Raw genomic sequence first — 55,701 nt, 5'->3', positions numbered from 1 at the left:
CTTGCCGACGCCCGCCTCGCCGACGACGGCGGTGGTGTGCCCGCTGCCGCGCAGGGCGCCGGTGATGGACGACCGCAGGGCGTCGAGGGCGTCGCCGCGGCAGGGGAAGGCGGACCAGGCCGCCGGTGCCGTACCCCGCTGTCCGTCCTCGGGGTCGGCCGCCGGACCGTCTGCCGGCGTGGGCCCCTCCGGCTCCCGCTCGGCCACGGTGCCGGGCCGGACGCGTACCTCGACGGCGGCCGGGGCGGACGTCTGGTCGTCGAGTTCGTGGCGCAGCAGGGCGAGGTGGACGCGCTGGAGCTCGCGGGCCGGGGCGACCCCGAGTTCCTCGGAGAGGTAGGCGCGCGTCCGGTCGTACAGCTGGAGCGCCTCGGCCTGCCGGCCCAGGCGGTACAGGCCCGTCATGAGGCTGCCGACCAGGCGTTCGTCGACGGGCTGGAGGGACACCTCGCGGCGCAGCAGCGCGACGGCGGCACCGGCCTCGCCGAGCGCGAGGAGCGTGTCGGCTTGGGCCGCGACGGCTGTGGTCCGCAGGAGGCTCAGGCGGGCGGCCTCCTCCGCGAGCGGGGTGTAGGCCGCGAGGTCCAGGAAGGGGTCCGCCCGCCATAGCCGCAGTGCGTTGTCGAACGCGTCGCGGGCTTCCTGGAGCCGGCTGTCGGCCACATGGTGCTGCCCCTGGGAGACGAGGCTCTCGAACCGGGACAGGTCGAACGTGTCCGGCTCCACCGTCAGGACGTACCCGGGGGCCTGGTAGCGCAGCGGGGCGATCGGCCCGTGCCGCCCCGTCAGCACCCGCCGCAGGTGGGACAGGTACGTCTGCAGGGTGGCCTGCGGGCGTCTGGGGAGGCTGTCGCCCCATAGTTCGTCGATGAGCTGATCGGCGGGCACCACCTGGCCCAGCCGGATGAGCAGCAGTCCCAGCACGGCCCGGTGCCGTGGGGGACCGAGAGGCACCTGCTCGGCTCCGCGCCGAGCCGTCATCACACCGAAAGCCTCGAACGACAGATCTGCCAGGGACGCGGTTTTTTGCTCTTGGGCTGTGTACGCCATGTGGGGGGCTCTTGCCTTTCGACGGTCACTTGACGGGTGGTCGGTCGTAGGGCGGGGCAGGTGCTGAAACAGTGCCGATCAAGTGACGTACTGAACACGCCATGACACGGCGATTTCCATGCCGGCCAGTGAGCTGGCCGTGCCCGCTCGTCCGGTCCCGCGTCCCGGAGGGGCGCGGCCGTCTCGGCTGGAGGGACCGGCGGGCGCGGAGGGCAGGGACGGCCTGATGTGCGCGGAGCCATGGCTCGCGGAATACCCGGGCCGCCTGGTTCTGCTTCCGGCCGACCCGAGGCGACCGGAACAACCCCCTATGACGAGATTTCCGGAGACGATTAATGCGCCAGCGTCCGCGCCCGAGCACGGCCAATAGCCACCATTGCCGACGCCGAACCGCATCGCGATAAGGGGGCCGCAGCGGACCCTGCGAATGCCGGCCATTACGCCGTCTCGCCTGGTATCCGAGTGCCTCTCCTTACCAGCGTTTGGTATTCAAGCAGTGACCCCGCTGCCTGCCTGAGAGCGGACGGCTCAGCCCTGCGCCGCCGACGCACCACCCATCCTCCCCAGGGGTCGCCTTTCGGCACGGTCTCGGAGCGTGTCCCGGCCGGCCAGGCTTGCTGGGCCTCGCGAGGTCGTACCTGGATTGCTGCGCTGCGTGAGAAGGGGACGGGCGCGGTCGTGCGGGTGGCGTCCGGTGCGGCGGCCTGGCTCGGGGTGGGTACGGAGGGCCCGGACGGCCTGGGTTCCTGTTGTGTTTTGGTCGCCTTGTGCGTCCTCTTCCCCCCGGGGGTGGAAGGGGGGAATTGGGTGCGGGCTGCGGTACGGACGGTCGGGTCGGCTGTGGTGAGTCGGCTGGTGTTTCCATTCCGCTCGGACATGTCTGCGTTCATGGTGTTCGCGATGCCCCTGCTGTTCTGAGGCTGGTGTGCCTCGCCGGAATCAGTGTATCGAGCATTTTCCTGAGCTGGGCGAACGCGAATAAGCCACGTGACTCAAAATGGCTCCATGTATCCGCGACCTGGCCATTCGGATGAGCTGACACACCAGAAAGCGCAAAGTAGAATAAATGTGGATATTTCTGGTTTCAGATGTCCGGCTGCCCTCCGGGGGCGTTGCAGGCGTAAAAGCCGGCCCGGCCGGCCCTGGCGAGCTCGTGCACGGCAGGCGGTGAGGCGTCGAGGACGGCGGCGGGCTCGGTGTTCACTCCTGCCGTGCCGGAGTCAGGCCCGTCGTCTGCAGGTGGGACAGCAGGCCGGCGACGGACGGCCTGGACGGTGTCGCTGATGTGCTCACGGCGGCCGAGGAGCGGGTCAGAGTTTGCCAATTCTTCAAATGCGCGATGCCGTTCTCGACGCGGATACGGCGTGAGGAGTGCGCCTTGCGTTGCCGCTCGTGCAACTCCTCGTACCAGTCCGGGATCTTCTTCTTCAACTTGCGGTGCGGTGGCGTCACTACGCGCCCACCGGTCGGCCGCCCGGACCCTGGTAGTCGGCGTCCGCGAGCGGCAAGGTCTTGGAGGCCCTCGCGCGGTCGGAGCGGAAGGTGTTCACCCGGCCCCGCACCGAAATCCGCGAAGGGCTCAGGTGAATCTCCTTCTCACGCGGGCGAGGGGGGCGACGCAGGTCCCGGCGGAGCGCTTGGGTGTCTCGCGCCGCACGCTGGAGCGCTACCGCGCCGGGGCGCTGACGACCCCGCAGAACCGCCGCCGGGCCGCTCTGGTGTATGTCACGCACGTCTCGGCAATTGAGTTCCGGTTCCGACCCGGCCGAATTCCAGACCCGCTGGAAACGTATCTGTGACTGAGCACTTCAGTTGTCCAGTGAGCGTTCGAGTCGGCCGATTGAGTGTTCCGCGTTGAGGCCATGCCCGAGCCAGTCGGCTGGCTCGAAGCGAGTCCGTACCCGACGCGGTGGGCTGTTTCGCGAACCTAGTCGGTCTGAAGGCCGGCGGCGCTCCCGGAGGGTTCATCGGTGGAATTGGTTGTCATCCCTCCGGACGAGAGGAGGAGAAGCGGCCTCTACCTCGGAACGATGTGAGGGTGGGATTCCGTCTCGTACCGTGTCCTCGTCGCTGACACGCCGCAGCGATGCTCAATTCGAAGTCCGGAGCAGTCTCCCTTGTTCACTCATGGCAAGCGGCACCGCCACGCCCTCGTCCTGGCCGTGGCGGCGGTTCTCGCCGCGAGTTCGCTGAGCGGCTGTACGCAGGGCACCCCCGCGGTTGCCGCGGACGATCCCGCCGCCCGCGCCGACCTGCGCGCTTTCTACCAACAGAAGCCGCAGTGGAAGCCCTGCGGCGAGGAGGAGTGCGCCACGCTGAAGGTCCCCATGGACTACTCGGCGCCCGGCAACGGCAAGACCTTCACCCTTCCCCTCATACGAGCCACCGCGACTGACACGTCCCGCCGCATCGGGGCGCTGGTCTTCAACCCGGGCGGCCCGGGGGAATCCGGGGTCGCCCTGCTCAAGGATGGCGGAGCGGAGTCGTTCAGCGAACGAATACGGGCCCGCTTCGACATTGTCGGGTTCGACCCGCGCGGTGTGGCGGGCAGTAAGCCCGCAGTGGACTGCGGCCCTGACGACGAGGCTGATACGCGGGCCGATGGCGCCGCGCCCCAGCCGCTTCACCCCGCGACGGCTGAGCAGCGCCGGGCCGCCCTGGCCGACGCCGAGAGCACGGTCGCGGCCTGCGAGAGGCACAGCGGCTCGATCCTGCCGCACGTCGGGACGGTAGACGCCGCCCGCGACATGGACGTGCTGCGCGCCGCGCTCGGAGACGACAAGCTGAGCTATCTCGGCTGGTCCTACGGGACGTCTCTCGGCACCGCCTACGGCGAGCTGTTCCCACGGCGGGTACGCGCGATGGCGCTGGACGGGGCCGTCGACCCCTCGCAGGACTGGGCCGAGCGGGCCCGCAGTCAGGCCGCCGGATTCAGCAAGGCGGTCGACGACTACACCGAGCACTGCGCCGACGTGGCGGGGGACGCCTGCCCCGCCGGTACCCCTGACGGCATCCGCGACCTGCTCCACGGTCTCTACAAGCAGACCGCCGAGAAGCCGCTGCCGGTCGACGACAGCGAGTGGGGCCTGGACGTGGCGACTCTGCACAGCGCCATCGTCAACTCGATGTACACCCCGGAGGAGCAGTGGGAGGTCCTGTCCCAGGGGCTGAGCGACGCGGCCGGCGGTGACGGAACGCGGCTCGCCGAGATCGCCGACGGAGAGGAAGACACCTCGGGGGAAGAAGACACCGGCAGCGGTAACGAGGTGGAGGAGGAGAGTTACCCCGACAACTCAGACGCGGCCGGCACCGCGGTCGACTGCGTCGACATCCCCCACCCCAAGGACCCCCGGGAATACTGGCAAGCCCTCGACGAGGCGCACCTAGCAGAGGGCGACTTCGGGTCCGAGAGCGTGGTCGCCGCGCTCGACTGCAAGGGCTGGCCGCACCGCGGACGAGGCCCGCACCGGGTGAGCGCCGATGGCCTTCCTCCGGTCCTCGTGGTGGGCACCACCGGCGACCCGGCCACGCCGTATCACGAGGCACAGAGCCTGGCCCGCCAGCTGCCCCACGGCATGCTGCTGACCTTCGAGGGCCTTGGACACACCGCTTACGGGCGCGGCAACAGATGCGTGGACAACGCCGTGGACGGCTACCTCAGCGACCTCAAGCCGGTGAAGCCGGGCGCGACCTGCTGACGCTGCCACACTCCGGGCGCCTGAGCGCCCACGCTCCCTCCCTGACGCACAGACGAGGCCGACGATGACCACTCCCTGGCCGCCCCGGCGCACCGCTCGCCCCGCGCGTCGTACGGCGGCGGGCGAAGGGCATGGACGCCGCCGCCGTCGCCCGCGCTCTCCAGGACGTCCGGTTCGACGCGAGGCAGGCTTCCCGGCACGAGGACCGGGCCGCCGACGAGCGCCGGCGGCGGAACTGTCCGAGGGGGAGGGCACCGACCAGTTCCTCGCTGCTGCCGCGCCGGGCACCGTGTACGACCCGGACACCGACGACGTCGTCCAGGCCTAGCTCGCCACGGAGGCCGCGACCGCCGCCGAACGGGACGCCGCCGTACGCGAGGCGCAGCGGATCGCGGCCCGCGCCGACGAGCTCCAGACGCCGCGCGAGCTGGGCACACTGGAGCAGGCCGAGCCCCGCGAGGGCGACGAAGCCGTCCGCGACGAGCTCACCCGCCGCGCCGGACTGTGCGTGGAGGCCAACGTCGACGCCTGGCTCGCCCGCTCCCTCGCCGCGCACCGCGGCCACTGCGCCGACCCGGCCGCCCGTGAGAGGGCCGCCGGCCTCCTGCCGCAGCCGATCCTCGCGCACGCGCGCTGCTGTTCGCGCTCGCCCGCCTGGTCCCGGCCGCCGCGGCCCGACTCGCCGCCGCCGGCCTGGAGGCGACCGCCGGCCTCGCCGCGCTCCTCAGCCGTGCCGTGGGGCCAGCCGACCCGGCGGGGAGCCCGGTGTGAACCGAGACCAGGAGGAGCCGGAGGTCGTCGCCGTCTGGCACACCGCCGCGCCGTCGGCCGGCACTTCGAGGAGCTGCTCGCCGACGGCACGGTCCACGCGTGGACCGAGCCGCCGTTCGGCGATACGCACCACGTTGGCGAGGAGGACCCCGACTACAACTCCCTCTGCGAGTGCCCCGTCGTCCCACGCGCGTTCTGCGTGAGTTGCGCGGCCTGCGCCGTCTGCCGGCCGTGCACGTGCCCGCTGTCCGGAGCACTGAATCTTGACCGTTTGCCATTGGAGTCTGACCGGCCGGAGGGCGGGAGCGGGGCTTGTCGTGAAGCCGTGAGGGAAGTATCCGACCGTGGCCTGTCCCGCAGGCGAACCGCGGTCGGCCGGCTCGGCGCCTCCGTTCTCCGACACTGAACCTGGACCGTTTGCCATCGAAGTTGGACCGGTCCTGAGCTCAGTAAGGTCGGGACTGGCGTGGCGGCCGGACGTTCCGTTACCAGTCCCGACCCTGCTCAGCAGGTCGAGTGGAACAGGCCGCCGACCGGCTCGCTCTCGGTCGCCAGCCGGTTGTACAGGTCGACGGCGCCCCTCGTCTCCTCGACGTGCACGGCGACGCCCGCTTCCTGGAGCAGCCGCAAGGTCTCGGGCATCGTCTTCAGACGCCGTTCCATGCCCTGGCTGAGGACGACGACCGTACATCGACGATCGAGGAGTTCTCGTACCTCCGCGGGCTGGATCCCCGGATCGTGCCGGGTGCCGTACTCGTTCCAATCCCAGGGGCAGCCTCCCCCGGGATACAACACGAAATCCTTGCCGCCCGCGAGCCCTTCGACCTCCATCTGCCCCCATGAGACGTGTGTGATCAGTGGCGATCGATCCACCGGACACCTCCCCCGTCGTCGAACGTGAGTCAACGGTCTCTTCAGCCGCCAATGGGCCGGAAGCGTACCGGCCGTGCCCAACACGTTGCCCAACCGGTACTTGGGGGCCGGCAGGGCGTCCTTGAGGTCCGGAGGGCTTTGCCGCCCGAGAGGCAGTACAACCCGCCACGGCCGGTCACCGTTCGCTGCCCCTGGCCGCCCGGCTCGGGAGGAGGTAGGGCTATCCCTGCCAGCAGGTTACGAGTGGGCTATGTAGGCGTGCAGTTTCGTTCCGGCGAGGCTGGGACCATGTACCTCGCGAGTGATCCGTCGGCGGCTGCGGTCGAGCTGGAGGATGCGTCGAAGACGTACCCCGGCGGTGGTGGGACGCCCGCGCTGCGGGGAGTGAGCGCACGGCTGCCGGCCGGGACGTTCTCGGCCGTGATGACTACGACCGCGCCTGCGAGGTGGAGGACTGGGCCGGTGCGATCGCCGTGGGCGCGTGCGCCGTCACTGCGCTTGTCCTGGCCGATGAACCTGCAAGAACGTGCTTCCTGCCAAAGAAGCTGCTGTTCGTGCGGTGGGCGGCCGCGGACTCCGAGGCTGAGTTGTTCGTGGCAGTCGAGGCGGTCCTGGCCGATCCGGACACCGCTTGGAGGACGGCGGGCTGTGGGTCACCGATCGCCCGGCGGTGTTGATGGATTCGGCCGTAGCGGGCGCCGATCTGGGAATGGAGTATCCCGGCGGTGGCCGGCCGGACCAGTCTCCAGTGCAGATTCCTGCAGGCCAGTGGAGGGTGCGGGCGGTCGGGCGGTCCATAAGAACGGCGACTTCCCATGGGTCGGCTTGGTGCAGCTCGTCGCCGGGGACGGTCACTCCTGACGCTCGGTGCCCTTGCCACTCGAACTGCGGTCACTGCCGTCGTCGTCCGCAGCGGCAGCACGCGCAGCGACCAGCGACCAGCGGCACAGGCGGAAGGCCGGGGCCGATGGTCACCGTGACGGTGCCTGCTGCCTGCTGCCCGCTGCCCGCTGCCCGCCGTCCCGGCGTCGGACCGCGCTGCCGCGCCCGGCTCGCTACTGGGCCCGCCGTTCCCGTCGTGCTGTCCCGTCGGCGCCGTGCCTCCGCTTCCGCCAGCCGGCATGTCTGGGTGTCATCCCGAGATCGTCAAGGCTCGCTACCCCCGTGCCGTCGCGCGCCCGCGTCGCGCGCCCGCGTCGCGCGGCCGCCCGGATCCGGGCCCGCGTGTCCGCCGCCGGGCCGGTCCGCGACAACGCCGGTCGGTCACCAGGCCGCCGCTGTCAAGCCTGTGCCGCTGCCCAGTGGGAGCCTGGGCCGTCCCCGTGCCGCGTGTGCCGTGCTGGTCGCCTGTCGCCTTGCCGCCCTCCGTTGCGCATCGGCCTGATTGGTCCTGGCCGGGACCGCGCCGGTCTGCCACCGTCCGCTGTCGTGCCCCGGCCCCGTCCGCTCCCACGCGTCCCGGACCGCCGTGTGCGGCGCGCCGTCGTGCGGCCGGTCGCCGGTCTTCGGCCCAGACCCTCGTTCGCGGAGCCTGGTCGGGGGAGGTGTCGCTGCCCGTCGTCTTCCGCGGCGCCTCTGCCGCCCGCGCTGCGCCGTCACCGTTTATTCGCCGCCGGGTCGTTGCGCAGGTGGACCGCGCCGACGCGCGCGGCCAGCAGCCGGGCCAGGGTGGCCTTGCCTGTGCCGGGCGGTCCGCCGATCGCGATGAGCAGGGGCTCATCCTGCCGGAACGGCACGCACGCGTGCCGGGGGGGCTCTTCGGGAGAGTGGGTGCCGGACCAGGCGGCGTTCCGGGCCGTCGCCGCCGGCCGGACACCGCCGGACGTGTCCAGGCCCCGACGCGCGGACGCCGCCGGTCCGTCACCGCGGGTCCGGGTGGTTGCCGGGCTCGCCGCCCGGTCCGGCCAGAGGTGTCGGCGACAGGGCCGTGGGTTCCTCGCCCGGTTCGAGCAGGGTCTCCGCCGCGCCGACGATCAACGGGTCGGGGGTGCCGACCGCTTCGTGGTCCTTGGCCGGGTAGTCGAAGCGGTCGAGGAGACTGCGCATCGCCTCCAGCCGGCCGCGCCGTTTGTCGTTGTTCTTCACGACCGTCCAGGGCGCGTGCGGCGTGTCGGTGGCCCGGAACATGTCGACCTTGGCCGTGGTGTAGTCGTCCCAGCGGTCGAGGGAGGCCAGGTCCGTCGGGGAGAGCTTCCACCGGCGCACCGGATCGACCTGGCGGATCGCGAACCGGGTGCGCTGCTCGGCCTGGGACACCGAGAACCAGAACTTGACCAGCAGGATGCCGTCGTCGGTGAGCAGGCGCTCGAACATCGGGGCCTGCCGGAGGAACTGCCGGTACTCGTCCTGCGTGCAGAACCCCATGACCCGCTCGACGCCCGCGCGGTTGTACCAGGACCGGTCGAAGAAGACGATCTCGCCGCGGGCCGGCAGGTGGGCCACGTAGCGCTGGAAGTACCACTGACCCGCCTCGCGCTCGGTCGGCTTCTCCAGCGCCACCACCCGGGCCCCGCGAGGGTTGAGCCGCTCGGTGAAGCGCTTGATCGTGCCGCCCTTGCCCGCCGCGTCCCGTCCCTCGCAGACCACGACGACCCGCTGGCCGGTGTCCTTCACCCAGCGTTGGAACTTCAGCAGCTCGATCTGCAGGATGCGCTTGGTCTGCTCGTACTCGCGCCGGCCGATCCTGTGGTCGTAGGGGTGGTTCTCCCGCCAGGTCTCGATCGGCCGGCCGCCGGAGTCCAGGAGCACCGGCCGTTCCGGCTGCCGGTCGTCCACCTCGAGCCCACGCAGCAGGTCGTCCTCACGGGCCGTGCCGTGGATCTCCTGGGTCTGGGTCGCCTGCTCGTGCTCGGCCACGACACCGCCTCTCCGCCTCGCCACTCACCGGGGCCGTCCCGCCCCGGTCTTCTCCCACGTGCCCATCCGAACGAGTCCCATGTACCGTCGCTACGGTCGTTCCTTTCCGTACGGTGCGAGACAGAATGGCGATCACATGGCCGGACTGCGCCTGGGACCACTGCTGAGGTACACCGACGGCTCGTGCGCGACCGTGTGGGTCGAGACGGACGCGCCCTGCACGGCACACGTGCGCTGCTCGGACGGCGCGAGCGGCACCGCCCCCACCTTCCGGGTGGCCGGGCACCACTACGCCCTGGTCACGGTGACCGGGCTCCGACCGGGCACCTCGCCGTCGTACGAGGTGTTCCTGGACGACGCGCCGGTGTGGCCTCTGCCCGACTCCCGCTTCCCGCCCTCGGTCATCCGGTCGCCCGGCGCCGGCGACGCCGTCCGGGTCACCTTCGGGTCGTGCCGCTGGGCCGCGCCCCCGGCCGACGGCAAGGACCCGGTGGGCCCCGACGCGCTCGACACCCTCGCCAAGCGGCTGGCGGCCGACCCCGACGCGCGGCGCCCGGACGTCCTGCTGCTCCTGGGGGACCAGGTCTACGCCGACGAGGTCTCCGAGGAGACCCGGCGCCTGCTGGCCACTCGCCGCGACCTCGACGAGGCGCCCGGCAGCCAGGTCGCCGACTACGAGGAGTACTGCCACCTCTACTACGAATCCTGGCTCGATCCGGAGATCCGCTGGCTGCTGTCCACCGTGCCCAGCTTCATGATCTTCGACGACCACGACATCGTGGACGACTGGAACACCTCCGCCGCCTGGCTCGCCGACATGCGCTCCACCGACTGGTGGCAGCAGCGGCTGCTGAGCGGCCTGATGTCCTACTGGGTCCACCAGCACCTGGGCAACCTCTCCCCTGCCGAACTGGCCGACGACCCGACGTGGGCCGCCGTGCGCGACGCACCCGACGGCACGCACGCGTTGCGCGCCCTCGCCGAACAGGCCGACGCCGACCCCTCCTCGGTCCGCTTCAGTTACCGGCGCGACTTCGGCCGGGTCCGGGTGGTGATGGTCGACTCCCGGGCCGCACGCGTGCTGGACGAGGACCGGCGCGCCATGCTCAACCCGGGCGAGGCCGACTGGCTGCGCGAGCAGGTCCTGGCCGACGAGGGGGCTTACGATCACCTTCTGATCGGCACTTCCCTGCCCTGGCTGCTGCCGCACCTGGTGCACGACGCCGAGGGCTGGGACGCGGCCCTGTGCGCCGGGGAACGCGGGGACCGCTGGGCCCGCTTCGGCGAGTGGCTGCGCCGTGGCGCCGATCTGGAGCACTGGGCGGCCTTCCCGCGCTCCTTCGCCGACCTCGCCGACCTCATCGGCGAAGCCGGATCCGCGCCGGGCGCCCCGGCGAGCGTGTGCGTGCTGTCCGGGGACGTGCACCACGGCTACGTCGCGCGCGCCTCCTGGCCGTCCGGCGGCCCCGGCATACCGGTCGTCCAGCTCACCTGCTCGCCCGTGCACAACTCTGTGCCCCTGACGATGCGGATCGGGTTCCGCTTCGGCTGGAGCGCCCCGGCCCGCCTCCTGGGGCGGTTGCTGGCCCGGCACGGCCGCTGCCCCCGGCCGCCGGTGAGGTGGCGCAAGCAGGGCGGGCCCTGGTTCGGCAACCAGCTCATGACCCTCACCCTGCGCGGCCGTTCGGCCCACCTGTGCCTGGAGCGCACCGGTACCGACGAGACACTGCGGACCGTGCACGAGACCGTCCTGACCGCCGGGTAGTACTGCGCCGGGCGGTGTGCCGCACGAGGTCCGTGCCAGGGGCGGAACCTCCTGGGCCGGTTAGTAGGACTCCGTTGGGTTGTCGCGGCTCTTGCTGTTTGGTGTCTGCGTCGGGGTGCGGGCAGCGGCCGGTGGCAGGTGGTGCAGGTGCCGGTCGCGCACCTCAGGATGTCCTGGAGGGTGTCGAGGATCTGGCACAGAGCGGGTTCGTATCGGGTGCCTTTGGGGCCGTTCGCCGTTCGCCGTTCGCCGTTCGGTGAGGAAGGCATGGGCGGCGGTGACCAGCGTGACGTGGTGGTGCCAGCCTGTCCAGGAGCGGCCTTCGAAGTGGTTCAGGCCCAGGCCGTGCTCGAGTGCGCGGTAGTCGTGCTCGATGCGCCAGCAGATCTCGGCCAGGCGGACCAGTGGAGTCCTACCAGGCCGATGTGCGGCCGCCGAGGGTGGCTTGCTTCCCGGTGTCCTGTTGTCCGTGTCGTCCATTAGGGTTCATGATCACGAACGCGGTGGTTGTATTCCCGTGGTCTAAAGAGGGAGCGCGGGGGAGAGGCAACCCTGCTCTCGTCCCAGGACGGTCCGATCGAGCGGTCCTTCACCTACCAACCCGACGGCGCCCTCACCCGCGTAGAGGACAGCCTCACCGGAGAACGCACCTACACACTCGACGCCGCCAGCCGAATCACCGCTGTCCATGCCCGCGACCGCTGTCCATGCCCGCGGCTGGAGCGAGACCTACGCCTACAACGCGGCGGGCGACCTCACCCACAGCTCCCTGCCCGAACCCGCCCCCGGCCAGCACCACACCGGTCCCGTCCACTACACGGCAGCCGCCTGACAACGGCCGGACGCACCCACGACCACTACGACGCCCAGGGGCGCGTCATCCGCCGCCAGATCACCACCCTCAGCGGCAAGACCCTCACCTGGCACTTCACCTGGAACGCCGAAGACCGCCTCACCCACGTCACCACACCCCACCACGGGCGCTGGCACTACCTCTACGATGCCCTGGGCCGCCGCATCGCCAAATGCCGCCTGGACGACAACGACCGCGTCCTCGAACGCGTCACCTACACCTGGGACGGCGCCCAGCTCGCCGAACAGCACACCGACGGCATATCCCTGACGTGGGACTACCTGGGGCAGTACCCCCTGGCCCAACGCGAAACCAAGATCGCGGATCGGCAGGAGGCCATCGACCGGCGCTTCTTCGCCATCGTCGCCGACCTCTCCGGCGCCCCCAGCGAACTGATCGCCCCCGACGGGACCATCGCCTGGCGTGCCCGCAGTACCGCCTGGGGAGCCACCCAGTGGAACCGCGACCGCACCGCCTACACACCCCTGCGCTACCCGGGCCAGTACTGCGACGATCCCACCTGGGGCAGCAAGGAGGTGTGGATACGGGACGAACACGGCCGCCCTTGCGAAATGCATGCCACCGTCACCCGAGAAATGCTTGGCGAGGGAACCGACGCAAATGTCTCGACACGACCCCCGGTTTCATTGACGGACGCACACAAAGGTCCACCAATTCCCGAAATGAGGGATCTGGAGCTGCGGTCCAGGACGCGGTCCGGGGCAGCCGCGACCGGCCATGGAAGATCATTCAGTACAGTGTCTTTCTTGAGTACGCTGATAACGAAGCGATCTCTGTGCCCAGCCACGTCTACATGGAAGCGGACGGCAGCCGCGGCCTCCGTCTTGACCGTAACTTCCTCCACCCCGATCAGGCCGCACAGAAGATCCGACGCAGGGACGGAATCGAATGACCCCTCTCGAACGCCTTACCGAGCTTTGCCCGCCACCCATATCCGTGCAACCGCCGGTGAACTGGGCAGGCGTCGAATCCGCCCTTCAACTGCGTCTGCCCGAAGACTACAAGCAGCTCACAACTGCCTACGATCCCGGATGTTTCGCCAATTTCCTCTGGGTCTACGACCCACGTCACACCTCCGTCCACGTCAGCCTGCTTGGCCCGGCTCAAGAGCGCACCCGTGCGCAGGTACGTGAGGACTACGCCCGGGGAATCTACCCGGCCCCGGTCGATCCGGAGCTCCTGCTTCCCTGCGGTGGCACCGACAACGGCGAGGGCATCTTCTGGATCACCGACCCGAAGAACGATCCGGATGCCTGGACCGTCGCCGTCAACGAAGCACGAGGGCCACGCTGGTACACCTTCGACGGAAACCTGACCCAGTTCCTGGTCGCCGTACTCAGCGGCACCACGACCGTCCCGCAGTTCCCCGAGACACTGCTGAAAGGTGAAATCGACTTCAAACCCTCGCGCCTTGACCAATGGTCTCCGCCCCTGCCACCTGTGACCGCTCCCGTCAGCACCGACGAAATCCGCGACTGGGCACGTGCGAACGGATACGACGTTCCGATGCGCGGACGTATTCCCGCAGGAGTCCGACAGGCGTGGGAAGAAGCACACAGAAACAACTGACCACAGCAGAGCGCCGGTCACCGGGCGACGGTTGCATCAAAACCCGACGATCATGAATGCCTCGGCCCTGCAAGCCTCCTCTGCCGAGCCCGCGGTGCCGGTCGTCCGGCGGGCGGACCCCGCCCACGCGGTGGTCCGCGAGATGCCGCGCTCCTCCACCGCCCCCGCGCGGAGCCGGGCGTACGACATCGCCACGCACCAGCAGGCGGCGATGCCCGGGGACTGGTCTGTCGTCAGGCGCTCGCCCGGGCGGGCCTCGCCCCGGTTGGCATCGGCATGGGCGAGGCGCACGGTTCGGGCCCCCGGGCCGGGGAGCGGATCGAGTCCGCCTGCCTCGACGCCGTGTGCGGCCAGGCACCCGGGCGGTGTCGCGCCGGGGGCGGTGAGGACCGACATCGGACATACCGAGTCGGTGGCCGGTCTCGTCGGCCTGCTCAAGGCGGCGCTCGCCGTCCGGTGCGGTCAGGTTCCCGCCCCGGTTGACCGTGCGGCGAGGAGCTGATGGGTCAGTGCGCGGTGAGCCCGCCGTCGACGACGAACTCTGCCCCTGTGATGTACGAGGACTCGTCGCTGGCCAGGAAAAGCATCATGGGGGCGATTTCCTCGGGGCGGCCGGCGCGCCGCATCGGGGTCCGCACGATGTCGGGCTGCTGGTCTCCCTCCTGGTCGAGGATCTCCTGGATCATGGGAGTGGCGATGACTCCCGGGTGCACGGAGTTCACGCGCACGCCCTGAGCGGCGTACTCCACGGCGGCGGTCTTGGTCAGCAGGCGCACTGCTCCCTTGGACGCGTGGTACGCGGCGGCGCCCCCGCTGCCGATCAGCCCCAGGACGGACGAGGTGTTGATCACCGAGGCATTGCCGCTGGCGCGCAGCAGCGGCATGGCGGTCTTCATGCCCAGCCAGGTGCCGGTCTGGTTGACCGCGATCACCCGGTGCCAGGCGTGCGGATCGGTTTCCTCGACGCCGGCCCAGTCCACGATTCCGGCGATGTTCACCAGCACATCCAGCCCTGCGAAGTGTCGCTCGACCTGGGCGATGGCCTCGCTCCACTGCTGCGGCGACGAGACGTCCAGGCCGATGCCCAGTGCTTCGGTGCCAGTGCTCTCCAGCCGGGCCGCGAGGTCCGCCGCGGCGTCGGCACAGGCATCGGTGAGCACCAGATGTGCTCCCTGGCGAGCGAACAGTTTTGCGGTGGCCTGTCCGATGCCGCCCGTCGCGCCTGTGATCAGCGCTGTTTTTCCTGCCAGGCGTCCCGTCATGGTCATCCCTCGATTCCTTATGTGGTGTGTCGGGTGCCCCGTGCGCCGGTTCAGAGCGCGGTGAAGCCGCCGTCGGCGGCGACCACGGCTCCGGTGACGAAGCTGGAGCGCGGGGAGGCGAGGAAGCACAGCACCTCGGCGATCGCGGCCGGCTGCGCCACCCGGCCCAGCGGCTGTGCGTCGGCGAAGGACGCGAGGTAGGCGCGGCTGTCGGAGCGGAAGGAGTCGAGGAAGTCGGACTCGATCACGCCCGCGGCAACGAGGTTGGCGCGGATGCCCAGGGGCCCGCCCTCGACAGCGAGCACCTTCGTCAGCTGGGCCAGAGCGCCCTTGGACGCGCTGTAGGCGGCGCCCTCGGGCAGCCCGACGGTGCCCGCGTAGGAGCAGGTGCTGACCATGGCCCCGCCACCGCCGGCCCGCATGGCCCCGAAGGCCTCGCGGGCGAAGAAGAACGAGCCGCGGGCGTCGACCGCCATCACCGCGTCCCAGTTCTCGGCGGTGGTGTCGGTGACAGGCTTGTTCACGGTGCGCCCGGCGTTGTTCACCAGGATGTCCAGCCGCCCGAACGCGTCGACCGCCCTCCGCACGGCCCCGACGGCCGTCTCCTCCAGCGTCACGTCCCCGGTCACCGCCAGGACACCGGGAAACTCCTTTGGCAGTCCTCGGTCTCGGGACGCAGGTCGACGGCGACGACGCGGGCGCCGCGGGCGCTCAGCAGTGCCACCGTCTTCCTGCCGACCCCTCGCGCACCCCCGGTGACAACGGCCACCTTCCCGGCGAAGTCGGCATCCCGCCGATCGTCACCCATCCCGGCCACGGACGGCTCCTCTCCTTGGTTCTCCTCGATCAGCGCGCGTCCCGCGCCAGTCGCTCTGACACCGAGAATGAGCAGGTCAGCAGCCGTCGACCAGGACGTGCGCCGCCTGGGTGCGGGGCACCCAGGCAGCGCACCGGGCCTGTGCTTAACCTGAACAAATGACCGACAACCACCTGGGCGACTTTCTGCGTGCACGCCGCGCACGCCTGCGGCCGCAGGACGTCGACATGGCGAGCTACGGGACCCGCAGGGTCACCGGACTGCGCCGCGAGGAGGTCGCCGTCCTGGCCGGAGTGAACGCCGACTATTACGCTCGCCTGGAACAGGGACGCGAACGCAACCCCTCACCCCAGGTGCTCGACGCCCTCACCCGGGCGCTCCGGCTCGACGAGGACACCCGCGCGCACCTGTACCGGCTCGCCGGTGCCACACCAGGCGACCACCTCGCCGCGCACACGTCCGCACGGGTCAGTCCCGAACTGCGCCAGCTGATGGACGGCTACCCGAACACCCCCGCATTCGTCCTGGACCGCACTCTGGACATCCTCGCCACCAACGCCCTGGCCGACGCCCTCTTCGCCCCCTTCGACCCGCCGGACAACCTGGCCCGCATGACGTTCCTCGACCCCGCGGGCCGGCACTTCTACACGGACTGGGACCGTGCGGCCGAGGCCGCCGTCGCCAACCTGCGCCACGCCACGGGGTTCGACCCGAACGCTCCGCGGCTGCGCGAGTTGGTCCGCACCCTCACCGAGCACAGCACCCTGTTCGCCCGCCAGTGGAACAGCCACACCGTGCGCGGCAAGACCCAGGACGCCAAACACCTACACCACCCGGACGTCGGTCCCCTCACCCTCACCTACCAAGCCTTCGACGTACGCGACGCGCCCGGCCAGCAGCTCGTCATCTACCACGCCGAACCGGGCGGCCCCAGTGCCCAGGCGTTGGACCTGCTCGGCTCTCTCCACGCCACCCGGAGCCGCCGCGAGGCACGACGCCGGAAGGGTGCGGCGGGCGGCCCTGGAGCAGGCGGCCGAGCGTGAGGCCCGCCGTCCCGTCCGCACCGGCTGCGGAGCGAGGTTCACCGACCAGCGCTGGGAGGCGACACAGGCGACGGACCGGGGCGGGCCGATGGGCACCCACCCGCACCTGTGCGACGGCTGCAAGCCGAGGGCCGCAACCGCCGTAGCCCGGCGGCAGGCGAGCAGAAAACCCCAGCGTCCGAGCGCGGCCGGTACGAAAGGGCGCCAGGACCCCGGTACCTGCCGGGGCATGGCAGCACTCTGAGTGGTATGCCTGTCGTCATGTCGCTGCACCAGGAGCAGCAGGCCGTGCCCGAGCGGAAGGCCGGCGGCTGGTCCTCCCGCTTCCGCAGGTGACGCGACCACACCCTGGCCGTCAGCGGCGGCTGCCAGGCTGAAGGCGTGGACCGTGAAGACGAACAGCCGCTGTGCCGCCGGGCCCGCGGCGCCGACCACGACGCCCCCGACCCCGGCCCGCTCCCGCACCGGGCCTACGCATCAGGCGCCCGTGCGGCGCGCCCGCGGGGAAGCCCGGTGAGTGCGACCGGGACCGCGATCCGCCTCCGGACCGCTACTCCCGGGGCTGGATACCGTCGAAGAGGTTGTCAACGATGGCGTCGACGAACTCGGGTGTGACGGGCTCGTCGGGGATCAGGCTGCGGTGGTAGACGGCGCCCCAGAGCTGGTCGACCAGGACCCGGACGTCGACGTCCTCGCGGATCTCGCCTTGTTCCTGGGCGCGGGTCAGGCGCTGGTAGGCCAGTTCGCGTCTGCCCGAGGAGTACAGGGCGCGGTAGGCGCGTGCGAGGTCGGGGTCCGTCTGGGAGGCGCCGATGAGTTCGAGCAGGGCACGGCCTCCCGGCCCTGCCATGACCTGGCGGTGGTGGTGGAGCTGGTCGCGCAGATCCTCGCGTACGTTGCCGGTGTCGGCGAAGGCCAGGGTGGTGTGTACGGCGTGGAAGTACCCGTCGAGGGCGAGCGCGCCGGGTGATTGCCACCACTTGTACAGGGTGGTCTTGCTGACACCGGCGGTTTTGGCGACCCGCTCGAACGTCAGGCCCGCCATTCCCTCGGTCAGGATCAGCCGTCCGGCGGCTTCCAGGACGTCGGCGCGGACCTCTTCGGCGGGACGTCTCCCGCGGCCGCGCCTGCGCGGGCTCGTGGTCGTCTCGTCCGGCTGGGTGGTCACGGGCGCCTCCTGAAGGGTCGGGGTCGAGGGTTGCCGGGATGTCGCGCGGGCGTGGGCGTCGGACGGCGAGCGGGCTCACGATGAGGCCCGCCATGCCGGTGGGGGTGCCCGCGGACACACCCACCGGCATTGTCGGTGTTACGGGTGGACCGGCAGCAGGTCGGCCAGGCCGATGCGGGTGAGGAATTCGCTCCGGATGCGGTCGGCCACCTCGGAGACCGTCTGTGACCCGTCGTCGGCCGGGTCGATGTGTACGCGGTAGGGCCGGGTGCCCCCGGGCAGGGCCACGATGCGGGCGATCTCGTCGGACACCATGGACGCCTCGGCGCCGGCCGGGGACAGGGCCGCGAGTTTTCCCGCGACCTGTTCCACGAGGCCCGCGTACCGCGTCTCGTAGGCGTCCTCGACCGCGGCGTCGGCAGGCGTGCCGGCGTGCGCGAAGTGGTTGGTTCCCCGGGTGAACGACCCCGGCACCACGATGGAGGTCTCCACGCCCCAGCGGGCGAGTTCGGCGGCGTAGCCGACCGCGAGGGAGTCCATGCCGGCCTTCGCCGCGAAGTACGGGGCGAGGTAGGGCGGAGTGCCGCCCTTGACGCTGGAGCTGGAGACCCACACGACCAGGCCTGCGCCGCGTGCACGCATCCCGGGCAGCACGGCCCGGTTGACGCGCTGCGTGGACAGGACGTTGACGTCGTACAGCTGGGCGAGCTGCTCGGCGGTGAAGGCTTCGGCGGGGCCGGTCACCATGTGGCCGGCGTTATGGATCAGGACGTCGATGCGACCATGTTCGGCGAGGATCCGCGCGACGGCGGCGTCGACCGACTCCTGGGAGGTCACGTCGAGCTCGACGGTGCGTAGGTCGACCTCATGCTCGGTGGCGTGGTCGGCGGCGGCCTGGGCGGCCGGGGCGTTGCGGCCGGTGGTGTGGCGCATGCCGGCGTAGACGGTGTCACCGCCGTCCGCGACGGAGCGGGCGGTCAGTGCGCCGAATCCGCTGGAGGCACCGGTGATCAGGACGATCTGCTGGGTGGACACGGCATGCTCCTACTTTCTGGCAGGCGGGACGAGGGAAGGACCGGGCGGCGAAGGTCAGGCGAGGCCGCCGTTGGTGAAGAGGACCTGGCCGTTGACCCATCGGGCCGGGCCGGCGAGGAACGCCACGGTCTCGGCGATGTCGGCGGGCTGGCCGAGGCGCTCGAGCGGCACGGCCTTGGAGAGGTTTGCGATCGTGGCCTCGTCCTTGTCGTTCAGAAACAGTGCGGTGGCAGTGGGGCCGGGAGCGACGGCGTTGACCGTGATGTCCTTGCCGCGCAGTTCTCGCGCCAGGATCAGGGTGATGCCCTCGACCGCGGCCTTGGAGGCGACGTAGGCGCCGTAGGCGGGGAACTGCGTGCGGGTGACCGACGTGGAGAAGTTCACGATGGCGCCCCCGGTCCGCAGCCGATTCGCGGCGAGCTGTGAGACGACGAACGTGCCGCGCACGTTGGTGCGGTGCATGTGGTCGAAGTCGGCCAGGTCGAGCGTGGCGATCGGAGACAGCAGCATGATCCCGGCCGTGTTGACGACGACGTCGATGCCGCCGAACGCGGCCTCCACCGCGTCGAAGGCCGCACCCATCGCGGTCTCGTCGGCGACGTCTGCGCCGACCGTGATGGCGCGGCCGCCGGCGGCGGTGATCTGGTCGGCGACTTCGGTGGCGCGGGCCGGGTTGCCGGCGTAGTGCACGGCGACGGCGTACCCGTCGGCGGCCAGACGCTCGACAACGGCGCGGCCGATACCCCCGGAGCCGCCGGTGACGAGGGCGACGCGCGAGGCGGTGGTCGTGCTGGACATGGGAGACCTCCTGAATCCGGGGCGATGCCGTATGTGAACGACACGTCCATATAAGCAGGTAATGAACGTCGCGTTCATATGTGTGAGGTATGACGTGCCTCACATGCCGCCGCGGGTGTGGTGCCGCTGCATTGCTCAGGTCCTGGTAACGGCAGGCGGAGGGCTGCGTTGAGATGATCATTCCGGCGGAACGGCGCCGACCGCCGCCACCGAGTGCCCCTCCCCTTCACACCTGCGGGGGCGGAGGACCGCCCCTGCGGATGCGGGAAGCGGACGGTCGTTCACATCAAGGATGAACTGGACAGGGAATCATCCCCGCAGGTGCGGGGATGATCAGGCCCGCCGACAGCCCGCGAGGCCGCTTGCCCATGTCCACCACACCGCCTGACGGGAAGCCACCCACGCCGCGTACGAGCAGACTGCCACGCAGCAGTCCTCGGAGGAAGACCGCGGCCGGGAGCGGGCCGGACCCCGCCGTGGTCTGTTCCACCACCGTGGCTGACCGCACACGGTGACGCCTCCCCTCACCACACCGGGGGCATCACCGGACAGTGGTACAGGTCAGGCCTCGGTGGCCTGCTTCGCTGGCGTGGCGGGCGGGGAGTGTCGGCCTTTCTCCACCGTACGCAGCTGTTCCCGGCCGGCCTCGGGGTGTGCGGCGGGGATCGCGTCGACGGAGGCGGTGGTGTTGAGGGCGACGTTGACGGCTCCGGCCCGGCTGGTGTCGAAGTGGACCTTGGCCGACTGCGGGGAGTGGACCCGGCCGAGCCGGACCATTCAGTCGAACTCGACCCTGCGCGCCCCGAGTCGGGCGGCGGCCTGCTCGGGTCCGAGCCGGGGTGTCGGCGGCGACCAGTGCCGCCAGGTCCTCGCGGCGGCGGACCTGGTCGACCTGGCCGGGCTGGTGCAGCGTCCCGCCCGGGGGCGCGCTCAGGTCGGCCAGCGGGCCACGGTCGACGAACCGGCGCACCACGAACGCCGTCACGTTCGCCTTCTCACCGATTTGGTTCGGGCCCTCCGTCGAAGTCGCCTTCGTCGTGCGTCCAGCGCCAGCCCACGGTCCATCGGCCGTAGTGATCGGCGAGGGCGTGCGACATGGCGTCGGCCCAGGACTGTCCCTCGCCCCAAGCCCAGGCACTCATCGCCGGGTCACCAAAGGGGATGTCGGGGCGGCTTGGCACCCTCCGGGCGGGCCCGAGTGACCGCACCACCTGCGGTGCCGACGCGCTATCGAAGAAATGCTGGGCAGGATTCACGTCGTCCCAGGTCAGGAAACGGGGAGCCAGCTCAACAATCACTCCGCAAGCCTGCCCGTCCACCTGACTGTGGTTCAAGCGGATTACCGCAGTGCCGGGAGAAATGCACGGCAGGGGCCCTTCACGACAACTGGGCTGCTCGAAGAACCGCATGAAGGGCGAAGCCGCGGGCGACGTGGAGCACCTGGAGTTCGCTGTATCAGCCCGCCCCGGGCTGCGAGCCCGTGCCAGCTCGCTCGCGTGTCCACGGGTTGGACCGTCATGTACGTGATGCCAAGCTGTGACGGCGGCGGAGCCGGGTGTCAGTACCGCGAAGAACAGGCCGGCGGTGGCGGCGCTTCAAACGGTCGCGGTGATCGCTCGGGTGACGGCCGTGATCGCCGGAGTGGGGTGGCCGCCGAGTCGTGCCACGAGCACACGACGGATCTCGGGGGGTGCGCCGTCGACGCGCAGCAGGCTCACCCCCGGCGGCAGTACCGGTGAGAGGGGGGAGGGCACTGTGGTCACGCCGAAGCCGCCGGCGACCAGCTGGAGTTTGGTCAGCCAGTCGCGCGCGGAGTGGATGACGCGCGGCCGTCCGGGCAGGCCGGGCCAGACGCCGAGCAGCGGCTCGCCGCCTGATGACGGGGTGGCGATCCAAGCGGCATCGACCAGCTCGTCGACGTGCACCGTGGTGCGCCCGGCGAACTCTCCGGTCGAAGGCACCGCCACGACCAGCTCGGTGTCCGCGACGGTCTCGAGGTGCAGCCGTGGCGAGTCGCCGTCGAAGGGCCGGTGGGGCGGTCGGGATGTCAGCACGGCGAGGTCGAGCGAGCCCGCGCGCAGCGCCCGGATCAGGGTGGGTGTGGTGCCCTCGCGGGTGGTGACCGTGATCTGCGGGTCGGCCGCCGCGAGGTGTGCGAGTGCGGCGGGCAGGATCGCCGAACCCGCGCTCAGGACTGCCCCGAGCCGTACAGGTTCGGTCCGTGGGACGGTCCCAGCGAGCTCACGCTCGGCCGCCGCGAGCGAGGCGAGGACCGTGTGGGCGTGCCGCAGCAGGGTCAAGCCGGCGGGAGTGAGCCGTACCCCGTCCGGACGGCGTTCGAACAGGGTGGTACCGACGCTGCGTTCGAGGGCGGCGGCCTGACGGGAGACGGCCGACTGCGTGTAACCGAGCCGGGCAGCCGCCGCGGTGAAGCTGCCGGACTCGGCGATCTGCCGCAGGACCCGCAGTCCCGTACTGGAGATGTCCATGCGGGATACGCATACCACAGATGCCGGATCGTCGCTTCCCGCATGCTCGTCCCGCTCCTAGTGTTTCGATCTCGAGAGCACGGACAACACGGAGGTCATCACGTGCGAGCAGCAGTTCTGACGCGGTTCGGTGCCCCGCTCGCGGTGCGGGAGGTACCGGACCCCGAGGCCGGCAGCGGTGAGGTGGTGGTCGAGGTCCTCGCCGCCAACGTGGCGCCCTACGCGGCCGACGTCTTCAGCGGCAAACGGAAGTACCCCCTTGTCCCCCCTGTCGTACCCGGTGTCGGCGCGGTGGGGCGGATCCTCCACGTCGGCCCGGACGCCACCCGGCTGCAGGCCGGCGACCTGGTGTGGTGCGACTCGACGGTGCGCTCGCGGGACGACGCCCTGACGCCCGACATCACGCTCCAGGGCTGGAGTTCGCGGGGCGAGGGCGGCGCGCGGCTCGCCGAGTACCTGCACGACGGCGCGTTCGCCGAGCTCATGCGGGTCCCGACGGAGAACGTCTACCCGCTGCCCGCCGCGGCCGGGGAGGATCCGGCCCGCTGGGCCGCGCTCACCGTGCACACCATCTCCTACGGCGGGCTGCTGGCAGGCGGGCTCGCGGCCGGCGAGACCTTGCTCGTCAGCGGGGCCACCGGCAACCTCGGCAGCAGCGCGGTCGCGGTCGCGTTCGCGATGGGCGCCGGCCGCGTGGTCGCCCCCGGCCGCAACAAGGAGGCGCTCGACCTCCTCGCCGACCGGTTCGGCCCGCGTCTGCGCCCGGTCCCGCTGACCGGGGAGGAGGCCACCGACCGCGCGGCGATGTCCGCGACAGCCGACGGCCCGATCGACATGGTGATCGACCTGCTCCCGCCGAGCGCACCCAGCTCGGCCTCGCGTGCGGCGGCCATGACCGTGCGCGAGTACGGCCGCGTCGTCCTCATGGGCGGCGTCGGCATGCTCGGTGGCGACGACCTCGCACTCCCGTACCCATGGATCATGCGCAACTCGGTCACCGTGCGCGGGCAGTGGATGTATCCGCGCACGGCCAATGTCGGCATCATCCGGCTCCTCGCCTCGGGCACTCTGGATCTCGCCTCCGAGCGGGTCCGGTCGTTCGGCCTCGATGCCGTCAATGACGCCATCACGTACGCCACCGCGCACGGTGGCCCGTTCGACCGCACCAGCCTCACCCCTTCAGCCGACTGACACGGCCCACCGATCCACCCCACTCGCATGACCCGCCACCCTCACGGGCGCAGGCAGCCATACTGCTGCTGTCTGACGTGCACGATGCCGATGGGGCAGGCCCCGTAGGCCAGCTCGGCCCTCTGCTGCTTCGGCAGCGCTACGAACCCGCCGTTCAGGACCGCCGGTTCCTGCGGCCCGGCGGCCAGGAGCCCCGCCACACGCTCGCCCGCGTCATCTGCCACGGCAAGGACGGGACAGGTCGAGTCCATCGCAGGTCAGAACTCGTACGGCGGCCGGAGGCGGTGACAACAAGCCCCCAAATTCGGCGTCGGTGACAACAGCGCTGCCTCATTGGTGACAATCGTCCTGCTGCGCACCGCGTTCAACCCCAGGTCAGCGGACCGCAACGGTGACACCTATCGTGCTTCGGCCCAACCGCATCGGTCCCGGCTCGCTCGCGTATCCGCAGGAGTTGGATGTTCATGCACGCGTGCCGTGTTCAACGCCGTCCTGGCGTCGGCGGTTACGGTTCGCCGAAGCCATGCTCCAAGCCCTTGAGGACGGGGGCCAGTTCCGCGGCCATCGCCCCGGCCCCCAGTTCAGGGCAAGAGTTCGGCACACCGTTGGCATGGCCCCTTCCGCGGTCCGTCAGGGCACCGCAGGCCGGCACTTCGAGGCTGGAGGTGTACTCGCCGGGGCTGGCGGCGGCCGTACGAGGACGCTCGGTTCTCGTACCCGTGGCGGGCCGTGCGCGCTGGGTCGGAGCAGCGGGGACACCGCGACAGCCACGCCGGCTCAGCGGCCGGATGAAGCATTGGGTGAGTCCAAAGGCCGCCGCTTCAGCGAGCGGTGGCCTCGCTGTCGTAGCGGGCGCGGTTCGCGCTGAACATGGCGCTGGAGCAGGCGGCTGACGCGCTGAACTCGATCACGGGCGGGGCGGCGGACGCGAGCTTGAGAGCGCGTGGGAGTCGGGCCGGCGTCGTACGGGCAAGCGGAACCGGGCCGGTCTGTGCCAGGTGTACCGCGAGCGGCCGGAGGTGCTGTTCGCTCACCAGGACGGCGCGGCCACCAGCGTGCTGGAGACCTCGGCACCGCCGTGGTGGTCAAGGTGCTGACCCGCTGGACGGACTTGGTCGAGGCGATGGTCGACTTCGTTGGGGGTGCGCGCGAGCAGCTGGTCGTCAGCGGCTCCCGGTCGCGGGAGAAGGCGTATCTGTCGGCGATCGAGACGGCGGTGGCCGAGCAGCCGGACCTGGTCCACTACCGCGTGCCGTACGGACCCCCGCGTCACCGTGCGCTGGCCGATCACCTGCTGCGGCTGCTGGAGCCGCGTGATCCGTCAACGCGCCCAGCCGGAGGGTGAGCTGGGCGACAAGGTTGCGGCCCCTCGGCGCGCGCACCTGACAAAGCGGAGGAAAAAAATCATGCATGCCCCGATAGGTCGCCCTGCAAGCCGAGGGTCAAGCGGAAGCCTTCCGGTACACCGTCCACCGTGAACTCGAAGGAACCGCAATCGAAGCGCTGGCCATGACGCGGGACGCCGTCGACACCTTCGGACAAGCCCTTAACGAGTCAGGGCGCCGCCGCCGGAGAAGGCAGGTTCTCCAGGTTTCCGAGCGCCGCGCCGGCCGCCGCCCGGAAGTCGGCCTGCCAGTTGGTGTGCTGCGCGAGCGGCGTGTCGGCGGGAACGCCGACAATCACGGCCAGGTCCAGTCCGGACACGACCACGGACATCGCCCTCCCGCGCCGGTCGGCGGCGATGGGCGCGACCGCCCAGAACCCGGCGTACGCCATGCCCGTCACCACGCGCATGAGCATCGGCAAGCCGAAGTGCGGCACGGACGCGGCGGCCATGTGCCCGGCGACTTCGAACTCCGCTATCGACGGCACACCCTGCTCGCCGCGGACATCCCCGCCGTGCCCGTACGGCGCACCGTGCCCGAACTCTTCGAGGCACAGGTCCGCCGCACCCCCGGCGCCTGCAGCCACGCCGAGGGGGTCCTCACCTACCGTGAACTCGACGCCCGCGCCAACCGGCTGGCGCGCCACCTCACCGCGCTCGGCGCCGGACCCGAGCAGATCGTCGCCGTCGCCCTGCCCCGCGGCCTCGACCTGCCCGTCGCCCTGCTCGCCATCCTCAAGGCGGGCGCCGTCTACCTGCCGCTCGACCTCGCCCATCCGGACGCCCGGTTCCGGGCTGTCCTCGCCGACGCCGACCCCGAGGTCGTCCTCACCCACACCGTCGCCCTGCCCCGGCTCGCCCACCGCGGCACCACCGTCGCCGCAGACGACCCCGCCACCCTGCGGACGCTCTCCGCGCTCCCCGACGACCCGCCCGGGCACCGCCCCGACCCGACGACCCTCGCCTACGTCATCTACACGTCCGGCTCCACCGGCACCCCCAAGGGCGTCGCCATGCCCCACCGCGGCCTGGCCAACCTCCTCGCCTGGCACCGCGACCGCTTTCCCGGGCGCCCCGGCACCCGCGTCGGCCAGTTCACCGCCCTCGGCTTCGACTTCTGATCACCGACGCCACCGGTATCCCGCTCGCCATTACCCTGACAGGCGGCAACCGCAACGACGTCACCCAGCCGATCCCACTCCTCCAGGCTGTGCCTCCCGTGCGAGGCAAGCGCGGTGGACCCCGGGCGCCGCCCGGAGGGGGTGCTGGGCGACCGCGGCTACGACCACGACAAGTACGCCGTCTGGTCCGGGGCCTCGGAGTGAAACCGCTGATTGCCCGCCGGGCATCGGGCACGGCTCCGGGCTCGGTACCCAACGCTGGGTCGTGGAGCGCGCGTTCGCCCACCCCACCGGTTCCGCCGCCTGCGGATCCGCTGGGAGATCCGCAACGACCTTCACGAAGCCTTCCTCACTCTCGGATGCGCACTCGTCTGCTGGCGACGCCCGGCAGCAGTTCAGCGTCGCCACTCATAGACACCCGGTGAGGACTGCAGGACCTCACTCGGCCACTCCTTCATCACCTGTCCGAGCAGCCTTCGCTGCTCGTCGATCCAACCCTCTTCAAGGTTCATGGGGAGGAGCACGCTGACGCACGAACTGCCCGGATCCTCCACATGGACAACGGGAGTCTCGTGTTCTTCGTTGTGCGGCTGGATCCTGATCTCAGGGCTGTGGTCGTCGTCCCTCCAGCAGATGTCCTGCCCTGCATCGAGGAGAGCCAGAGCCCGGGACCAGTCCTCCAGGTCGGTAGGGGACAGGGACATGCCGAGTCGACCGTTGACGAAGCTGCTCGTGATCAGGACCTCTGCGTCGAGCTGGTCGTGAAGATGCGGCACACCCGGCGACCGCCGCCCCAGAACACGCACCCGGAGGCCGTTGTCACCATCCGAGAGGCTGATCAGATCCACCGTGCATCCTCTGCTCCGCTTACCTTCACCCGCGAGGGCTCATGGTGTCGAAGCAGAGCTGCGGCCACAACCAGATTGCCCCAGTCTCATTCCGTCAGGAGTTCTAAGCGACCCTTACAAAGGGTCAGCTGAGAAAGACGGTGTTGAAGGCGTCCGCTGTGGCGGTCGGTGCTGGTGTCGCCCTCGGGGTCGAGGAGTTCGCGGGCAGCCGAGACGAAGTCGCCGCGCGCTGCCTCGAACCGCGCGAGGGCTTCGGCGTGTTCGCTGCCCATCCGCAGGGCTGCCTCCCACGACGGGTCGCTGAGCAGTGCACGGGCCTGGCCAGCCGTGAACAGACCGCACACGTCCACAGCCTCGGTTGCGCGCTGTCGCGCGGCATCGTACGCATCCCGACCGATACGGCCGCTCTCGTGGCGGTATGCGGCCTCGCGTAGCTGGGTCAGCGCCTGATGGGCCGAGCGGGCGAGGGCGGACGGTGACCCGTTGTCGGATCGGTCCGCTGTAGCGGCATCGGTTGCGCTGCTCAGCAGTCGCATCGCGGTGGCGCGCGGAGCCAGCCGCAGGGCGTGCTCACCGGCCACGAGGCACCGCTGCTGGACCGTCCGCGCGAGCACCGTGAGCGAGGCCGGCCCCTCCAGTTCCACCACTGCGAGGGCCGCCGCCATAGCGCGCGAAGCCGCCTGTAGTGGGCCGGACCCGTCCTCCGGGTCGGTGTCGAGGAATTCTGGCCGCGCCACCAGCTCCCTCACTTCGTCGAGCGCCGTGACGAACGCGGCGTAGGCGTCCCGTCTGATCTCGCGGCGCCACTGCTCATGGGCGGCGTGCTGTGCCGCGTACGCCTGGTCGAGAGCGGCCCGGTAGGTGGTGTGGGCCTGCGCCAGCACCGCGTCCGCCTGCGCGATGGCCCCACGCAACCGGACCCGGGCGGCCGCCGGCGCACCCACGGCGCCGACGGCTACGCCCAGCGGCGTGCACACCGCGCCGACGATGGTTGCCACCCCGTCGCTACTCATGGCCGATCCCGCCCATGCTGGTGCCAGACGGTGTGCGCGGCACGGAAGGAGCATGGGGGCGTGGCGTGTTGGCTGGACACAGGCTGATCCTGCCATCGGTCGTTGAGCTGGAGGACGGTAATCGTCCGATCGGCTGGCAGCCGACCCGCCGCCGGCAGATCGAGGACGCGCTGCCCGTCCCCACCGCCCGGTACGAGGAGCGGCAGGGGCATGCGCCGGGGGAGCGGGCCTCCTACGCGCTTGCCTGCCAGGCCGACCAGTGCCGTCCGCCCAAGCGCACCGAATTGCTGTCGCTGACCGAGCTGCGCGAGCGCTGGCGTGCCTCGGCGATCCGGGCGTTCGGAGCTTGCACCGTCTACCGGCTCGCGGAGCGGACGCGGTGGTGTGGGCGCGGGTGCGTCCGTTGGCCGAGGTCGTCCTGGCGGCCGTGGACACCGTCGCCGTGGACCGTGCAGGCGGCCGTCGACGACCACACCCGCCCCGTCGGGCGCGGCCGGAGTATGACCGCCGACTTGTGTGCTCTGTACCGCGCGGCACCGAGGACCAGGCCGTGCCGCGCCCGCTGACTCGCAAGCGCACGGCGGCCCCGTACGAGCGGGCCCGCCTCGTCGCCGGTGCCCTCGCCGTCCGGGTCCGCGCCGCGCGGCGAGCGGAGCGCCTGGGCTGCCGCCCTCGCCCGTACGCCGTCGCGGTGCCCGCCGCCGCGGGGTCGTATCCGCGTCCTTTCCGCGACGGCCGGAAGGACGGCCGCCTACCGGAGCCGGACACCGGCGTCGACGTCGATGCCGTGGAGCAGACCCGCCGGACGCTCGAAGCCGTCACCGCGAAGGTGACCGCCACGATCCGGGACAGCAGGCGGGCACGCGAAGCCGCCCGCAGCCTGCGTCCGCAACCCGCCCCGGCGGCGGTGTGAACACTCCGCAAGACCAGCCCGACCCCGACGAAGCCCTCGCCCCCGCCCGTGCCGCCCGCGAGCAGATGGCCGTTGCGCTCGACGAGGACCAGGAGTCCGAAGTCGACGAACCCGAGGGATGGAAGGCCGACCTGGAAGCGGCCCCGGACGCCGAAGTCGAAGGCGGTGAGGAAGGCGGAGCTGCGCAGGCAGCGGAAGCGGCTCCAGGAAGCCGGCAAGCGCCGCCTCGCCGCGAGGAACTCGCGCCGGCCCTGGCGCCTGGCAGAACCGGATCGGCAACGCGGCCGCGCGCCGCGATGCCCGCGCCCTGTCCCGGGTGCGGCATTCAGGCGCCTGGCTGTGGTGACGATGCCGGACACCGTGTGGTACCAGGCGTTCGCGTGACAGATCAGCCTTCACGCCTGGCTGCGGGAGAGCGATGCCCCCGGCGGCGGTCACCTTCACAGGTGAAGTCCCCCTTTCAGCGGTATGACGGGAATCGTCGGCGGGCAGGACCACGGCAGCAGCGACGGTGACGGCCGGCCTCGGCCGGCGGCTGACGGGGGTGCGGTGAGCGTAAGGGAGATGCGCCGGTTCCGACGTGATCCGCTGGGATATGTCGAGGAATGCGCACGGCGGAGTCCAGCAGAGGTGTTCCACCTCCCCTGGGGCGCCTGGTGCGTGAGGGACTCCGAGTTGGCGCTCACGGTGCTGCGCGACCCGGTCTTCCACGGCGGCATGTCCCCCTTCTTCGGCGCCATGCTGCCTTCGCGCACCGCCCAGGTCGCCCTCGGCCGCGCCGTGCGGAAGCTGCTGCGCGCGCACCTGCCCGCCTACCGCCGGCGCGTGGCCGAGGCCGCAGCCGCGCTGGACCCGGTCGGCCAGTGGCCCGCAGCGGGGCCGCTGCTGGTGTACCGGTGCAGCGAGGACGTACTGCTTCGCCCTGACGCGCCGCCGGTACTGCGGCGACAGCTGCGACGGGCTGTGGGAGCCGGCCTGACCGCCCGCCAGCCCTCCGTACGACAGCGGCTACGGGCGGAAATCGTGCGGCCCGGGCTGCTGGCCGCGCTTGCCGAACATGTCCACCACCGCCGGGCGGAGGGCCCCGGAGCGGGAGAGCCGCAGGACCTGCTGGACGCGGTGCTCGGGGCCTGTCCCGGGGAATCGACCGACCGGACCGTGCTCGATCTCTGGGTGCTGTTGTTCACCTCGATCGTGGGCAACGTCGGCTACACGGTGGCCTGGTCGCTGCTACTGGCCGGCCTTCACCACCCGCCCGGCCCGCCGTGGCCCTGGCCCGTTGACTGGCTGGTGCGCGAGGCCGCACGTCACCGCCCGTTCGTGTGGATGGTCGGCCGGCGCGTCCCCCACCCCCTGGAACTCGGTGGCCTGCCGTTCGCGGCGGGCACGATCCTGTCGGTCAGCCCCTACCTGCTGCACCACGATGCGCGGCGCTGGGACCACCCCCGGACCTTCCGGCCCGAACGCTGGAGCGAGGCGGGCGGACAAGGCCCCTACCTTCCCTTCAGCGCGGGGCCTTTCACCTGTGGCGGCGCGAGCGTCGCCCACGACCTGGCCTGCGAGACGGTAGCCGCCCTGTCCCTGGACGCCCGCCTGAGCATCAGCGGCGCCGATGCCCGGCCCCTGGTGGCCGGCTCCGTCCTCCCCCGCCCCTTCGCTCTGCGACGGGCCCTGAAGACCCCCGTGTGCGCGCTGAGGAAGGGAGGTGAGTGACATGTTCGCTGCTATCCGCCGTATCATCCGGAACAAGCCCGCCAGCTTCTGGGAGCCCAACGTCTGGCTCTAGAGGTTCCACGCCCGCCGTGGTCTGCACGCCGTACCCGACGGCGTGCAGACCACGGCGGACGCAAGGCGTGCGGGAGCGCCGCGGTCTGCCTCCCCCCGGCTCGCGATCCCGCACGCTTGGCCGCCGACGCCGGGAAGCTGTCGGTGTGCGGCACCTGCCACGCCGATGACGTCGCCCGTGAGGAAGCCGTCGCCGAAGCCGCCCGTCTCCAGGCCGCCGCACCGCCGGAGCCGGAGAACCACCAGGAGCCGGGCCGTGGCCGCCGTTGGTTCTGTCGGCGGGCCTGACCGCACCAGCCCGCTGTGCGGCCGGCAGCCGCCAGGCCGCACAGCGGGACCGGTCCCGAAGTCACCGCACCACTGGACGGGACGGATGGGCCCATCCGACGTCGACAGCCCACCCAAGGCCCTACACAGGGCCGTATGAGACGCAGCCGAGAAGAAACCGCACCCCAGGACCTGCCGGGCGACCTGTGGCACACCCTGTCCCAACTCCAGCACACCCACCCCGCCCCCGTGGGCCGCGTCGGGCCGCTCGCCTGCCCGGTCGCACTGCTGTCCTTCGCCGCGGCCACCGACACCGTCCTCGCGGCACGCGTGCAACTGTCCGGCGCGGAGACGATGCACGAACTGAACGAGACGCTCCGTGCGATCACCGGGGGCAGGCACGCCCACTTCACCGGCCCCGGCGTCGCGCTGGAGGTCACGCCCGGCAGACGGCAGGAGCTCCCGATCCACGAGGCGCACACCGCCGGCCTTACCCGGCTCTTCCGCCACGCGGCCGGCACCATCGGTGCCCGCAGCACGCCGGGAGGCGGCCGGTGCTTCCACTGCGGCGGGACCGGGCACGCCTTGCCCTTGTGGGAGCCGACTGCCGGGCACGCGTGAGCGACACGTCAAGAAGAACGCCCGCGCCCGGGCCGTCCTCCGGACGGTGTGGGGCGCGGGCGGGGAAGGGCACCGAAGGCTTACGCCGGTAGGGGTGCACGCTCCGGGCGCAGCGCCGCAAGCGGAGAACGGCGGCCCTCCTCCACCGCGCGCAGTTGCTCCCAGTCGCCTTCCGGGTGGGCCGGGACGACCGCGTCGACGGACGCCGTGGTGTAGAGCGGGACGTCGGCGGTCCCGGCCCGGCTGGTGCCGAAGCGGATTCCGATCGACTGCGGGGAGCGGACCCAACCGAGCCGGACCATGTGATCGAAGTCGGCACGACGGCAAGCCGACGGGTTCGCGGATTCCTGGAGGGGAAATCCAGGGAACCGGAGGGTGGCTGGGCTCCTCTAGGCAGAGTTGCCCGCGGGTTCCGGGCCTTCAACTGGCAGTGTGAGCTGCTCTCAGCTGTCAGTGAGCCTTCTCCAATCTCAGGCCCTATGCGATTATGCGACCAGGGTGCAGCCCACCTCACCGCAGTCGGCGCCGGATTGCATGTTGCAGGTATCGATCAACCTGCGTTGGGCCGCCACAGCCAGCGCAGAGCGTCCGGAAGCAGGACGCCGCCGTGGTTGGGGCTGTGTCCGCCGTCTCCTAGGACAAGGCGGAAGTCGTAGCCCGCTTCAGCGAGAGCGGCTGCCACATGCAGGTTTTCGGCGAGCCAGTTCCGCCGTGGCTCATTCCAGTGCAGATCGCGGTGGCCGCCTTGCATGAAGATGCGCAGAGGCTTGCGGGGGACGCGGGAGATGAGGTCTGGATAGGGATTGCCTTCCGGCATCTGCGCGAAGCTGGACAGGTATCCGATGACGCGGCGGAACTTGTCCGGACGCAGCCACGCGGCGGTAAAGGCGCAGTTGCCGCCGCTGCTCCCGCCGCAGATGCCCCACCTTTCGGGCGACCGGGCAATGGTATAGCGCTCTGTAACCTGCGGGATGATCTCGGTGAGGAGGAAGGTGACGTACTGGTCATCGAAGGCGTCGTACTCGTTGTTGCGGTTCTTTGGGTTCTCCGCGTTGGGGAAGACGCCAGGATCGACGAACACGCCGATGGTGACGGGGATGTCGCCGCGGTGAATGAGGTTGTCCAGGACGATCGCGCCGCGTACCTCCCCTGCGGGGTCCAAGTACCACCATCCATCCTGGAACACCATCAAGGATGCCGGTTCCGCTGGGTCGTACTGTGCTGGCACGTGTACCCAGAACTTCCGGAAGGTTCCCGGGTAGACCTCGCTGTCCCTCCAGTCGAACTCGACCGTCTCGCCAGCGGGCACGCCCGGCTGTAGAGCGGAATCGGGTCCGTGGACGTAGCGCACGTCCGACTGGTCGATCGGAAGTGGCTGGTAGGGCATCTCAATGGTCACGGGGAGCAACCGTAGGGCGATCACCGCCCTTGGCCGCAAGGGAATTTTCGTGGTCCCGAGCAGGATGAGCGGGCCCGGCAGTGACGCAAGGCCAAGATCGAGGCGTGCACAGTCGCAATGGACACGCCCACGTCGGCGGGCTCGTCGCTGAGTGACAAGCGGGGCCGCGAACCAGCCAGCTCGTCACGCCTGGGTGGGGTTCTTGATGAAGCGGTGCGGGTGGGCGGCCTTGACGTACTTCATCGCGGTGTCGGGTGCGATCCCGAAGACGCATCAGGTGGACGGGGTCGGCAGTCTCGTGTGCTTCGGCGAGGATCCGGTCGATCCTCAACTTCTGGCGCTGGGATCCAAGTTGAGTGAAGATCGGTTGGACGTCGCATTTGGCGACCGGTGGTCCCTCTGGGTCGAGGGCGGTGACTTGCGTGACGAACAGATGTGGGTTGGTGCTGTGGGGCCAGCGCTCGTAGCGTTCGCGGAGCCAGTCGGTGAGAAGCTCCAGGGTTAGCTCGTCCAGGTAAACGTTGTGCTTGTCTCCACGACGTCGAGCGATGAGTCGACCGGCCGACCGGTTGAGATCCATCAGATGCAGGCGTCGGATCTCCGTCGACCCCAGCGCGTGGATCGCGACCAGAGCGACGACGGCCTTGGCCATCGCGGTCGGCGCCCTATCCAGCAGGCCGGCGAGGCGGTCGGACGGAATCCGTCGCGGTGCGCGATTCGCGTAGGTGACGGAGACGTTGCGGGCCGGGCCCCGGAAGATGACCCGCTCTCGCTTCAAGGCCCGGAACAGCGATCGCAAGGCGCCGTGGACGCCATGAGCGGGATTGCCGGTGTGCGCGGTGACGACGTCTTCGACATCTTTTGGTGTGATCTCGCGGAGGCTGTCGATCCGCTTGCCGCACTTCCGCAGGACGGGAACGCGGTAGTGGGAATAGCGGCGGATGGTGGCCCAGTCCATCGCCGGGGAGGGGCGGCGGTGTCTAGGGCGGTCTTCTTTGGCCCCGGGTGAACGGCTTCGTGTGGCCCCACCGAGGAACGGTTTGAAGTGGCCCCACCTGACGGCCGGTACGGCGGGGATGCACTCGTTTGGAGTAGTGCGGTATTGACCCGGATTCGCGACCGGGATCACGCTGTGTGAGTACTTGATTACGGCCGTGTCAGGAGGCCGGGTTTTGCAGCGTGTTGAGTTGTTCGAGCGGATCCGTCGCGACCGGAGGCTGGAGAACGCCTCCGTCCGCGAGCTGGCCCGCCGTTACGCGGTCCACCGTCGGGTGGTCCGCCAGGCCCTGGACAGCGCGTTGCCGCCCCAGCGCAAGGAGCCTGTGATGCGCCGGTCGGCGCTGGATCCGGCCAAGGGCTGGATCGACGAGATGCTGCGGTCGGATCTGACCGCGCCGCCGAAGCAGCGGCACACCAACAAGCGGATCCTGGACCGGCTGCGCGACGAGTACGGCTTCACCGCCGTCGCCTACACCACCCTCAACGACTACCTGCGGGTCCGCCGGCCTCAGATCAAGGAGGAGGCGGACCGGGCCCGGATGATGCACGAGGGCATGGTTCCGCAGTTCCACCGGCCCGGTGAGGAGGCTGAGGTCGACTTCGCCGAGGTCTGGGTCCGGGTGGACGGCAAGCCGATGCAGTGCCAGCTGTTCACGCTGAGGCTGTCGTATTCGGGCAAGGCCGTCCACCGGGTGTTCTCCACGTCGGGCCAGGAAGCGTTCATGCAAGGCCACGTGGACGCCTTCCGGATCCTCGGGGGCGTCCCGACCCGGCACATCCGTTACGACAACCTCAAGCCGGCGGTCTCCCAGGTCTGCTTCGGCCGCTCGCGGGTGGAGTCGCAGAGGTGGGTGGCCTTCCGCTCGCACTACGGATTCGACGCTGTTCTACTGCCGTCCCGGCATCGAGGGCGCCCATGAGAAGGGTGGGGTCGAGCACGAGGGCGGCCGGTTCCGCCGCACGCACCTGGTCCCGGTTCCCGACGTCGATACGCTGGCCGATCTGAACGCGCGGATCGAGCAGATCGAGGTGGCCGAGGACGCCCGGCACATCGACAACCGGCCCACGTCGGTCGGCTTCGATTTCGACTACGAGGCCCCGCTGCTGGCGCCGTTGCCGTTCGAGGAGTTCGATGTCGGGCTGACGCTCACGCCGAAGGTCGACAAGACCTCGCGGATCACGGTCCGCCAGAACAAGTATTCGGTGCCGGCCCGGTTCATCGGCCAGAACGTCCGCGTCTCGCTGCGGGCGGACGAGGTCTGGGTCTTCGACCGGCACGAGATCGTCGTCCGCCACCCGCGGCTGGCCGGCCGCTACGGCTTCCGCGATCTCCTCGACCACTACCTGGAGATCCTGCGGCACAAGCCTGGCGCCCTGGAGAACTCCACCGGCCTGGCAGCGGCCCGCGAAAGCGGGCTGTTCACCCCGGTTCACGACGCGTTCTGGGCGGCGGCCCGCGAGGCCAGAGGCCGGGCAGAAGGCACCCGGGCCCTGATCGACGTTCTCCTTCTGCACCGCCGGCTGCCCGGCGAAGCCGTGATCGCGGGCATGAACGCGGTCCTCCAGGCCGGGTCGGTCTCCCCGGACCTCGTCGCGATCGAGGCCCGCAAGGCCGTCGCCGCCGCCGGCGGACCCCCGCCCGTCGTGATCGCCCCGCCCGCGACCGCCGCCGCGGACGGGCCCGAAGACCAGGACATCGTCTCCGCGCGGGTGATCTCCCTGCCCGCACGTCGTCCTGAACTGCCGCCGGACACCCGGCCGGAACCCTCCCTGGCCGCCTACGGCCAGTTGCTCTCTATCCAACCGAAAGGCTCAGCATGACGCAGAGCACGTCCCCCGCCCCGGCGACCACGGGGCGGTGGGGCTCCTTCGGCCTGCCCGCTCAGCGCGGGGCCGACCCGTCGGCCACGATCGACGCGGCCTGCCGGAACCTGGGCCTGTCCACGATCCGCGGCCGCTGGGAGGAGTTCGCCGCCCAGGCCCTGCGCGAGCACGCGTCCTACGCGGACTTCCTGGCCGAGCTGCTGGAGAGCGAGTGCGAGGACCGGGACGAGAGGCGCAAGTTCCGGCGGGTCAAGGAGGCGGGCTTCCCTCGGAACAAGCGCATCGAGGACTTCGACTTCTCCAAGAACCCCAACGTTCCGCCCGAGGTCATCAGCACCCTCGCCCAGCCCGGCTGGGTCCAGGCCGGCAACCCGCTCTGCCTGATCGGAGACTCCGGCACCGGAAAGTCCCACCTGCTGATCGGGCTGGGCACCGCGATCGCGGAGGCCGGCGGGCGGGTCCGCTACACCACCGCGGCGAACCTGGTGAACGAGCTGGCCGAGGCGGCCAGCGACAAGCAGCTGGGCCGCACGATCAAGAAGTACGGCAGGGTGGACCTGCTCTGCCTGGACGAACTCGGCTACGTCAAGCTCGACCGGCACGGCGCCGAGCTGCTGTTCCAGATCTTCACCGAACGCGAGGAACGGCACGCGATCGCCTCGAACAGGCCGTTCACCGAGTGGGACCAGACCTTCACCGACAAGCGGCTCTGCCAGGCCATCGTCGACCGGCTCACCTTCGAGGCCCACATCATCGAGACCGGCACCCAGTCCTTCCGCCTCGCCAGCACCACCGCCAAGCGCAAGGCGGCTGCCGCCTGACCACGAGAGTGGTCCCGTGGTGAGAGCGATGCATGCTCCTCGCTCTCACCACCCATCCACACCCACAACGAGCGACACCCTGCCCAAGTCCCCGCACACCTGACTGAGACACTGAACGTGTTCAGTCTCATGGGTGGGGGTCCATATGAACCGCAGGCTGTTCGGCCTCGCATGCACGCTGGTCCTGGCAGCATCGGTGGGTACGACCGGATGCTCCAGCCGATACTCCTCATGCCCAGGAGCGGACCAGAGGCCCGAGGGACTGACCACGCAGGACCTGGTCGGCACCTACGAAGACTCTGCCGCACGGTTGACTCTCCGCAGCGACGGTACTTTCACGACGGTCGGGTGGCCCGCAGATCTTGAAGGAGCCTCCGGCGACCCCCGGAACAGAACCGGGAGCGGAACCTGGAAGCTGACTCCCGACCACGACGCCGACTGGCCCGTCTCCTTCAGCTTCCACAAGATCAGCGGCTACTGGGACAGCGATGTCAACGGTGGTCACTACGGAAGCGGTCTCTACGTCGGCGGCGGTCGAGAGAATCCGCACCTCTACGAATACGTCGGCGATCCCGACAGTTGCGACCTCAACACCCTCACACGGAACAGTTGAGACGTCGGCCCCACGGCCTCCTTCACCTGGCCAGCGCGTCGTCTGCACGTGAACTACCGCGCCGGTAGTGCCTCAACAAGGCGCCCGCCCGTCCGCATTCCTGTCAGGGGAAGCAGCCGGGCGGGCTCCGTGGACCACACGCTACCGGCCGCCGCGGACCACCGTCCGCACCTGGCAGCCTCCGTCCCAGGACGCCGACGAAACGTCACCCGATCGAGGGGTGGGGCCACCCCAAACCGTTCCTCTGCGGCACCGTTCCGACTCGTCACCCACACGGCCCAAAAGTGGGGCCAGACGAAACCGTTCCGGTGGGGCCAAAACACACCGTCGAAAACAGGCGGCGGCCTTCTCCTCGCATGACGCGGACCCAGACCTTCACCTCGTCGTGCAGGTGATCGGGGATCGTGTCGAGGAGCCGCTCGACGGCGGCTTGTTCGGGGTCGGTTCGCTCCAGCGGGATCAGGAGTCCGCGCTCGCTGAGGAAGGGGACGACGCGTCGGCGGCCCCAGCTGGACCCGAACCGGGCGACCTCACGGACGTCGGCCTCATGGAGGGGAGCGTCGACGCCGAGCCAGGCGGCGAGGAACCGCAGGGTCCGCAGGTTGGCGGCTCTGGCCATCACTGTCCACCGCTGTTCCTTGGCGAACGTCCGCAAGGTCTGGGGTACCACGACCGCCGCGGCAGCAGCCATGCCGTCCGGCATGGGCCGACGCCTTGCCGAACCGCTGGAGTGTCGCTTAGCGGGTCCTGAGTCCGTCGACGACGACGTCCAGCATGCGGTTCAGCTGGGGGCGCTGCTCGGGTGTGCCGGCCACGGAGAGCACACCGGCGAGGATGCCGCCCACCTCGACCGGGTCGATGTCGCTGCGCAGTTCTCCTGCTGTGGCGCCGGCCTCGAGCACCATCGCCAGAACTTGCTGGACCTCGTCGCAGACCGGTCCGGTGCCGAAGCGGCCGGAAGCGCTCATGGCGACCAGGGCCTCGCAGATGCCGCGTCGTTCGCCGGCCCAGTCGGCGAATCGGAGCATCCAGGCGTGGAGGGCCTGTGCGGGCGGCTTGGTGGCCAGCAGGGTGCGCGCGTCTTCGCGCAAGGGGCGGATCTGGTCCCGGTAGACCTCTTCGACCAGATCCTCTCGGGTGGGGAAGTGCCGGTACAGGGTGGCGTTCCCCACTCCCGCGCGTTTGGCGATCGCGTCCAGCGAGATCGGGTGTCCGGAGGCGAAGGCTTCGGCGGCCGTGGCGATCAGCTGCTCACGGTTGCGCTGCGCGTCGGCGCGCAGGGTGCTGCGTGGAGGTGTCATGACCTTGGCGATCGTGAGTGTCGGATGGGGCTCGGGAACGATTCGGGGATGTCCCCGGTTCAGTGTACGGTGAGATAACCGGGGAGTTCCCCGATTACGGGTGGTCTCACCCGTCGCTTCAGCGACGAAAGGTTTGCCATGCCTACTGCGGTCATCACCGGGGGGACGACCGGGATCGGCAGAGCGACGGCCGAGCTGCTGCACGCCCGGGGCTACCAGGTCGCGGTCACCGGACAGAATCCCGATTCCCTCGCACGAGCAAGATCTGAGCTCCCCGACGACGTGCTCGTCCTCCGATCCGACGGGCGCGTGCTCTCCGACACCGACGCCCTGATGTCAGCGGTGTCGGCGCGGTTCGGATCGTTGGACCTGCTCTTCCTCGACGCCGGGATCTTCCGTCCGGCACCGGTTGCCGAGGTGACGGAGGAATCGTTCGACGAGCACGCCGACCTCAACTTCAAGGGCCGGTACTTCACCCTCAAAAAGGCCCTTCCCCTCATGAACGACGGCGGCTCGATCGTGCTGACCGTCGGCATCGGATCCCGTCGCGGCATCCCTGGCGCCACGGTGAGGGCGGCGACACGCGGCGCGCTGCTGGCCATGCTGCCCTCCCTCGCGCTCGAACTGGCCCCACGCAGGATTCGCGTCAACGCCGTGAGTCCCGGGGCCACCGACACCCCGCTGCTCAACAAGCTGGGGGTGCCCGAGAGCGGCCGGGCCGCCATGCGCTCGAAGATCCCTTTCAAGCGCTTCGGAACCAGCCAGGAGGTCGCGGAAGCAGTCGCCTTCCTCGCCTCGGACGCCGCCGGCCACATCACCGGCCAGGACATCACCGTGGCCGGCTGCTACGGGCTCGGCGCTGAAACCCGGGCGAGTCGACCACCCATCCGCACCTCTCGAACGCCACCAACCGCACCTCACAGGAGAACACGATGGCACTCACTCTCGACACCTATCGGCTGCTGGGCCGTTCCGGACTCCGGGTCTCACCGCTGGCGCTGGGCACGGCGACCTTCGGCACCGAGTGGGGCTGGGGCGCCGAGCGCGACGAGGCGCGCAGGCTCTTCGACCGCTACACCGAGCTCGGCGGCAACTTCTTCGACACCGCCAGCACCTACACCAACGGCAGCTCCGAGCGACTGCTCGGCGAATTCACCCGCACCAACCGCGACAAGGTGGTGCTGGCGACGAAGTACTCGACGCTGCGCCAGCCAGGTGACCCGAATTCCGGGGGTACCCACCGCAAGAGCATGCTGGCGTCGGTGGAAGCCAGTCTGCGGCAGCTGGACACCGACTACATCGATCTGCTCTACGTCAACGTATGGGACTTCAGGACGCCGGTGGAGGAGATCCTGCGAGGCCTGGACGACCTGGTGAGGCAGGGCAAGGTGCTGTACGTGGCGATCTCCAGCGCCCCGGCCTGGCAGGTGTCGCGCATGCAGGCGATCGCCGACCTGCGCGGCTGGTCACCACTGTCGCACTGGAGACCGAGTACAGCCTGATCGAGCGCACCGCGGAGCGTGACCTCATCCCGATGGCACGCGAGATGGGACTCGGCGTGGTCCCCTTCTCCCCATTGGGCGGCGGGGTGCTCACCGGCAAGTACAGCCGGGAGGACCAGAACCAGGCGGGCTCCGTCGCCGGCGAAACCGCCGGCAACCGCAAGAGCCTCAACGTCGCCCTGGGATGGGTCACCGACCGCAACCTCGCCATCGCCGATGTGGTGAAGGAGGTGGCCTCGGAGCTGGGCCGCACACCCGCCCAGGTCGCACTGGCCTGGACCCTGAACGCCCCGGGCGTGACGGCACCCATCATCGGCGCCCGCACCATCGCGCAGCTGGAGGACAACCTGGGTGCCCTGCAGGTCGACCTCACTCCTTCCCACCTGGCCCGCCTCGACGAGGTCAGCTCCATAGACCTGGGCAATCCGCACGACCTGCTCGCCAGCGATCACATCCGCACGGTCACCACAGGCGACATGAAAATCGAAACCCTCGGCTGATTCGCTACATGAACAGCGATATCCAGATATGTCGATACGTCTTTGATGATGGAACGGAGCAACCCCGGCATGGGTGAGTACAGCGACAAGAATGTGGTGATCACGGGTGGCAGCAGCGGCATGGGGCTCGCGCTGGCGGAGCTACTGGTGTAAGGCGGAGCCCGCGTGGTGATCACCGGCCGTTCTCAGACCAAGCTCGACGCGGCACGCGAGCGGCTCGGCAAGAACGCTGTGGCCGTCCGGGCGGATGTGGCCTCACTGTCCGACCTGGATATGCTCGCCGGCCGTGTAAAGCGCGAGCTCGGCTCGATCGAGGCTTTGTTCGTCAACGCCGGCATCTCACCCCTCACGCCCCTTGAGTCGACGACCGAGGACGTGTACGACGAGCTGTTCGCGATCAACGTCAAGGGCGCCTTCTTCACTGTGCAGAAGCTCGCTCCGGTGCTGAGCGCGAACGCCGGCATCGTCCTCACCACCTCGATCGCGAACGTCATCGGCATGGTGGACACCAGCGTCTATGCGGCCGGCAAGGCGGCGCTGCGCTCGATGGCCCGCACCTTCTCCCGCGAGCTGCTTCCGCGGGGAATCCGTGTCAATGCGATCAGCCCGGGTCCCATCGACTCGGGGATCCTGGAAACGATGAACTTGTCCGAAGAGGCCGCCGACCAGTTCAGGGCGGAGCGGACCGCGAGCAACCCCATGAAGCGCTACGGCACCGTCGAAGAGTTCGCCAAGGCGGCCGCATTCCTCGCCTTCGATGCCACGTACACCACCGGCATCGAGCTGGCCGTGGATGGCGGCGAAACCCAGCTATGAGCTCGTCCGCTATCCCACGGGCGCAAGGCCCGCTACCACGGCGGTTTCAGGGGGGCGCTGCAACCCGTGGTCGTGTCGATCAGGCCGCGAGCAGTTCACGCAGACGCCCGGCTGGGGTTTCCCCGCCGAGCGTTTTGCGTGGGCGGCCATCGAGTTCGCCGGCGACGGCGTCAGGATGCTCGCACCAGGAGGTTGTCGCGGCCCACGAAGACACGTGAACCTTCTCCCGTAAAGTGGACACCTGTTTGTGCCGTTATGCGGCGAGAGTGCTGGTGACCAGACATTGTTCGTAGGCGATCGGAGCCCCAGCTCCTCACCCCCGCACCGCCGCCGGTCCACCATCCGGGGCGCGCGGCCCGGGCACGGCGTCGGCGTCCCGGGCGGTCAAGTGCGAGTCGAGGCGTCTGTTCAAGTCGAGCCCGAACCGGAGCTCCAACGGCTTCGGGCACTCTAGCCGTGGCTGGTATTGCAAGGCTTCGGTGATCCGGGCCTTACCGGGCCCATGTGCCGCCGTCGGTGTCCGAATGCATCTGTTCCAGAGGGTCTCGGATCCAGGTGGGCATGTGCCCCTCGGTGCAGCGGGCGCCGAAGCCGCCGTGGGGGAGGATCTCGTCGATGGCCTTGAGGCCGGTGCCGGTGCCGGTGCCGGTGAGGGTGAGGTCGGCGGCGCCGACGTCTTCCTGGATGCGCTTCGGGCTGCGGGTGCCGGGGATGGGCACGATGTGCTCGCCCCGGGTCAGGAGCCAGGCGAGGGCGAGCTGGGAGACGGTGGCACCCTTGGCCGCCGCGAGCTCGGCGAGCCGCTCGACGGCTTCGATGTTCTTCTCGAAGTTGCCCGGCTGCCGCCGCGGGTCGACGTTGCGGATGTCCGTGGCTTCGTACTGGCCGACGGGCTTGGCGGTGCCGGTGATGAACCCGCGGCCGAGGGGGGAGTAGGCGACGAAGCCGATGCCGAGTTGGTCCAAGGTGGGGAAGAACTGCTCGGCGTCCCATTCGAACAGGGAATACTCGGTCTGCAGCACGGAGACCGGCTGCACGGCGTGCGCCCTGCGGATCGTCTCGGGCCCGGCCTCGCTGAGACCGAAGCACTTCACCTTGCCCGCGTCGATCAGTTCTTTGACGGTGCCTGCGACCTCCTCGATGGGCACCTCGGGGTCGACGCGGTGCTGATAGAAGACATCGATGTGATCCACGCCGAGGTGGCGCAGGCTGTTGCCGGCGACCTTGCGGATGTTGTCGGGCCGGCTGTCGAGGGGGCCGCCGATCTGCTCGGGCGGTACTGACATATCGACGCCGGACTTGGTGGCCAGGACCACGTCGTCGCGGAAGTCCCTGACCGCCTTGCCGACCAGGATCTCGTTGGAGCCGGTGCCCCAGCCGTACATCTCGGCGGTGTCGAAGAAGGTGATGCCCAGGTCGTGCGCGCGGCGGAGGGCGGCGACGCCGGCCTCCGCGTCGGTGGGTCCGTAGGCCATCGTCAGGCCCATCGCGCCGTAGCCGATCGCCGAGACCTCAAGGCCCTCTCCCCGGCGTGAGGTCGCGGCGCGACACGTGCAGGACCAGGGTGCCGCGTCGGCAGGCGTCGGTGGTCGGGTGCGGGGCGACGGTGGTGGTCGCCAGGCAGACCAGCCGGTGGGCGGAGAGCGTCTCCTCGACGCTGGGGGCGACCTCGGACTTCAGGTCGGGCCAGTGCTCGCGGCAGCGGGCGGTAAAGGCTTCCGCCCGAGCGTCGTCGAGGTCGGACACGGGGACCCCGACCAGGTCGATCACAACGGCCTTGAGGTAGGCGAGGTTCTCGAAGCCGGTCACACGGCAGCAGACCAGGGAGACGCCGGTGCCGGAGACGGACGAGCCCAACGTGGCCGCCGCGAGCGCGGCGGCCACGTTGGGCCGAGATCACCCAGCGCTCCGGCAGCGCTTTGGGCTGCCCGGTGACCATCGAGTCGAGTATCACCGCGGCGCAGGCCCGTTCCAGGCCAGGTGTCCTGGAGCTCGGGAACAGTCCGCTCGAGGTCGCCGCGCTGCCCGCGCGGCTTCGGCGGCGGGTGCCCGGCTGACTGGTGCCCGGTGTCTGGGTGGGGCTGGCCGCCCTCCCGCTCACCGGCAACGGCGCGATCGGCCGGGCCGCGCTGCCGCCGTACCTCGGCCGGCTCGCCAAGGCCGTCACCGGCGTCGTCGACGATGCTGGGGCGGAGGGCGCCGTCAGCCGTGCATGTCACCCCACGGGGCCGAGCGGGTCTTCGACGAGGATGCTGTGTGTCCCGGGCACCTGCGCCGCCAGTCCCGGGGGAAGGATCTGGACGACGCTGCCCTGGCACCCCGGGACATTGTGGATGCGGACGGGAACGTCCGTGAAGTTGAGTACGGTGGACAGTTGTACGACCTCGTAGCAGCCCAGCGGGTGGTTGTGGACGACTCCGCCGATACGGAGGAATCCGTTCGTGGCGGACGCCGGGCCGGGAACGGTGAGCGCGAGCAGTCCGGCGGCCGCGAGTACGGTGAGTGTCGAGCTGATGCGACGCATGGCGCGCCTCCTCATGGCCGGGCCGGAGGGTGTTCCGGCCCTGCACACGACCGTACGGAACTGGGCGGCTACTGCATCCCGGTGTCGTCCACACGGGCGACCCCGGGCACCCGTCCGCTCGGCGCCGCGCGCGACCGGGGCCGGGCCCCGGGAGAGGGGACCGGCCCGGTGCAACGTTGTTCAGCGGTCAGGTACGGTCCGGCGCCGCCGTCTCGTACGACTCGGGGCGCGGCCGTGCCGCGGGTTCAGTCCGTCACGGCGACGAGGTGGAGTTCGGAGGTGTAGCGGTGGTCTTGGTCGTCGGTGAGCCAGGTCTGTGCGGGGGTGGGGAGCATCTTGGTGATGGTGAGGCGGGCGTCGGGGCCTTGTGCGTGAGCCGACGGACGGCCTTGGCGAGGATGTTGACGTAGACGGGGCTGCCGAAGTCGACGACGAAGAAGGGTCGGGGTTCGGTGGGGGAGACGAAGAAGAAGCGGGGCAGTCCGTGGGGGTCGTGTCACCGCCGGGCCCGGACGAAGCGCCGGGCCTCGCTTTTGTCGTCGGCGAAGGCCAATGCGGAGCCGGGAACCGCCAGGTCTCCCGGGCGATAACGGTGGATTCGACGGTGATCCGGGGAGAGGAGGGACTCCGCGATCCGGGCGTTCGGCGCCGGCACCGTTTACCGGCTGGCCGAGCGTGCGCGGGCGGCGGCCACGGCCGTGTGGGCGGGTGTCCGGCCGGTGGTCGACACCGCGCCGGCCGCCGTCGATGTCGTCGCCGTGGTCCACGTGATGCGCGGCGCGTTACGCCACCACCTGCTCGCCGCCCGCCGCCACCTCTCCTACGTTCTGCGCGGCCAGCCACACCAACCCGGCCTGGACGAACAGATCGTGCAGACGGCCGTCGACGACTACACCCGGCCGGCCGCCGGATGATGACCGCCGACCTGCCCGCCCTCTACCCGCGCCGCACCGAGGACCAGGCCGTGCTGCGCCCGCTGACCGCAACCGGACCGCCCCGCCCGTACGAGCGGGCCCGCCTCGCCGCCGACGCAGCGCGGACCGACTGGGCTGCCGTGCCCGGCCGCATCCCGTCGCCGTGCCTACTGCCTCGAAGGCCGCGCCCGCGGCCGTCCCGTATCGGCCTGAAGGCCGGCCGCGTCCCGGAGCAGGGGACCGGCGTCGTCACGGTGGAGCAGACCCGTCGGACGCTTGAAGCCGTCGCCGCGCTCGACAAGCCCCAGGCCCCCGGGGCCGGTGATCCTCGGGGGTGGCAGCCGGTTCAAAAGCGGCCCCGCAAGCCGAAGTCGAAGGCGGCGAAGAAGGCAGCGCTGCGCAGGCAGCGGGGGCGGCTGAAGGCCGCTGGACGGTGTCGCCTTGCCGCCGGGGCCGGCGGAACCGGATCGGTAGCGCTGCCGAGCGCCGCGATGCCCGTGCCCTGTCCCGGGTGCGGCATCGAGCCCCTGGCTGTGGTGACGATGCCGGGCGGATGTCCTCCGGGTCCGTCGTGGCCGAAGACCGGCGCGCGGCCGGCCGGGGTGTTCAGCTCGGAGCCTGTTCAGGGTCGCGCTCGACGGGGTGTTCGTACTCCGATCAGGGGCTGATCGAGTCCGGACGGGTGCCGTCGCCGGTCTCCAGTGCGGTGACCAGCCGGTCCAGAGCCGGCAGCGCCTGGTGCAGCGCCGCCCGGTCGGCGTCGGACAGTTCCTCCACGACGCGGGTGAGCGCCGCAGTGCTGGCCCGGTCATAGCGCTTCAGTAGGTGAAGGGCCTCCTGTGACGCGGTGAGCACCACGGTCCGTTGGTCGTGCTCGGGCCGGACCCGTTCCACCAGCCGGGCCGCGGACATCGCCCGCACCAGGTTGCTCACGGTGGACGGTGCCACCCGCACACGCGCGGCTGCCGTACCGGGGCTGAGACCCTCGGGCGAGGAGGACAGGGCCCGCAGCAATTCGATCTGCGCCTCCGGCAGGTCGGGCAATCCCTCGGCGTTGCGGGTGGCGCGCAGGACCGCGCGCCGCAGCGGCCCCAGAAGCCCGCCCAGTCCGGCCGCGACGCGCGCCGCCTCGGGCGTGCCGGGTGCACCGCGGTCGCCCGTCTCGTCCGCCGCTCTGTCTGTGTTACGCATGCCACCATTGTGGACTGCGAAGATAAAGTTTTGTCACAAATATATTTTGTGGCACAGTGGTGTGTGGAGCGGGCGCACCGAACCGGCCGGACCCCACGCCGTCGGTGACCGCTCACAGCACAGCAAGGAGCACCACCATGACCACCGTGTACGACACCCCGACGACCGTCGAGAACCCCGTCCCGCCGCAGGATCTGGCCGGTATCGTCGGGCACCGGTTCATCTACACGTACGCCAACGGCTGGCAGTACGAGATGTACGTCAAGAACGCCACGACCATCGACTACCGCATCCACTCCGGGATGGTCGGCGGCCGCTGGGTGAAGGACCAGGAGGTCGACCTGGTGCGGCTCGCCGACGACGTCTACAAGGTGTCCTGGAATGAACCGACCGGCACCTCGGTCGTCGTCAACGTGCTGCCCCGCCGACGAGTCCTGCACGGCACCATCTTCTTCCCGCAGTGGATCGAGCAGGACGGCGGCAAGACGGTGCTCTACCAGAACGACCACCTGGAGGAGATGCGCGCCTACCGGGACGCCGGCCCCACCTACCCGATATACGTCGTCCCGGAGTTCGCCCGCATCACCCTGTTCGAGTACGTCGGCGAGAACGACGAGAGCGTTGTCGCGGTGGGCCCCCAGGACCTGCCCCGGGGCTTCGCCGACCGCACCAACTGAAAGGGCGGCGGCGTCACCCCGCCGCCTCCCGCGGTGGGTGACCCACGGGGGCGCGGTGCCGATCTCAGCCAGTGCGCGCAAGACCCCGTCCGAGGACCAGCCGGAGCAGACCGCCGGAGCGACGGATCGCGGTCGACGGCACGCCGCGATGCCCGCGTCCTGTCCTGGATGCGCAATTCCACTGCCTGGCTGTGGTGACTTTGCCGGGCAGGACATCTCCGGGCCCGTCGTGGCCGAAGACCGGGGCACGGCTGGCGGGGATGGTCAGAAATAGGCGAGGGCATCCGCGCGCAGATGCGCGAGCAGGGTCGACCCGCACTCCCTCCGGGGCGTCGACTTGGGTGAACGACAGAAGTGCCCGCAGGACGTGGCGGGCGAGGCGACCGGTCGCCGCCCGGATGTCCTCGCCCGCGCTCACAGCCCACCCGGACGTCAGGCCCGATGCCACACCGAGCAGATCCGGGGTGAGGTTCTGCCCGTACTCCGCCAGCGCCCTGCCCGGCTCGGCGCCCTCCAGGCCGTCGGTCCCGGTGACGGCCAGTACCATCTTTCGCATCATGGTCAGCGCCGCCATAGCCGGTCAGCTCGCCCTCGCAGTGGGCAGCATCCTGGGCGGCATCGCCGCCCAGAGAGCGGTCTTGGTCGCCCTGGAGGCGGCCGGGGCGCGGCCGCGCGCCACGCTGCCGACCCGTCTGGCCGCCAGCCTGCTCCTGGTCCTGGAGGGCGCATTGGCCATCGCCGTGCTGCGCGCGGTCGTCATGGGCACCCGACTGTCCGGCGACTTAGACCGTGTCCTATGTGGTGAGGCGGACAAGTCGTTTGAAGCAGCAGATGGCGGCGGCGAGACCGAGAAAGGCCAGGTAGTTGCGGGGATTGCGTTCGTAGCGTGGGCTGAGTCGGCGGTAGCCGGACAGCCACGACATGGTGCGTTCGATCACGCAGCGGCGGCGGCCCAATCGTTGGCTGGAATCGATTCCTTTGCGTGCGATCCGGGCTCCGATGCGCTTGCCGCGTAACCATTTCCGCAGGTAGGCGCGATCGTAGGCTTTGTCGGCGTGCAGGCGCTGGGGCTTGAAGTGGCGGCCGCGGTGGGGGTCGTTTCTCGTTTGGTGACCCTCGACCATGGGCTTCAGTCCTTCGCTGTCGTGGGTGTTGCCGGCCGAGACGCCGACGAGAAGGGGCAGTCCGTTCGCGTCCGACAGGATGTGCATCTTGGCACCCGGCTTGCCCCGGTCCACGGGGCTCGGACCTGTGTGTTCACCCCCTTTTTGGCCCTGAAGTGGGCGGTGTCGAGGACGACACGGGAGACGTCCAGGAGCCCGGCGTCGTCCAGGCGGTGCAGCACGGCTTCGTGGAGCCGGCCCCAGACTCCCGCTCTCGACCAGATCAGGAGCCGGCGGTGGGCGGTCGACTTCGATACCCCGAAGCAGGGCGGAAGTTGACGCCAGGCGCACCCGCTGGCCAGGACGTAGATGATGGCCGCGAAAAGCGTCTCATCAGGGGTGTCCCGCGTTCCCCCGCCCTGAGGTCGCACCTTCGACGGTGGGATCAGCGGCTTCGCGATCTCCTACAGCCCGTCCGGAACAATCCGACTCCACGTACCCCGCCCCATGGCCTGACCAACGAGCGATCGCCACAGACGAACGTATCTGACCTTACAGGCTCGCTTGGTCCGCAAGCGCCGTCACTGTCTTGTCCACCCGTCCGACCGGCGTGTGTCGCCGTCGGAACGGGAACGCCACAGGAACGGAGATGGCCGGCATGAGTTCGGGAGTCACTACGGCCTTTCCGCCCGTCGTCATGCCCCCTCGGCGGTGAGCCGGCCGATGGCCCGGATGACCTGGCGCCGGGTGGCCAGGCGTCGGGCGAGGAAGGCCATCACCCGGTTCATGCGGCCTGCGATGACGCTGGGTGGCGGGTTCCTGCGGTCCAGGGCGGCCAGCGCGGTGCGGACGACGTCGACGGGCGAGGCGAGCCTGGTCCCTCCGGCGGCCTGTGGGGTGCCCACGACATCGAAGAACTCGGTCCGGGTCGCGCCGGGGGACAGGGCCAGCACCCGCAGACCGGTGCCGCGCGACTCCTCCCACAGCGCTTCGGTGAGGCTGAGGACGAACGCCTTGGTCGCCCCGTAGAGCGCCATGCGCGGGTTGGGCTGGTAGGCGGCCATGCTCGCCACGTTGACCAGTACTCCGCGGCCCGCGGTACGCAGTTGGTCGATGAAGGCACGGCTGATGTCGGCGACCGCGGTCACGTCGACCGCGATCTCCCGGCGCAGCCGGTCCGGGTCCGCCTGGTGGAAAGGGCCGAAGGTGGCGAACCCGGCGTTGTTGATCAGGCTTGTGACGTGCAGGCCGAGCTGGTCCACCTGCTCGGCCAGCGCCTGCCCGGGGTGGTCCGTGGCCAGGTCCATCTCCACCACGTGCACCTGGATCCGATGCTGTTCGCGCAGCTCGGTGGCCAGCTTCTCCAGGCGTTCCCTGCGGCGGGCGACCAGCACCAGGTCGGAGCCGCGGGCGGCGAGCTGGCGGGCGAACTCGGCGCCGAGGCCCGCGCTGGCCCCGGTGATGAGAGTGGTGTGTCCGTGGTAGTCGACGGCCGGCATGGTCATCCTTCTTTCAGTCGCTGCCTTTCTGGCAGTTAATGCCAGGTAGGCGGTCGCTGTCTAGAGGCGTATCCTGACGTCCATGACGACCTTGTGGGAGCGCTCGCGGCAGGTCGCCGTCCAGGCGATCCTGGACACGGCGGTACGCCTGTTCGCCGAGCAGGGCTACGAGCAGACGACGATCGCGCAGATCGCGCGGGAGGCGGGGATCTCGCAGCGCTCCCTCTTCCGCTACTTCGGAACCAAGGAGGACCTGGTCTGCGGCGACCAGGAGGCGCTGGGCGAGCTGCTGAAACGGACCGTCGAGCAGCAGCCGGCCGAGATGTCCGCCTGGGATGCCCTGCGCGCCGGATTCGAGGTCATTCTGACCGCCAACCACCCACCTGAGCGCGCGCTGGAACTCTCCCGCCTCGTCTTCGACACGCCCTCGCTGCATGCCCGCTACATCGAGAAGCGACTGCGCTGGCAGGCCGAACTCGTCCCCGTCATCCGGGCGCGGCTGAGCAACGGCTCCGGCCGCCCGGCTCCCGACACGCAGGCCAAGGCGATCGTCGCGACGGTCTTCGCCTGTATCGACACGGCAACCGAACTCTGGGCCGGACATGACGGACGGATCGACCTGGCAGACCTCTACGACCAGTGCCTCGCTGCGGTGCGGGACCACGGCTGAGGCACGTATCCGATCTTCTCGGAGAAGACACGCTCGCACTCGGCGCATCGAGTCGGGACTGGGGTTCCTGCTGGGCGGTCCAGCAGCGGGCGTACCGATCCGGATCGGCTTCGCGGCGGCGCTCGGCGGGGCGTCCTCGACAGGCGGGCCCGGCGTCCAGGTCAGTCCCGGGGCGCGGTCGTCGGGTACGGGAACGTCGAGTTCTTCGCGGAGTGCGGGGACAAGGGTGAAGCGGGCGGTGTGTGGTACTTCGTCGCGCATCTCCCGCTCCGGGCGCGGCACGGACTCCCGGCCGGAGCTTCACACTTGGGGCATTCGGTGCGTTGCGCCGCACTCACGGCCTGACCGGGCCCACGGTCCACCAGGCAGTCTCTCAGGACCGTTGGGCACAACGCCCTGGTTGTGAGAGGTTTTCTGCGAACGGCGACCTGCCGAAACGTGATCACTCGCGGGCCGTTCGCAGAATCCTCGCAACTGGCCATTCAGGAGAACGCGGTACGCGGCCGTCGTTGTGCCGTTGACCCGGGGGACGGACATGACCATCTCCTGGGCGCGGGCTTCCCAGGGGGCGGACCGTCAGCGGAACAGGCGGAAGAATCCACGTATCTGCTCGACCAGCGACTCCGGCTGCTCCAATGCGGCGAAGTGGCCGCCGCGCGGCAGCTCCTCGAACCAGCGCAGGTCGGTGAACCGCAGCTCGGCCTCCCGCCTCGACGGGCGGGTTATGTCACGTGGGTAGACCGACAGCCCGGACGGCGCGGTCACCTTGTCCCGGAAGTTGGCGAAGCTCTCCCAGTACAGGCGCGCCGACGACGTGGCCGACGCGGTGAACCAGTAGACCGAGATCTCGTCGAGGATCGTCTGCCGCGACAACGCGTCCTCGGGATGGCCGTTGTTGTCCGTCCACGCCCAGAACTTCTCGGCGATCCAGGCCGCCTGCCCGGCCGGGGAGTCGGTGAGGCCGTAGCCCAGCGTCTGCGGCCGGGTAGCCTGGATCGCCGAGTATCCCCGGCCGGTGCGCTGCATCTCTTTTTCGGCCTTGAGATTCGCCAGCTCCGCGGGCGTCGGGTCGTTGAACGTGCCCGCCGCCACGGATCCCAGGTTCAGGTGGACGCCGGCGACCCGATCGGGCGCCACTTCGCCCAGCGCCGCGGACACCGCCGAGCCCCAGTCACCGCCCTGCGCGCCGTACCGTTCGTAACCCAGCGAGACCATCAATGTGTCCCAGGCGCGCGCGATGCGGGTGATGCCCCACCCGGTCGTCGACGGCTTGTCACTCCAGCCGTACCCGGGCAACGACGGCGCGACCACGTGGAACGCGTCCGCCGGGTCACCGCCGTGCGCGCGGGGGTCGGTCAGCGGGCCGAGGACCTCCAGGAACTCGAGCACCGAACCCGGCCACCCGTGCGTGAGCACGAGCGGGAACGCGTCCGGCTCCGGCGAGCGGACGTGCAGGAAGTGGATGCCCAGCCCATCGATGGTGTCGCGGTACTGCGGGAACACGTTCAGCCGCTCGGCGAACCCGAAGTCGTAGTCCTCGGCCCAGCTGCGGCACAGCTCCTGTGCATACGCCAGCGGCAGCCCCTGTGACCAGTCGTCCACCGGCTCGCGCTCGGGCCACCGTGTCCGTCGCAGTCGTTCACGCAGGTCCGCGATCTCGGCTTCGGTGATGCTGACCTCGAATGGCTCGGCGGACATGGCAAGGCTCCTTGCTGGTCGAGGCGTTGTCGGATCAGTTGCAGGTGGACCGTCAGCGCGGGCTCCCACGCGGGGTACCCGGTTCGGGGCGGCGGTCGGCGGTAGGACGTCGGGTCAGGCTGAGGACGAATCCGGACAGGGGGAGTGCCGCAAGCACCGCGAGGGCCATCGGCGCCGGCGCGATGCCGGACAGACCCGCGACAGCGGCCGGACCGATCCCGCCGCCCAGAACGTTCATGAAGCTGAGCAGGCCCTGTGCGGTGTGGCGGTCGTCCGCGGCGACCAGCTCCGGCGCGAGGCTCACCGGTACGGCTTGGGCACCGGCGAACCCGTACACGGCCAAGGCCGTGCCGAGGACGATCGGGACCGGCCCGGTGAAGACCGCGACCACGAGCACGCCGATGACGGTGAGCGCCGGGGCCCGGCCGACACCTTGCCAGCCGGTGAACCGGTCGGTCAAGGTGCCGACCAGCCGTCCGGCCGGCACCGAGCAGGCGGCGGCCGGGACCAAGAGCACACCGGCTTCCACGGGGCCACCGCCCGTGGCCTGCTCGATCATGGACAGGGCGCGGAACAGCACCCCGTAGTAGCCGGCGAAGACGGTCCCGCCGATGAGCCCGGCCGCCAGGAAGCCGCGGGATGCGATCACCCGTCGGGGCGAGAGCCCGTCGGGCGTGCTGCGCACACGCACACGCCACCACAGTCCCACGGCGGCGAGCGCCCCGGCGGCGGCCACGACGAACGTGACCGGGGCGGGCAGGCCGGCCGAGTGTGCCTGCAGCAACGTGATCAAGGAGCCGGCGAGTACCGACAGAACGGCCGTGCCGACGACATCGAGTCGCCCGGGGTTCCCGGCACGAACCATCTGCCTGATGCCCGCGACCTGGTGGTTCACGGCGTTGAGCCAGGTAGGAATCTTGCAGACGTCAGCGGATGGTGAGTCCGCCGTCGACGGCGAGGATGGCGCCGGTGGTCCACTGGCCCGAGGCCAGGTAGACGGCCGCGGTGGCGATGTCTTGGGCAGTGCCCAGGCGTCCCAGGGGGTAGGAGTGCTCGATCTGCTCGTCGTGTGCGGTGCGTTCCTCTGCGGTCATGAGGGCGAGATAGGAGCGTTCGTACTTGGGAGTGCGGACAGCGCCGGGAGCGATGGCATTGACGCGGACTCCCTGGGGGCCGAGTTCACTGGCCAGCGCCCGGGTCATGGAGTTGAGCGCTCCGCGGGTGGCGGAGTAGGCGGCCGAATGACGGCCGGCGACCATTTTGCGGGCCCAGTAGCTGCTGATGTTGATGATGCTTCCCCGAGCGTTCACGAGGGCGGGCAGGAGTTGCTGGCTCAGCAGCAGCGGCACCTGGACGTTGAGGTGCCACATGGTGTTCATCTCGTCGACCGTGGTGTCGGCAAGGGAGGCGAAGTGTGCGATGCCGACGTTGTTGACGAGGGTGTCGACCCGATCGGTCAGGTTTCCGACGTGTGCGGCGATCCGGGCGGGGGCGTCGGGCGCGGAGAGATCCGCGGGGACGGTGTGCACGACAGTGCCGTGCCCGCCGAGTTCCTTGGCGGCGGTCTCGAGCTTGTCGCGGTTGCGGGCGACGAGGATCAGCTCCGCTCCGTCGCGGGCGAGGGCATCGGCGATGGCCAGGCCCAGGCCCTCACTGCCGCCTGTGATGACGGCGATACGGCTGGTGGTGCGGTGCTCGGGCATGTCGGATTGCCTTTGTGTGGTCGGTGGAAGCACTCAGGGTCGCGAACCGGCGTAGCTCGTCGAGGTGGTCGCTGCGGGCCTTCTCGATATCGGCGAGGGCGTCGCTGCGAAAGGGAAGGCGCGGGGCGGGAGGGCTCGGCATATCGGCGAGGGCGACGAGGGCCTGGGCCATACGGGCGAGGTCGCGGACCTGCCTTGCCGCGGCGTTGACGGAGCGCGCCGGCGCTTCGTGCACGGGGAGGGCGGCGCTGCCGGGCAGCCGGCTCGCCCAGCGCTTTGGCCGCGCGCAGGGTGGGGCAGAGCGGCGCGCAGGACATTGGCAGCGGCGAAGAAGCTCACTTCGGCAGCGGCGAAGAAGTTCACTTCGAACTGGGCGCGCAGCTCCGTGTCGTCCAGTTCCTCGAAGGGGCCCGCCAGCGCGTAGCCGACGTTGTTGACGACGACATCGAGGCGGCCGAACCCGGTGATCGCGTCATCCAGTACCAGGCGCAGCGTACCGGCGTCGGTGATGTCCACGCTCACGGTGCGCAGGCGCCCGGGAAAGGCGGCGGCAAGCGGTTGCGACGGCTCGTCGTCGCGGGTGACCGCGATCACTCGCTCACTTGAACTCAGAACCTCACTGACCAGAGCCTGACCCAACCCGCCGGACGCGCCAGTGACCAGCCACACGCAGGACCCCATGCTTCGCACCTCTCGCACGAGCCAAACAAGCGGACAGGTCTTGTCCGTTTCTGCGAGAGTAGAGGAGGCGGACAGAAGCTGTCCACTTATGGATAAGATGGGGTGATGAACGCGGAGCGGTCTGCGACGACCCAGGGGGCGGCGATGCCCGTGCGCGCCGACGCCCAGCGCAATGCCGCGCGGGTCCTCGCGGCCGCGCGTCGTGCCGTCGCCTCTACCGGCCTGGACGTGAGCTACCACGAGATCGCTCGGGAGGCCGGCGTCGGTGTGGGCACCGTCTACCGGCGCTACCCCGAACGCGACCAGCTCATGGCGGCGGTGCTGAGTGACATCCTCACCGAACTGACCGACACCGCACACCAGGCCCTGGACTGCGATGACGCCTGGGAGGGCTTCTCGTCGCTGTTCACCAGCCTGGCCCTGCGTACCGCTCAGAACGCGGGACTGTCCGGCTCCCTGGATCAGCACGGCGGGCCCGCTGTCGCCCAGCAGCGCCGCGAGCTCCTCGACCTCACCCGGAAGGTCATCGAACGTGCTCAGGACCAGGGACGTCTTCGCCGGGATCTGGCCTGGCAGGAAGTGCTACGGCTGACCGGCGCCCCAGCGGTACAGGGATGCGTGCTGGGACTTGAACCTGATCCCGCACACGGTCACCACTTCGTGCTGACCGTTCTTCTCGACGGCCTACGGACCGACTGACACCGGCGGCGTGCCGAAGCTCTCAGGAGCGGACGACATCGCCGGGACGATGCCGTCCACGCACTCGGCGCGTTCCATGAATGCGAGTCTTCTGACGTTTCAGCAGCTCGGGACCCATGCCTCGGATGGTGGAAGGCCGCCTGACCCCAGCGAGTAGGAATCAGCGAACCGTCCAGCTCTGGCAGACGATCTGCTGCGCAGATTGCCGCCGACGACCAGCAGAGCACCCCGAGAGCCGGTCACACCAGTCCTTTGACCTACGCTTTCAAGTTGGTGGAGGCTCACGGCAGTTCACCGCTCCCGCGCGCCGCATGCCTTGCCGAGCCGTGCGTGCACGGCACGCCATGCCTGTTCCGCCAGCAGCAGGCTGGAAGCGGTGAGCAGGCAGACGGCCCACTGGGCGGTGTTGAGGGCGACGGTGTCGAAGGCGTCTTGGGCGAAGGGCGCCTGCACGGCGGTGATCTGGAGGACGAACACGGCCGCCAGACAGAGCCAGAGAGAGCGGTTGCGCAGTTGGTGGCGGCCCAGGACGGGTCCGTCCTCGCTGCGGGCGGCCAGGGCGTTGAAGAGCTGGAACAGTACGAACGTCGTGAACGCCATGGTGGTCGCGGTGGCGGTGTCGTCGGTGAGGGCTTGGGCGGCGGCGAAGACGGATCACGGTGCCCGCGGCCATGACGATGCCGGTGCGGGTGATGGCCGTCAGGCTCCGGGTGTTGAGGACGTGTTCGCCGGGCGAGCGCGGCGGACGATGCATCACATTGCGCTGTGGCGGGTCGATGCCGAGGGCCATGGCGGGCGGACCGTCCATGATGATGTTGACCCAGAGCAGTTGGATCGCGGACATGGGGGCCGGCGGTCCGGCGAGCACGGTGGCGAGCAGCGTGAGGATGGCGCCGATTGACGGTCACCCCGGCCGCCTGGGTGAGCGCGACTGCGTCGCGTGCCTGGGGACGCGGTGGATCGGCGATGCCCGCGATCGCGGTGAGTGTCAGCCCGGTCGCCTCATCCGCATGGCAGCGGTCGCTCACGGCGGTGGCGGCGCCGAGGACACGCAGACCCTCGCCGCCCATGCGCCGCGCGACGTCGGTGACCTCGCGGCGGCGCTCCGCTGTGAGGGAACCGGGCCCTGGTCGGTCAACAGGTGGGTGCACCGGTCCATCAGGACGTCGACCGCCCCTTTGGCGTGCACGAGGACGGATTCGTCGCACCCCGGGTGGAAGGTGACCATGTACTTCGCGGCCGGGTCGAAAGGGATCTCCCCGGTGCGCGGTGTCCGGGCACGCAGGCCGGGTCGAGACCGGCCTTGGGGGCGAGGACGAGCAGAGGGCGGCCTGGGTGGGGTCGTTGATGACGCCG

52 protein-coding genes and 12 pseudogenes (2 of these 64 only partly in view) are annotated in these 55,701 nt (G+C 70.2%); 26 read left to right on the top strand and 38 right to left on the bottom strand.

All coding sequences use genetic code 11. From position 1 onward, the window contains the following. Both Srubr_RS09840 and Srubr_RS09835 read right to left on the bottom strand, forming a co-directional pair. Positions 1-954, bottom strand: partial view of an AfsR/SARP family transcriptional regulator gene (locus tag Srubr_RS09840; RefSeq protein ID WP_189997736.1) — the 5' end (the start) only. The gene continues 2,139 nt to the left of window position 1, outside the view; the window shows 954 of its 3,093 coding nt (coding positions 1-954); the start codon lies at positions 952-954; the stop codon falls past the left edge of the window. A 1,296-nt stretch (positions 955-2,250) separates the two neighbouring features. Continuing rightward, on the bottom strand, positions 2,251-2,502 hold the full coding sequence (locus Srubr_RS09835; RefSeq protein ID WP_229926862.1) for a transposase: 252 nt from the start codon (positions 2,500-2,502) through the stop codon (positions 2,251-2,253). 665 nt (positions 2,503-3,167) lie between these two features. Between Srubr_RS09835 and Srubr_RS09830 the strand changes: the two genes are divergently transcribed. Next, on the top strand, positions 3,168-4,748 hold the full coding sequence (locus Srubr_RS09830) for an alpha/beta hydrolase (RefSeq protein WP_189997735.1): 1,581 nt from the start codon (positions 3,168-3,170) through the stop codon (positions 4,746-4,748). Positions 4,749-6,023: 1,275 nt separating this feature from the next. Here the strand turns inward: Srubr_RS09830 and Srubr_RS09825 are convergent. Further along, positions 6,024-6,392 (bottom strand): Mth938-like domain-containing protein, encoded by a 369-nt coding sequence (locus tag Srubr_RS09825; RefSeq protein ID WP_189997734.1) that lies wholly within the window; start codon positions 6,390-6,392, stop codon positions 6,024-6,026. Positions 6,393-6,832: 440 nt separating this feature from the next. Between Srubr_RS09825 and Srubr_RS41630 the strand changes: the two are divergent. Next, positions 6,833-7,069, top strand: a pseudogene (locus tag Srubr_RS41630) (Imm21 family immunity protein); the annotation flags it as partial. 918 nt (positions 7,070-7,987) lie between these two features. On the opposite strand, the gene Srubr_RS09815 reads toward Srubr_RS41630, so the two are convergent. Further along, on the bottom strand, positions 7,988-8,128 hold the full coding sequence (locus Srubr_RS09815; RefSeq protein ID WP_373313599.1) for a hypothetical protein: 141 nt from the start codon (positions 8,126-8,128) through the stop codon (positions 7,988-7,990). A gap of 124 nt (positions 8,129-8,252) precedes the next feature. Beyond that, positions 8,253-9,248 carry a polyphosphate kinase 2 gene (gene ppk2 / locus Srubr_RS09810; protein ID WP_189997733.1) on the bottom strand — a complete coding sequence of 332 codons (996 nt, stop codon included), beginning with the start codon at positions 9,246-9,248 and terminating at the stop codon, positions 8,253-8,255. Positions 9,249-9,384: 136 nt separating this feature from the next. Between ppk2 and Srubr_RS09805 the strand changes: the two genes are divergently transcribed. Then, the gene (locus Srubr_RS09805) at positions 9,385-11,013 is read left to right on the top strand and encodes an alkaline phosphatase D family protein (protein ID WP_189997732.1); all 1,629 of its coding nucleotides are present in this window, start codon (positions 9,385-9,387) and stop codon (positions 11,011-11,013) included. 163 nt (positions 11,014-11,176) lie between these two features. On the opposite strand, the pseudogene Srubr_RS09800 reads toward Srubr_RS09805, so the two are convergent. Continuing rightward, positions 11,177-11,418 (bottom strand): annotated as a pseudogene (locus Srubr_RS09800) (IS701 family transposase); the annotation flags it as partial. 283 nt (positions 11,419-11,701) lie between these two features. Here Srubr_RS09800 and Srubr_RS40445 point away from each other — a divergent pair. The 4 genes and pseudogenes from Srubr_RS40445 to Srubr_RS41920 all read left to right on the top strand — a co-directional run bounded on the left by Srubr_RS40445 (position 11,702) and on the right by Srubr_RS41920 (position 13,958). Then, positions 11,702-11,845 carry a hypothetical protein gene (locus Srubr_RS40445; RefSeq protein WP_229926873.1) on the top strand — a complete coding sequence of 48 codons (144 nt, stop codon included), beginning with the start codon at positions 11,702-11,704 and terminating at the stop codon, positions 11,843-11,845. Between the two features lie 930 nt (positions 11,846-12,775). After that, positions 12,776-13,456 carry an Lsr2 family DNA-binding protein gene (locus Srubr_RS09790; RefSeq protein WP_229926860.1) on the top strand — a complete coding sequence of 227 codons (681 nt, stop codon included), beginning with the start codon at positions 12,776-12,778 and terminating at the stop codon, positions 13,454-13,456. Between the two features lie 222 nt (positions 13,457-13,678). Continuing rightward, a pseudogene (locus tag Srubr_RS41925) lies at positions 13,679-13,756 on the top strand (hypothetical protein); the annotation flags it as partial. Between the two features lie 82 nt (positions 13,757-13,838). Then, positions 13,839-13,958: a hypothetical protein gene (locus Srubr_RS41920; RefSeq protein ID WP_203854956.1), complete on the top strand. Its 120-nt coding sequence runs from the start codon at positions 13,839-13,841 to the stop codon at positions 13,956-13,958. Between the two features lie 4 nt (positions 13,959-13,962). On the opposite strand, the gene Srubr_RS09770 is transcribed toward Srubr_RS41920, so the two are convergent. Together Srubr_RS09770 and Srubr_RS09765 are read right to left on the bottom strand one after the other, a co-directional pair. Continuing rightward, the gene (locus Srubr_RS09770; RefSeq protein ID WP_189997798.1) at positions 13,963-14,718 is read right to left on the bottom strand and encodes an SDR family NAD(P)-dependent oxidoreductase; all 756 of its coding nucleotides are present in this window, start codon (positions 14,716-14,718) and stop codon (positions 13,963-13,965) included. Positions 14,719-14,768: 50 nt separating this feature from the next. Then, a pseudogene (locus Srubr_RS09765) lies at positions 14,769-15,526 on the bottom strand (SDR family NAD(P)-dependent oxidoreductase). A gap of 167 nt (positions 15,527-15,693) precedes the next feature. Between Srubr_RS09765 and Srubr_RS09760 the strand changes: the two are divergent. Continuing rightward, positions 15,694-16,578, top strand: a complete 885-nt coding sequence (locus tag Srubr_RS09760; RefSeq protein WP_189997729.1) for a helix-turn-helix transcriptional regulator — start codon at positions 15,694-15,696, stop codon at positions 16,576-16,578. 550 nt (positions 16,579-17,128) lie between these two features. Here the strand turns inward: Srubr_RS09760 and Srubr_RS09755 are convergent. From Srubr_RS09755 to Srubr_RS09730, 6 genes are all read right to left on the bottom strand, one after another. Continuing rightward, the gene (locus Srubr_RS09755; protein ID WP_189997728.1) at positions 17,129-17,746 is read right to left on the bottom strand and encodes a TetR/AcrR family transcriptional regulator; all 618 of its coding nucleotides are present in this window, start codon (positions 17,744-17,746) and stop codon (positions 17,129-17,131) included. Positions 17,747-17,884: 138 nt separating this feature from the next. Beyond that, positions 17,885-18,781, bottom strand: a complete 897-nt coding sequence (locus tag Srubr_RS09750; protein WP_189997727.1) for an SDR family oxidoreductase — start codon at positions 18,779-18,781, stop codon at positions 17,885-17,887. Between the two features lie 54 nt (positions 18,782-18,835). Then, entirely contained in the window at positions 18,836-19,579 is a 744-nt protein-coding gene (locus Srubr_RS09745; RefSeq protein ID WP_189997726.1) for an SDR family oxidoreductase, read from the bottom strand. Between the two features lie 561 nt (positions 19,580-20,140). After that, on the bottom strand, positions 20,141-20,356 hold the full coding sequence (locus tag Srubr_RS09740; protein WP_189997725.1) for a hypothetical protein: 216 nt from the start codon (positions 20,354-20,356) through the stop codon (positions 20,141-20,143). Between the two features lie 218 nt (positions 20,357-20,574). After that, the gene (locus Srubr_RS09735) at positions 20,575-20,913 is read right to left on the bottom strand and encodes a hypothetical protein (protein ID WP_229926858.1); all 339 of its coding nucleotides are present in this window, start codon (positions 20,911-20,913) and stop codon (positions 20,575-20,577) included. A gap of 261 nt (positions 20,914-21,174) precedes the next feature. After that, positions 21,175-22,068, bottom strand: a complete 894-nt coding sequence (locus tag Srubr_RS09730; protein WP_189997724.1) for a LysR family transcriptional regulator — start codon at positions 22,066-22,068, stop codon at positions 21,175-21,177. A 102-nt stretch (positions 22,069-22,170) separates the two neighbouring features. Here Srubr_RS09730 and Srubr_RS09725 point away from each other — a divergent pair, with 102 nt between their 5' ends. Continuing rightward, positions 22,171-23,259, top strand: coding sequence for an alcohol dehydrogenase catalytic domain-containing protein (locus Srubr_RS09725; RefSeq protein ID WP_189997723.1), 1,089 nt, complete (start codon positions 22,171-22,173; stop codon positions 23,257-23,259). 41 nt (positions 23,260-23,300) lie between these two features. Here the strand turns inward: Srubr_RS09725 and Srubr_RS09720 are convergent, their stop codons facing one another. Beyond that, positions 23,301-23,483: a hypothetical protein gene (locus tag Srubr_RS09720; RefSeq protein WP_189997722.1), complete on the bottom strand. Its 183-nt coding sequence runs from the start codon at positions 23,481-23,483 to the stop codon at positions 23,301-23,303. 597 nt (positions 23,484-24,080) lie between these two features. Continuing rightward, positions 24,081-24,293: a hypothetical protein gene (locus Srubr_RS40435; RefSeq protein ID WP_230426651.1), complete on the bottom strand. Its 213-nt coding sequence runs from the start codon at positions 24,291-24,293 to the stop codon at positions 24,081-24,083. A 44-nt stretch (positions 24,294-24,337) separates the two neighbouring features. On the opposite strand from Srubr_RS40435, the gene Srubr_RS40430 reads away from it, so the two are divergent. Then, positions 24,338-24,604: a hypothetical protein gene (locus Srubr_RS40430; protein WP_229926857.1), complete on the top strand. Its 267-nt coding sequence runs from the start codon at positions 24,338-24,340 to the stop codon at positions 24,602-24,604. A gap of 209 nt (positions 24,605-24,813) precedes the next feature. Here the strand turns inward: Srubr_RS40430 and Srubr_RS09710 are convergent, their stop codons facing one another. Then, on the bottom strand, positions 24,814-25,095 hold the full coding sequence (locus Srubr_RS09710) for a hypothetical protein (RefSeq protein ID WP_189997721.1): 282 nt from the start codon (positions 25,093-25,095) through the stop codon (positions 24,814-24,816). Here Srubr_RS09710 and Srubr_RS09705 point away from each other — a divergent pair. Then, positions 25,072-25,764, top strand: coding sequence for an AMP-binding protein (locus tag Srubr_RS09705; protein WP_229926856.1), 693 nt, complete (start codon positions 25,072-25,074; stop codon positions 25,762-25,764). The two genes, Srubr_RS09710 and Srubr_RS09705, sit on opposite strands and share 24 nt — an antisense overlap. Further along, positions 25,698-26,178 (top strand): annotated as a pseudogene (locus Srubr_RS40425) (transposase); the annotation flags it as partial. The gene Srubr_RS09705 and the pseudogene Srubr_RS40425, both read left to right, overlap by 67 nt. On the opposite strand, the gene Srubr_RS09700 reads toward Srubr_RS40425, so the two are convergent. Together Srubr_RS09700 and Srubr_RS09695 are read right to left on the bottom strand one after the other, a co-directional pair. Beyond that, positions 26,160-26,612, bottom strand: coding sequence for a DUF5959 family protein (locus Srubr_RS09700; RefSeq protein WP_189997719.1), 453 nt, complete (start codon positions 26,610-26,612; stop codon positions 26,160-26,162). The pseudogene Srubr_RS40425 and the gene Srubr_RS09700 overlap by 19 nt on opposite strands. Positions 26,613-26,698: 86 nt before the next feature. Next, complete coding sequence (locus tag Srubr_RS09695) at positions 26,699-27,610, bottom strand: hypothetical protein (RefSeq protein ID WP_189997718.1); 912 nt, start codon at positions 27,608-27,610, stop codon at positions 26,699-26,701. Positions 27,611-27,747: 137 nt separating this feature from the next. Between Srubr_RS09695 and Srubr_RS42215 the strand changes: the two are divergent. The 4 genes and pseudogenes from Srubr_RS42215 to Srubr_RS09680 form a co-directional block, all read left to right on the top strand. Further along, positions 27,748-28,535, top strand: a pseudogene (locus Srubr_RS42215) (MobF family relaxase); the annotation flags it as partial. Next, positions 28,535-28,884: pseudogene (locus tag Srubr_RS40420) on the top strand (hypothetical protein). The pseudogenes Srubr_RS42215 and Srubr_RS40420, both read left to right, overlap by 1 nt. Positions 28,885-29,168: 284 nt before the next feature. Next, a complete protein-coding gene (locus Srubr_RS09685; protein WP_229926855.1) occupies positions 29,169-30,251 on the top strand; it encodes a cytochrome P450 in 1,083 nt (360 codons plus the stop codon). Between the two features lie 495 nt (positions 30,252-30,746). Continuing rightward, the gene (locus tag Srubr_RS09680; protein WP_189997715.1) at positions 30,747-31,211 is read left to right on the top strand and encodes a hypothetical protein; all 465 of its coding nucleotides are present in this window, start codon (positions 30,747-30,749) and stop codon (positions 31,209-31,211) included. A gap of 80 nt (positions 31,212-31,291) precedes the next feature. On the opposite strand, the gene Srubr_RS09675 is transcribed toward Srubr_RS09680, so the two are convergent. The 3 genes from Srubr_RS09675 to Srubr_RS40415 form a co-directional block, all read right to left on the bottom strand. Continuing rightward, complete coding sequence (locus Srubr_RS09675; RefSeq protein ID WP_189997714.1) at positions 31,292-31,513, bottom strand: hypothetical protein; 222 nt, start codon at positions 31,511-31,513, stop codon at positions 31,292-31,294. 248 nt (positions 31,514-31,761) lie between these two features. Beyond that, positions 31,762-32,610: an alpha/beta hydrolase gene (locus Srubr_RS09670; RefSeq protein WP_189997713.1), complete on the bottom strand. Its 849-nt coding sequence runs from the start codon at positions 32,608-32,610 to the stop codon at positions 31,762-31,764. After that, positions 32,600-33,568, bottom strand: coding sequence for a hypothetical protein (locus Srubr_RS40415; RefSeq protein ID WP_229926854.1), 969 nt, complete (start codon positions 33,566-33,568; stop codon positions 32,600-32,602). The genes Srubr_RS09670 and Srubr_RS40415 overlap by 11 nt, the downstream gene beginning before the upstream one ends. Positions 33,569-33,782: 214 nt before the next feature. Here Srubr_RS40415 and istA point away from each other — a divergent pair. The 3 genes and pseudogenes from istA to Srubr_RS09650 all read left to right on the top strand — a co-directional run bounded on the left by istA (position 33,783) and on the right by Srubr_RS09650 (position 36,867). After that, positions 33,783-35,430, top strand: a pseudogene (gene istA / locus Srubr_RS09660) (IS21 family transposase). Next, on the top strand, positions 35,427-36,254 hold the full coding sequence (gene istB, locus Srubr_RS09655; protein ID WP_189997712.1) for an IS21-like element helper ATPase IstB: 828 nt from the start codon (positions 35,427-35,429) through the stop codon (positions 36,252-36,254). Before istA ends, istB begins: the two are co-directional and overlap by 4 nt. A gap of 145 nt (positions 36,255-36,399) precedes the next feature. Continuing rightward, a complete protein-coding gene (locus Srubr_RS09650) occupies positions 36,400-36,867 on the top strand; it encodes a hypothetical protein (protein ID WP_189997711.1) in 468 nt (155 codons plus the stop codon). 265 nt (positions 36,868-37,132) lie between these two features. Here Srubr_RS09650 and Srubr_RS09645 read toward each other — a convergent pair whose 3' ends face one another. Beyond that, the gene (locus Srubr_RS09645; protein ID WP_189997710.1) at positions 37,133-37,570 is read right to left on the bottom strand and encodes a hypothetical protein; all 438 of its coding nucleotides are present in this window, start codon (positions 37,568-37,570) and stop codon (positions 37,133-37,135) included. 34 nt (positions 37,571-37,604) lie between these two features. Next, the gene (locus Srubr_RS09640) at positions 37,605-38,168 is read right to left on the bottom strand and encodes a TetR/AcrR family transcriptional regulator (protein ID WP_189997709.1); all 564 of its coding nucleotides are present in this window, start codon (positions 38,166-38,168) and stop codon (positions 37,605-37,607) included. Positions 38,169-38,306: 138 nt separating this feature from the next. Here Srubr_RS09640 and Srubr_RS09635 point away from each other — a divergent pair. From Srubr_RS09635 to Srubr_RS09625, 3 pseudogenes are all read left to right on the top strand, one after another. Then, a pseudogene (locus tag Srubr_RS09635) lies at positions 38,307-38,951 on the top strand (SDR family oxidoreductase); the annotation flags it as partial. A gap of 149 nt (positions 38,952-39,100) precedes the next feature. Continuing rightward, positions 39,101-40,170: pseudogene (locus Srubr_RS09630) on the top strand (aldo/keto reductase). A gap of 69 nt (positions 40,171-40,239) precedes the next feature. Next, positions 40,240-40,986: pseudogene (locus Srubr_RS09625) on the top strand (SDR family oxidoreductase). 491 nt (positions 40,987-41,477) lie between these two features. Here the strand turns inward: Srubr_RS09625 and Srubr_RS09620 are convergent. The 3 genes from Srubr_RS09620 to Srubr_RS09610 form a co-directional block, all read right to left on the bottom strand. Beyond that, positions 41,478-42,488 (bottom strand): aldo/keto reductase, encoded by a 1,011-nt coding sequence (locus Srubr_RS09620; protein WP_268257599.1) that lies wholly within the window; start codon positions 42,486-42,488, stop codon positions 41,478-41,480. 10 nt (positions 42,489-42,498) lie between these two features. Further along, positions 42,499-42,870, bottom strand: coding sequence for a hypothetical protein (locus Srubr_RS09615; RefSeq protein WP_189997707.1), 372 nt, complete (start codon positions 42,868-42,870; stop codon positions 42,499-42,501). A gap of 331 nt (positions 42,871-43,201) precedes the next feature. After that, positions 43,202-43,510, bottom strand: coding sequence for a hypothetical protein (locus Srubr_RS09610; RefSeq protein ID WP_189997706.1), 309 nt, complete (start codon positions 43,508-43,510; stop codon positions 43,202-43,204). A 719-nt stretch (positions 43,511-44,229) separates the two neighbouring features. On the opposite strand from Srubr_RS09610, the gene Srubr_RS09605 reads away from it, so the two are divergent. Then, positions 44,230-44,424: a hypothetical protein gene (locus Srubr_RS09605; protein ID WP_189997705.1), complete on the top strand. Its 195-nt coding sequence runs from the start codon at positions 44,230-44,232 to the stop codon at positions 44,422-44,424. Between the two features lie 657 nt (positions 44,425-45,081). Here Srubr_RS09605 and Srubr_RS09600 read toward each other — a convergent pair. Further along, on the bottom strand, positions 45,082-45,615 hold the full coding sequence (locus Srubr_RS09600; protein ID WP_189997704.1) for a MarR family winged helix-turn-helix transcriptional regulator: 534 nt from the start codon (positions 45,613-45,615) through the stop codon (positions 45,082-45,084). Between the two features lie 137 nt (positions 45,616-45,752). Here Srubr_RS09600 and Srubr_RS09595 point away from each other — a divergent pair, with 137 nt between their 5' ends. Further along, positions 45,753-46,292, top strand: a complete 540-nt coding sequence (locus Srubr_RS09595; protein ID WP_268257595.1) for a phenolic acid decarboxylase — start codon at positions 45,753-45,755, stop codon at positions 46,290-46,292. A gap of 64 nt (positions 46,293-46,356) precedes the next feature. Here Srubr_RS09595 and Srubr_RS09590 read toward each other — a convergent pair whose 3' ends face one another. From Srubr_RS09590 to Srubr_RS09580, 3 genes are all read right to left on the bottom strand, one after another. Continuing rightward, complete coding sequence (locus Srubr_RS09590; RefSeq protein WP_189997703.1) at positions 46,357-46,866, bottom strand: hypothetical protein; 510 nt, start codon at positions 46,864-46,866, stop codon at positions 46,357-46,359. Between the two features lie 220 nt (positions 46,867-47,086). Beyond that, positions 47,087-47,856 (bottom strand): IS5 family transposase gene (locus Srubr_RS09585; protein ID WP_229926871.1). Its coding sequence is split into 2 segments (ribosomal slippage): positions 47,087-47,562 and positions 47,562-47,856, totalling 771 coding nucleotides; the frame shifts between segments, so codons are not numbered across the junction. A 234-nt stretch (positions 47,857-48,090) separates the two neighbouring features. Next, the gene (locus Srubr_RS09580) at positions 48,091-48,894 is read right to left on the bottom strand and encodes an SDR family NAD(P)-dependent oxidoreductase (protein ID WP_189997702.1); all 804 of its coding nucleotides are present in this window, start codon (positions 48,892-48,894) and stop codon (positions 48,091-48,093) included. 82 nt (positions 48,895-48,976) lie between these two features. Here Srubr_RS09580 and Srubr_RS09575 point away from each other — a divergent pair, with 82 nt between their 5' ends. Further along, entirely contained in the window at positions 48,977-49,564 is a 588-nt protein-coding gene (locus tag Srubr_RS09575) for a TetR/AcrR family transcriptional regulator (protein ID WP_189997701.1), read from the top strand. 576 nt (positions 49,565-50,140) lie between these two features. Here the strand turns inward: Srubr_RS09575 and Srubr_RS09570 are convergent. The 4 genes from Srubr_RS09570 to Srubr_RS41905 are packed head-to-tail and all read right to left on the bottom strand — an operon-like array spanning position 50,141 to position 53,646. After that, entirely contained in the window at positions 50,141-51,262 is a 1,122-nt protein-coding gene (locus tag Srubr_RS09570) for an epoxide hydrolase family protein (RefSeq protein ID WP_189997700.1), read from the bottom strand. Between the two features lie 52 nt (positions 51,263-51,314). After that, entirely contained in the window at positions 51,315-52,157 is an 843-nt protein-coding gene (locus Srubr_RS09565; RefSeq protein ID WP_230426650.1) for an MFS transporter, read from the bottom strand. A 31-nt stretch (positions 52,158-52,188) separates the two neighbouring features. After that, entirely contained in the window at positions 52,189-52,965 is a 777-nt protein-coding gene (locus Srubr_RS09560; RefSeq protein WP_189997699.1) for an SDR family NAD(P)-dependent oxidoreductase, read from the bottom strand. Positions 52,966-52,998: 33 nt separating this feature from the next. Further along, positions 52,999-53,646 carry an SDR family NAD(P)-dependent oxidoreductase gene (locus Srubr_RS41905; protein WP_351327103.1) on the bottom strand — a complete coding sequence of 216 codons (648 nt, stop codon included), beginning with the start codon at positions 53,644-53,646 and terminating at the stop codon, positions 52,999-53,001. 105 nt (positions 53,647-53,751) lie between these two features. Here Srubr_RS41905 and Srubr_RS09550 point away from each other — a divergent pair, with 105 nt between their 5' ends. Further along, a complete protein-coding gene (locus tag Srubr_RS09550; protein ID WP_189997697.1) occupies positions 53,752-54,345 on the top strand; it encodes a TetR/AcrR family transcriptional regulator in 594 nt (197 codons plus the stop codon). A 291-nt stretch (positions 54,346-54,636) separates the two neighbouring features. On the opposite strand, the gene Srubr_RS41380 is transcribed toward Srubr_RS09550, so the two are convergent. From Srubr_RS41380 to Srubr_RS40390, 3 genes and pseudogenes are all read right to left on the bottom strand, one after another. Then, positions 54,637-54,945 carry a cation-translocating P-type ATPase C-terminal domain-containing protein gene (locus Srubr_RS41380; RefSeq protein ID WP_268257594.1) on the bottom strand — a complete coding sequence of 103 codons (309 nt, stop codon included), beginning with the start codon at positions 54,943-54,945 and terminating at the stop codon, positions 54,637-54,639. A 112-nt stretch (positions 54,946-55,057) separates the two neighbouring features. Next, positions 55,058-55,153 (bottom strand): annotated as a pseudogene (locus Srubr_RS41375) (cation-translocating P-type ATPase C-terminal domain-containing protein); the annotation flags it as partial. 216 nt (positions 55,154-55,369) lie between these two features. Further along, positions 55,370-55,701 carry the 3' portion of a hypothetical protein gene (locus tag Srubr_RS40390; protein ID WP_229926870.1) on the bottom strand. 22 nt of this gene lie beyond the right edge of the window, so 332 of the gene's 354 nt are visible here — the last part of the coding sequence; its start codon lies beyond the right edge, outside the window; the stop codon is at positions 55,370-55,372.

It is taken from the genome of Streptomyces rubradiris (genome assembly GCF_016860525.1).
Classification (GTDB): Bacteria; Actinomycetota; Actinomycetes; order Streptomycetales; family Streptomycetaceae; genus Streptomyces; species Streptomyces rubradiris.
The sequence above is the reverse complement of the archived record's forward strand: the minus strand, read 5'-3'. Positions and strand labels throughout refer to the sequence as shown.

Excerpts from the sequence above, each read along its gene's own strand:
- Srubr_RS09710 (WP_189997721.1), bottom strand. The coding sequence starts at position 25,095 with ATGGCCGCCGCGTCCGTGCCGCACTTCGGCTTGCCGATGCTCATGCGC.
- Srubr_RS09740 (WP_189997725.1), bottom strand. The coding sequence starts at position 20,356 with ATGGTCCGGCTCGGCCGGGTCCACTCCCCGCAGTCGGCCAAGGTCCAC.
- Srubr_RS09770 (WP_189997798.1), bottom strand. The coding sequence starts at position 14,718 with ATGACGGGACGCCTGGCAGGAAAAACAGCGCTGATCACAGGCGCGACG.
- Srubr_RS09675 (WP_189997714.1), bottom strand. The coding sequence starts at position 31,513 with ATGGTCCGGCTCGGTTGGGTCCGCTCCCCGCAGTCGATCGGAATCCGC.
- Srubr_RS09560 (WP_189997699.1), bottom strand. The coding sequence starts at position 52,965 with ATGCCCGAGCACCGCACCACCAGCCGTATCGCCGTCATCACAGGCGGC.
- Srubr_RS09760 (WP_189997729.1), top strand. The coding sequence starts at position 15,694 with ATGACCGACAACCACCTGGGCGACTTTCTGCGTGCACGCCGCGCACGC.
- Srubr_RS09595 (WP_268257595.1), top strand. The coding sequence starts at position 45,753 with ATGACCACCGTGTACGACACCCCGACGACCGTCGAGAACCCCGTCCCG.
- Srubr_RS09680 (WP_189997715.1), top strand. The coding sequence starts at position 30,747 with ATGAGACGCAGCCGAGAAGAAACCGCACCCCAGGACCTGCCGGGCGAC.
- Srubr_RS09550 (WP_189997697.1), top strand. The coding sequence starts at position 53,752 with ATGAACGCGGAGCGGTCTGCGACGACCCAGGGGGCGGCGATGCCCGTG.
- Srubr_RS09640 (WP_189997709.1), bottom strand. The coding sequence starts at position 38,168 with ATGACACCTCCACGCAGCACCCTGCGCGCCGACGCGCAGCGCAACCGT.
- Srubr_RS09805 (WP_189997732.1), top strand. The coding sequence starts at position 9,385 with ATGGCCGGACTGCGCCTGGGACCACTGCTGAGGTACACCGACGGCTCG.
- Srubr_RS09600 (WP_189997704.1), bottom strand. The coding sequence starts at position 45,615 with ATGCGTAACACAGACAGAGCGGCGGACGAGACGGGCGACCGCGGTGCA.
- Srubr_RS40415 (WP_229926854.1), bottom strand. The coding sequence starts at position 33,568 with ATGGACTGGGCCACCATCCGCCGCTATTCCCACTACCGCGTTCCCGTC.
- Srubr_RS09730 (WP_189997724.1), bottom strand. The coding sequence starts at position 22,068 with ATGGACATCTCCAGTACGGGACTGCGGGTCCTGCGGCAGATCGCCGAG.
- Srubr_RS09590 (WP_189997703.1), bottom strand. The coding sequence starts at position 46,866 with ATGGCGGCGCTGACCATGATGCGAAAGATGGTACTGGCCGTCACCGGG.
- Srubr_RS09580 (WP_189997702.1), bottom strand. The coding sequence starts at position 48,894 with ATGCCGGCCGTCGACTACCACGGACACACCACTCTCATCACCGGGGCC.
- Srubr_RS09745 (WP_189997726.1), bottom strand. The coding sequence starts at position 19,579 with ATGTCCAGCACGACCACCGCCTCGCGCGTCGCCCTCGTCACCGGCGGC.
- Srubr_RS09575 (WP_189997701.1), top strand. The coding sequence starts at position 48,977 with ATGACGACCTTGTGGGAGCGCTCGCGGCAGGTCGCCGTCCAGGCGATC.
- Srubr_RS40445 (WP_229926873.1), top strand. The coding sequence starts at position 11,702 with ATGCCCGCGACCGCTGTCCATGCCCGCGGCTGGAGCGAGACCTACGCC.
- Srubr_RS41905 (WP_351327103.1), bottom strand. The coding sequence starts at position 53,646 with ATGGGGTCCTGCGTGTGGCTGGTCACTGGCGCGTCCGGCGGGTTGGGT.
- Srubr_RS09645 (WP_189997710.1), bottom strand. The coding sequence starts at position 37,570 with ATGCCGGACGGCATGGCTGCTGCCGCGGCGGTCGTGGTACCCCAGACC.
- Srubr_RS41380 (WP_268257594.1), bottom strand. The coding sequence starts at position 54,945 with ATGGCGTTCACGACGTTCGTACTGTTCCAGCTCTTCAACGCCCTGGCC.
- Srubr_RS09650 (WP_189997711.1), top strand. The coding sequence starts at position 36,400 with ATGAACCGCAGGCTGTTCGGCCTCGCATGCACGCTGGTCCTGGCAGCA.
- Srubr_RS09790 (WP_229926860.1), top strand. The coding sequence starts at position 12,776 with ATGACCCCTCTCGAACGCCTTACCGAGCTTTGCCCGCCACCCATATCC.
- Srubr_RS09570 (WP_189997700.1), bottom strand. The coding sequence starts at position 51,262 with ATGTCCGCCGAGCCATTCGAGGTCAGCATCACCGAAGCCGAGATCGCG.
- Srubr_RS09610 (WP_189997706.1), bottom strand. The coding sequence starts at position 43,510 with ATGCGTCGCATCAGCTCGACACTCACCGTACTCGCGGCCGCCGGACTG.
- istB (WP_189997712.1), top strand. The coding sequence starts at position 35,427 with ATGACGCAGAGCACGTCCCCCGCCCCGGCGACCACGGGGCGGTGGGGC.